Origin of the sequence: Kocuria massiliensis (assembly GCF_900169715.1) — a bacterium.
In the GTDB taxonomy this organism is placed as follows: domain Bacteria; phylum Actinomycetota; class Actinomycetes; order Actinomycetales; family Micrococcaceae; genus Rothia; species Rothia massiliensis.
In genome coordinates this window covers 346028-402072 of sequence record NZ_LT835161.1, presented here as the reverse complement: position 1 = coordinate 402072, position 56045 = coordinate 346028, and the positions used below count along the sequence as shown (strand labels likewise).

At 62.7% G+C, this 56045-nt stretch carries 55 protein-coding genes and 1 tRNA gene (1 of these 56 cut by a window edge); 18 read left to right on the top strand and 38 right to left on the bottom strand.

Annotated elements, in window-relative coordinates; all coding sequences use genetic code 11:
• Window positions 1-9: 9 nt before the first annotated feature.
• Together B9Y51_RS06055 and B9Y51_RS06050 are read right to left on the bottom strand one after the other, a co-directional pair.
• Window positions 10-663, bottom strand: a complete 654-nt coding sequence (locus tag B9Y51_RS06055; protein WP_085529695.1) for a class I SAM-dependent methyltransferase — start codon at window positions 661-663, stop codon at window positions 10-12.
• Window positions 664-672: 9 nt separating this feature from the next.
• Window positions 673-1380 carry a hypothetical protein gene (locus tag B9Y51_RS06050; protein ID WP_048683797.1) on the bottom strand — a complete coding sequence of 236 codons (708 nt, stop codon included), beginning with the start codon at window positions 1378-1380 and terminating at the stop codon, window positions 673-675.
• A 57-nt stretch (window positions 1381-1437) separates the two neighbouring features.
• Between B9Y51_RS06050 and B9Y51_RS06045 the strand changes: the two genes are divergently transcribed.
• Window positions 1438-2430, top strand: coding sequence for a hypothetical protein (locus B9Y51_RS06045; protein WP_143468013.1), 993 nt, complete (start codon window positions 1438-1440; stop codon window positions 2428-2430).
• On the opposite strand, the gene B9Y51_RS06040 is transcribed toward B9Y51_RS06045, so the two are convergent.
• The 16 genes from B9Y51_RS06040 to B9Y51_RS05965 all read right to left on the bottom strand — a co-directional run bounded on the left by B9Y51_RS06040 (window position 2431) and on the right by B9Y51_RS05965 (window position 17790).
• A complete protein-coding gene (locus tag B9Y51_RS06040; RefSeq protein ID WP_085529149.1) occupies window positions 2431-4365 on the bottom strand; it encodes an NHL domain-containing thioredoxin family protein in 1935 nt (644 codons plus the stop codon).
• A 164-nt stretch (window positions 4366-4529) separates the two neighbouring features.
• Complete coding sequence (locus B9Y51_RS06035) at window positions 4530-6800, bottom strand: bifunctional copper resistance protein CopD/cytochrome c oxidase assembly protein (RefSeq protein WP_245826083.1); 2271 nt, start codon at window positions 6798-6800, stop codon at window positions 4530-4532.
• 83 nt (window positions 6801-6883) lie between these two features.
• Window positions 6884-8206: a Dyp-type peroxidase gene (locus B9Y51_RS06030; protein ID WP_143468012.1), complete on the bottom strand. Its 1323-nt coding sequence runs from the start codon at window positions 8204-8206 to the stop codon at window positions 6884-6886.
• 11 nt (window positions 8207-8217) lie between these two features.
• A complete protein-coding gene (locus tag B9Y51_RS06025) occupies window positions 8218-8874 on the bottom strand; it encodes a copper chaperone PCu(A)C (protein WP_085529147.1) in 657 nt (218 codons plus the stop codon).
• 6 nt (window positions 8875-8880) lie between these two features.
• Window positions 8881-9525, bottom strand: coding sequence for a copper resistance CopC family protein (locus B9Y51_RS06020; RefSeq protein ID WP_048683809.1), 645 nt, complete (start codon window positions 9523-9525; stop codon window positions 8881-8883).
• 78 nt (window positions 9526-9603) lie between these two features.
• On the bottom strand, window positions 9604-10188 hold the full coding sequence (locus B9Y51_RS06015) for a hypothetical protein (RefSeq protein ID WP_048683813.1): 585 nt from the start codon (window positions 10186-10188) through the stop codon (window positions 9604-9606).
• 294 nt (window positions 10189-10482) lie between these two features.
• On the bottom strand, window positions 10483-10767 hold the full coding sequence (locus B9Y51_RS06010; RefSeq protein ID WP_030015324.1) for an HU family DNA-binding protein: 285 nt from the start codon (window positions 10765-10767) through the stop codon (window positions 10483-10485).
• A 68-nt stretch (window positions 10768-10835) separates the two neighbouring features.
• Entirely contained in the window at window positions 10836-11141 is a 306-nt protein-coding gene (rpsN, locus tag B9Y51_RS06005) for a 30S ribosomal protein S14 (protein WP_048683817.1), read from the bottom strand.
• Between the two features lie 5 nt (window positions 11142-11146).
• Window positions 11147-11317, bottom strand: coding sequence for a 50S ribosomal protein L33 (gene rpmG / locus B9Y51_RS06000; RefSeq protein ID WP_030015328.1), 171 nt, complete (start codon window positions 11315-11317; stop codon window positions 11147-11149).
• A 2-nt stretch (window positions 11318-11319) separates the two neighbouring features.
• Window positions 11320-11556: a 50S ribosomal protein L28 gene (gene rpmB, locus B9Y51_RS05995; protein ID WP_030015329.1), complete on the bottom strand. Its 237-nt coding sequence runs from the start codon at window positions 11554-11556 to the stop codon at window positions 11320-11322.
• 275 nt (window positions 11557-11831) lie between these two features.
• Window positions 11832-12689 (bottom strand): SGNH/GDSL hydrolase family protein, encoded by an 858-nt coding sequence (locus B9Y51_RS05990; protein WP_048683819.1) that lies wholly within the window; start codon window positions 12687-12689, stop codon window positions 11832-11834.
• A gap of 123 nt (window positions 12690-12812) precedes the next feature.
• On the bottom strand, window positions 12813-13784 hold the full coding sequence (locus tag B9Y51_RS05985; protein ID WP_085529146.1) for a siderophore-interacting protein: 972 nt from the start codon (window positions 13782-13784) through the stop codon (window positions 12813-12815).
• Window positions 13781-14599, bottom strand: a complete 819-nt coding sequence (locus B9Y51_RS05980) for an ABC transporter ATP-binding protein (protein ID WP_085529693.1) — start codon at window positions 14597-14599, stop codon at window positions 13781-13783. The genes B9Y51_RS05985 and B9Y51_RS05980 overlap by 4 nt, the downstream gene beginning before the upstream one ends.
• 5 nt (window positions 14600-14604) lie before the next feature.
• Window positions 14605-15684, bottom strand: coding sequence for a FecCD family ABC transporter permease (locus tag B9Y51_RS05975; RefSeq protein WP_085529145.1), 1080 nt, complete (start codon window positions 15682-15684; stop codon window positions 14605-14607).
• Window positions 15681-16721 (bottom strand): FecCD family ABC transporter permease, encoded by a 1041-nt coding sequence (locus B9Y51_RS05970; RefSeq protein WP_085529144.1) that lies wholly within the window; start codon window positions 16719-16721, stop codon window positions 15681-15683. The genes B9Y51_RS05975 and B9Y51_RS05970 overlap by 4 nt, the downstream gene beginning before the upstream one ends.
• Window positions 16722-16734: 13 nt before the next feature.
• Window positions 16735-17790, bottom strand: a complete 1056-nt coding sequence (locus B9Y51_RS05965; RefSeq protein WP_085529143.1) for an ABC transporter substrate-binding protein — start codon at window positions 17788-17790, stop codon at window positions 16735-16737.
• A gap of 161 nt (window positions 17791-17951) precedes the next feature.
• Between B9Y51_RS05965 and B9Y51_RS05960 the strand changes: the two genes are divergently transcribed.
• The 5 genes from B9Y51_RS05960 (at window position 17952) to B9Y51_RS05945 (ending at window position 22097) form a co-directional block, all read left to right on the top strand.
• Window positions 17952-18779 carry an HAD-IA family hydrolase gene (locus B9Y51_RS05960; RefSeq protein WP_085529142.1) on the top strand — a complete coding sequence of 276 codons (828 nt, stop codon included), beginning with the start codon at window positions 17952-17954 and terminating at the stop codon, window positions 18777-18779.
• 283 nt (window positions 18780-19062) lie between these two features.
• Window positions 19063-19758, top strand: coding sequence for a DUF2905 domain-containing protein (locus tag B9Y51_RS05955; RefSeq protein WP_085529141.1), 696 nt, complete (start codon window positions 19063-19065; stop codon window positions 19756-19758).
• Window positions 19759-19805: 47 nt separating this feature from the next.
• On the top strand, window positions 19806-21299 hold the full coding sequence (locus B9Y51_RS05950) for an FGGY-family carbohydrate kinase (protein ID WP_085529140.1): 1494 nt from the start codon (window positions 19806-19808) through the stop codon (window positions 21297-21299).
• A gap of 22 nt (window positions 21300-21321) precedes the next feature.
• Window positions 21322-21540, top strand: a complete 219-nt coding sequence (locus B9Y51_RS11415) for an SDR family NAD(P)-dependent oxidoreductase (protein WP_281252080.1) — start codon at window positions 21322-21324, stop codon at window positions 21538-21540.
• Window positions 21462-22097, top strand: coding sequence for a GolD/DthD family dehydrogenase (locus B9Y51_RS05945; protein WP_281252079.1), 636 nt, complete (start codon window positions 21462-21464; stop codon window positions 22095-22097). Before B9Y51_RS11415 ends, B9Y51_RS05945 begins: the two co-directional genes overlap by 79 nt.
• A 13-nt stretch (window positions 22098-22110) precedes the next feature.
• Here B9Y51_RS05945 and xylB read toward each other — a convergent pair whose 3' ends face one another.
• The 4 genes from xylB to B9Y51_RS05925 all read right to left on the bottom strand — a co-directional run bounded on the left by xylB (window position 22111) and on the right by B9Y51_RS05925 (window position 28054).
• On the bottom strand, window positions 22111-23514 hold the full coding sequence (xylB, locus tag B9Y51_RS05940; protein ID WP_085529139.1) for a xylulokinase: 1404 nt from the start codon (window positions 23512-23514) through the stop codon (window positions 22111-22113).
• A gap of 40 nt (window positions 23515-23554) precedes the next feature.
• Window positions 23555-25060 (bottom strand): mannitol dehydrogenase family protein, encoded by a 1506-nt coding sequence (locus B9Y51_RS05935; protein WP_085529138.1) that lies wholly within the window; start codon window positions 25058-25060, stop codon window positions 23555-23557.
• A gap of 84 nt (window positions 25061-25144) precedes the next feature.
• Complete coding sequence (locus B9Y51_RS05930) at window positions 25145-26836, bottom strand: dihydroxyacetone kinase family protein (protein ID WP_085529137.1); 1692 nt, start codon at window positions 26834-26836, stop codon at window positions 25145-25147.
• Between the two features lie 126 nt (window positions 26837-26962).
• Window positions 26963-28054, bottom strand: a complete 1092-nt coding sequence (locus B9Y51_RS05925) for a zinc-binding dehydrogenase (RefSeq protein WP_085529136.1) — start codon at window positions 28052-28054, stop codon at window positions 26963-26965.
• Window positions 28055-28179: 125 nt separating this feature from the next.
• Between B9Y51_RS05925 and B9Y51_RS05920 the strand changes: the two genes are divergently transcribed.
• On the top strand, window positions 28180-29145 hold the full coding sequence (locus B9Y51_RS05920; protein ID WP_085529135.1) for a sugar-binding transcriptional regulator: 966 nt from the start codon (window positions 28180-28182) through the stop codon (window positions 29143-29145).
• A gap of 88 nt (window positions 29146-29233) precedes the next feature.
• Here B9Y51_RS05920 and B9Y51_RS05915 read toward each other — a convergent pair whose 3' ends face one another.
• Window positions 29234-30670, bottom strand: a complete 1437-nt coding sequence (locus B9Y51_RS05915; RefSeq protein ID WP_085529134.1) for an RbtT/DalT/CsbX family MFS transporter — start codon at window positions 30668-30670, stop codon at window positions 29234-29236.
• A gap of 407 nt (window positions 30671-31077) precedes the next feature.
• Here B9Y51_RS05915 and B9Y51_RS05910 point away from each other — a divergent pair, with 407 nt between their 5' ends.
• The 3 genes from B9Y51_RS05910 (at window position 31078) to B9Y51_RS05900 (ending at window position 33921) form a co-directional block, all read left to right on the top strand.
• On the top strand, window positions 31078-31974 hold the full coding sequence (locus B9Y51_RS05910; RefSeq protein ID WP_048683854.1) for a MetQ/NlpA family ABC transporter substrate-binding protein: 897 nt from the start codon (window positions 31078-31080) through the stop codon (window positions 31972-31974).
• Window positions 31975-32152: 178 nt separating this feature from the next.
• A complete protein-coding gene (locus B9Y51_RS05905) occupies window positions 32153-33211 on the top strand; it encodes a methionine ABC transporter ATP-binding protein (RefSeq protein WP_082156920.1) in 1059 nt (352 codons plus the stop codon).
• Window positions 33211-33921, top strand: coding sequence for a methionine ABC transporter permease (locus tag B9Y51_RS05900; protein WP_048683858.1), 711 nt, complete (start codon window positions 33211-33213; stop codon window positions 33919-33921). Before B9Y51_RS05905 ends, B9Y51_RS05900 begins: the two co-directional genes overlap by 1 nt.
• 85 nt (window positions 33922-34006) lie before the next feature.
• Here the strand turns inward: B9Y51_RS05900 and B9Y51_RS05895 are convergent, their stop codons facing one another.
• Entirely contained in the window at window positions 34007-35716 is a 1710-nt protein-coding gene (locus tag B9Y51_RS05895) for a long-chain-fatty-acid--CoA ligase (RefSeq protein WP_085529133.1), read from the bottom strand.
• A 47-nt stretch (window positions 35717-35763) separates the two neighbouring features.
• Here B9Y51_RS05895 and B9Y51_RS11150 point away from each other — a divergent pair, with 47 nt between their 5' ends.
• The 3 genes from B9Y51_RS11150 to B9Y51_RS05885 are packed head-to-tail and all read left to right on the top strand — an operon-like array spanning window position 35764 to window position 37778.
• A complete protein-coding gene (locus tag B9Y51_RS11150; RefSeq protein ID WP_153245879.1) occupies window positions 35764-35907 on the top strand; it encodes a hypothetical protein in 144 nt (47 codons plus the stop codon).
• Between the two features lie 36 nt (window positions 35908-35943).
• The gene (locus B9Y51_RS05890) at window positions 35944-36648 is read left to right on the top strand and encodes a sugar O-acetyltransferase (protein WP_085529132.1); all 705 of its coding nucleotides are present in this window, start codon (window positions 35944-35946) and stop codon (window positions 36646-36648) included.
• Window positions 36645-37778, top strand: coding sequence for a YrzE family protein (locus B9Y51_RS05885; protein WP_085529131.1), 1134 nt, complete (start codon window positions 36645-36647; stop codon window positions 37776-37778). The genes B9Y51_RS05890 and B9Y51_RS05885 overlap by 4 nt, the downstream gene beginning before the upstream one ends.
• A gap of 74 nt (window positions 37779-37852) precedes the next feature.
• Here the strand turns inward: B9Y51_RS05885 and B9Y51_RS05880 are convergent, their stop codons facing one another.
• The 6 genes from B9Y51_RS05880 to B9Y51_RS05855 all read right to left on the bottom strand — a co-directional run bounded on the left by B9Y51_RS05880 (window position 37853) and on the right by B9Y51_RS05855 (window position 44990).
• Window positions 37853-39469, bottom strand: a complete 1617-nt coding sequence (locus B9Y51_RS05880) for a 2-oxo acid dehydrogenase subunit E2 (protein ID WP_085529130.1) — start codon at window positions 39467-39469, stop codon at window positions 37853-37855.
• 26 nt (window positions 39470-39495) lie between these two features.
• Window positions 39496-40470, bottom strand: coding sequence for an alpha-ketoacid dehydrogenase subunit beta (locus B9Y51_RS05875; protein WP_085529692.1), 975 nt, complete (start codon window positions 40468-40470; stop codon window positions 39496-39498).
• A 32-nt stretch (window positions 40471-40502) separates the two neighbouring features.
• Window positions 40503-41651, bottom strand: coding sequence for a thiamine pyrophosphate-dependent dehydrogenase E1 component subunit alpha (locus tag B9Y51_RS05870; protein ID WP_085529129.1), 1149 nt, complete (start codon window positions 41649-41651; stop codon window positions 40503-40505).
• A gap of 92 nt (window positions 41652-41743) precedes the next feature.
• A complete protein-coding gene (locus B9Y51_RS05865; RefSeq protein ID WP_085529128.1) occupies window positions 41744-42892 on the bottom strand; it encodes a histidinol-phosphate transaminase in 1149 nt (382 codons plus the stop codon).
• A 35-nt stretch (window positions 42893-42927) separates the two neighbouring features.
• Window positions 42928-44460, bottom strand: coding sequence for a hypothetical protein (locus B9Y51_RS05860; protein ID WP_085529127.1), 1533 nt, complete (start codon window positions 44458-44460; stop codon window positions 42928-42930).
• A gap of 5 nt (window positions 44461-44465) precedes the next feature.
• On the bottom strand, window positions 44466-44990 hold the full coding sequence (locus B9Y51_RS05855; RefSeq protein WP_085529126.1) for a hypothetical protein: 525 nt from the start codon (window positions 44988-44990) through the stop codon (window positions 44466-44468).
• A 211-nt stretch (window positions 44991-45201) separates the two neighbouring features.
• Between B9Y51_RS05855 and purB the strand changes: the two genes are divergently transcribed.
• Window positions 45202-46653 carry an adenylosuccinate lyase gene (gene purB, locus B9Y51_RS05850; protein WP_048683877.1) on the top strand — a complete coding sequence of 484 codons (1452 nt, stop codon included), beginning with the start codon at window positions 45202-45204 and terminating at the stop codon, window positions 46651-46653.
• A gap of 112 nt (window positions 46654-46765) precedes the next feature.
• Here the strand turns inward: purB and B9Y51_RS05845 are convergent, their stop codons facing one another.
• The 5 genes from B9Y51_RS05845 to B9Y51_RS05825 all read right to left on the bottom strand — a co-directional run bounded on the left by B9Y51_RS05845 (window position 46766) and on the right by B9Y51_RS05825 (window position 50576).
• Entirely contained in the window at window positions 46766-47626 is an 861-nt protein-coding gene (locus B9Y51_RS05845) for a di- and tripeptidase (protein ID WP_085529125.1), read from the bottom strand.
• Window positions 47627-47702: 76 nt separating this feature from the next.
• On the bottom strand, window positions 47703-48557 hold the full coding sequence (locus B9Y51_RS05840; RefSeq protein WP_085529124.1) for a spermidine synthase: 855 nt from the start codon (window positions 48555-48557) through the stop codon (window positions 47703-47705).
• Window positions 48554-49471 carry a cation diffusion facilitator family transporter gene (locus B9Y51_RS05835; RefSeq protein ID WP_048683883.1) on the bottom strand — a complete coding sequence of 306 codons (918 nt, stop codon included), beginning with the start codon at window positions 49469-49471 and terminating at the stop codon, window positions 48554-48556. Before B9Y51_RS05835 ends, B9Y51_RS05840 begins: the two co-directional genes overlap by 4 nt.
• Before the next feature lie 79 nt (window positions 49472-49550).
• Entirely contained in the window at window positions 49551-49880 is a 330-nt protein-coding gene (locus B9Y51_RS05830) for an acylphosphatase (protein WP_218189204.1), read from the bottom strand.
• Between the two features lie 18 nt (window positions 49881-49898).
• Window positions 49899-50576 carry an SDR family oxidoreductase gene (locus B9Y51_RS05825; protein WP_085529123.1) on the bottom strand — a complete coding sequence of 226 codons (678 nt, stop codon included), beginning with the start codon at window positions 50574-50576 and terminating at the stop codon, window positions 49899-49901.
• A 178-nt stretch (window positions 50577-50754) separates the two neighbouring features.
• Here B9Y51_RS05825 and B9Y51_RS05820 point away from each other — a divergent pair.
• Window positions 50755-50830 (top strand) — tRNA-Thr (locus tag B9Y51_RS05820).
• Between the two features lie 156 nt (window positions 50831-50986).
• On the top strand, window positions 50987-51838 hold the full coding sequence (locus B9Y51_RS05815; protein ID WP_048683889.1) for an HpcH/HpaI aldolase/citrate lyase family protein: 852 nt from the start codon (window positions 50987-50989) through the stop codon (window positions 51836-51838).
• A gap of 124 nt (window positions 51839-51962) precedes the next feature.
• Here B9Y51_RS05815 and B9Y51_RS05810 read toward each other — a convergent pair whose 3' ends face one another.
• Window positions 51963-52712, bottom strand: a complete 750-nt coding sequence (locus B9Y51_RS05810) for an ABC transporter ATP-binding protein (protein ID WP_085529122.1) — start codon at window positions 52710-52712, stop codon at window positions 51963-51965.
• Between the two features lie 2 nt (window positions 52713-52714).
• Entirely contained in the window at window positions 52715-53845 is a 1131-nt protein-coding gene (locus B9Y51_RS05805; RefSeq protein ID WP_085529121.1) for an ABC transporter permease, read from the bottom strand.
• Between the two features lie 136 nt (window positions 53846-53981).
• Between B9Y51_RS05805 and B9Y51_RS05800 the strand changes: the two genes are divergently transcribed.
• Both B9Y51_RS05800 and B9Y51_RS05795 read left to right on the top strand, forming a co-directional pair.
• On the top strand, window positions 53982-55307 hold the full coding sequence (locus B9Y51_RS05800) for a sensor histidine kinase (RefSeq protein WP_085529690.1): 1326 nt from the start codon (window positions 53982-53984) through the stop codon (window positions 55305-55307).
• Entirely contained in the window at window positions 55304-55939 is a 636-nt protein-coding gene (locus tag B9Y51_RS05795; RefSeq protein WP_048683895.1) for a response regulator, read from the top strand. The genes B9Y51_RS05800 and B9Y51_RS05795 overlap by 4 nt, the downstream gene beginning before the upstream one ends.
• Before the next feature lie 8 nt (window positions 55940-55947).
• Here the strand turns inward: B9Y51_RS05795 and B9Y51_RS05790 are convergent, their stop codons facing one another.
• Window positions 55948-56045 carry the 3' portion of a hypothetical protein gene (locus B9Y51_RS05790; protein ID WP_085529120.1) on the bottom strand. Its footprint extends 97 nt past the window's final position, so the window shows 98 of its 195 coding nt (coding positions 98-195); its start codon lies off the right edge, out of view — the gene reads right to left on this strand; its stop codon occupies window positions 55948-55950.

Sequence of the window (56045 nt, the reverse complement as noted above, 5' to 3'; positions counted from 1 at the left end):
ACCGGGGGTTCACCCGAGAAGACTGACCCTCTCCCCGAGTTCCCGCGCGGGATTTTCCGGCTTGTTGAGGATGGATACCAAAAACGTTGACCCGTCTTCGAACGGTTGAAGATCCCACGTTGCCAAAGTCAGGCTTCGACCGAGGCCAGCCGCCTCGGCGTCGGCGAAAAATTCCTCAAAGTCGTACCCACGGCCAGCGCCAAACCCAATCGCGGCACGCCCACCTGGAGCCAGAGCTTCCGCGAAACCGGCCAAAACCGCTCGTCGCGAGGACGGCGCCAAGAATGTCATCACGTTTCCGGCACAGACGACGGCATCGAACGACCCCCGGTATCCCTCGGGGAGCGCGGAATCGAGGTCCGACAGATCCCCGACATGCCAGTTGCCGGCGGGATGGTCCAACTGTGCCTGATGAACCAGGTCGGCGTCGATGTCCACGCCGACGACGTGGTGCCCCAACCGCGCCAGTTCTCCACCAACCCTGCCCGGGCCGGCGCCCGCGTCCAAGATGGAGGCGCCGCGAGGAACCATCGCATCAATCAACCGCGCCTCACCATTCAGGTCCGCCCCTTGCGCACGCATGGTTTCAAATCGTTCGATGTACCACTGCGAATGTCCAGGGTTTCGCTGTTTTTGTAATTCCCACAAAGAAGGCTCACGCATGGTCATATTCTATTCCCCGAGCTGCGCGATACCTTCCCGAGCACCGAAGACCTCGGGCCACACACCGAGCACCACGATGAGGGCAAGAAACGCTAGCCCGAGCAAGACGACCGCCGTCGAACGGAACGTCGGATGAAGTTCCGACCAGCTGACCAGACCCTTCTGGCGTTCGGCCAATTCCGTCACATTGATCGTGGAATATCGCGTAGTCTCCGGGGTGACCAACGTGGACAGTTCCCGCAAGGTCTTTGCGTCCCACACGCGTCCGTCGAATCGAAGCACCCGTTTGCCAGACTCGTCGGTGAACCACAACCCCGGCATTCCTCGGTAGCGCAATTTGGCCAGCGGTCCGTCTCCTGCCGTCAACGCCGCTTTGGGCTGAAGTCTCTCGACGAAAACCGTGTGATGGATCTTATCCCGACGTACCGCTTTCCACCCGATGAGACGGCCGCGAAGCACGTGAGTATCGGTGAGCACCGCAACCGCCGGCTTCAACAGGGAGTAGACCATCAGGGCTGCAATGACCTCCGCCGCAAGAACCACCACCACAAAGGCGGCGGCCGGACGTTTGAAATACAGAATGGCCAAGAGCGCCAGTGCTAACGCGATCGTCGGAAGGACCGCCATGATGCGGCGACCGTACGAATTGATGCGCGGGTAAAAGCCCCGCTGCTGATGGCCGAACTTGGCGGGAACGTCACGGAGGTTTTCTGCCATGGCCTCAACCCTATGCGATGACGATGGAACGGGCAGCGGACGGATATCCTGGATGACATGTCTCCTCAGTCTCCGGTAACCCGCGCACTCGCTACCTTTTGCGCCGGAGTTCTGGTGGCCGCCGCCCTGGGAGTCGCCATCATGGCCTTGATTTCCATCTACGCGTTCGGTCCGACGTCGCCGGTCCGTGACTACATCCAGGCCATCCGCAACGGTGACGGCGGTCGAGCGATGACTCTCTTGGATGCCAAGGTCCCCGAGTCCAACGCCGCAATGCTCGACGGGCACGCCCTCTCGGAGTCCACCAAGACGCTGGGACACCTCCGGTACAACGTCAAGCAGAGTTCCGAGGATCGGGCCGTCGTCACGGTGACCTACCGGCTCAACGACAAGGACTCGTCCACCGATTTCCCGGTTCACCGCACGGGAATTCACGCGGGAGTTCTCGAGGACTGGGCGATCGACTCGCAGACTCTTCCGACGATCAACGTCAAAACCCCCGGGGTCGAGACCGCAACTCTCAACCGTCAAAAGGTCGGGGTGCCCCAGGGGGAGGAACGATTCGCCGTCTTCTTCCCGGGGGTCTACACCGCCCAGTACAGCTCATCTCTCTTGGACGCCCGGGAATCCACGACCACGATCTGGAGCCCTCATCCCCAGAAGGCCGCCGACCAAAACCCGTCGCTTTCCTTGGATCTTGCCCCGAGTCCGGCTGCCCAAGAGTCCATCAGGCGTCAGGTGGACGATGCGCTCGAACATTGCGCTTCGCAAGACACGCTCTACCCTCAGGGATGCCCCTTCGAGTACGACTTTGACGGGCGCGTGCAGGGCGACGTTTCCTGGTCCATCGTGGAAAAGCCGGACTCCTCAGCCACGATCGACCCGCAAGGCCATTGGAAGCTCACCAATCCTCAGGGGAAAGCCCGCATCGAATTCCAGGCCCTCGACCTGTACACCGGCAAGGTCAGCACCGTCAGCAAAACGATTCCGTTCCAGATCAATGCCGACCTTGTCGTCAACGGCGATCGGATCGAGGTCCAGCGCAAGTGATCAGTTGACGCCCCGGAGGTCAAGCACCATCGAGCGTTCGTCCGTCTCCTCACCCGTGACTTTCACCGGAATCCCCCAGTCCTGCTGGTAGAGATGGCATGCGGCATGATCGGGAATTTCGCCGCCTGGCTCGCCATCGCAGGCCGCGGCCCTGGCGGTGACGTGGAGTACGGCGTCGGTCACCTCCGGGTTCAGCTTCAGGGTCCGGGTCAGCCCCTGCGCTGCACCTTCCCCGTCCAGGATGAAATCCGGCGGGGTCGACGAGACCTTGAGCTGAGTCGGGTCTCCCCATCGATCGTCGAGCTTCTGCCCGGTGGGGGCCGAGAATCGGGACACGATCTCCAAGGTGCCCCCGGCCAGCAGAGACGGCGGACGCTGGGTCTGGGAGGCTCCTTCGTCCACACGCTGCGCCTCACGCGGAATTGGCAGCCGCACCACCTGATGAGCATTGGTCTCGACGACCAGCAACAACGGCTCGGCCTCGGGCCCGCGGTCTTCAACCAGGACATCGGAGGGCTCGGCCAGGTCCCGCGCCAGGGTGGTGAGTTCTCCCGACGCCGGATCCCAACGGCGCACCGCACCGTTATACGTATCAGCAAGAGCTACGGACCCGTCGGGTAGTACCGCAACGCCGAGGCAGTGCTGCAATCGAGCGTCCTCCGAACCGCCGTCTCGGAAGCCGAAGTCGAAGAGCCCCTGGCCGACTGCCGTTTCTACGGAGACCGCATCCCCCTGTAAGGTCACGCGTCGCAGAGCGGAGGTTTCCGAATCGGCAACCCACAAGGTTCCGTCGGATGCTTGTGCGAGGCCCGACGACTGGGCGAACCAGGCTTCGTTGGCCACGCCGTCCTGGAGCCCCTCGGCCCCCGTTCCTGCGAAAACCTGGACCGCGCCAGAGGCGGGGTCGAAACTAAAGAGCTGGTGGGTGCCCGCCATCGCCACCACGAAGGCCTCGGCCGTTTCCGACCACACCAGGTCCCACGGCGACGAGAGGGAGACGGTACGGGGGTCGGCGTCGGGATCGATGACATTGGGGGCACCCGTCCTCGCGCCCTCGGCGTCGAGGAGCCGCTGCACGCCATTTCCGGCGAGCGTGCTGACCGCGCCATCCGCCAGGCGAATTCCACGCAGGCGGTGATTGACCGTGTCCGCGACGACGACGTCGTAATCGAGGCGTTGACGAAGGTGATCTGGGAGCACCGCTAAGCCTTGTGGTTCATTGAATCGAGCGGATTCGGCGGCGCCATCCACGTAGCCCTTAGACGTGCCGCCCCAGACCCGCAGGACTCGTTCGAGTCCGGAGTCCAATTCGACGATTCGGTGGCGGCCGGTATCCGTGACCAGGTATGTTGGGCCCTCCGCCCCATCCGCACGGAGAGTCTCCGGTACGGCGATGATCTTGCCGGGGAACGATAAGGTTCCCTCAGCCTTGGGACGAGGAACGTACGGACCGGAACCCCGATGCAAGGTTCCTTTGGCCTCGTGCTCTTCGGCCAATTCACGCACCAATGAGACGAGCCCCTGAACGTGCCCCTCACCCGACAGATGGGCGACGATGTAGCCCTCGGGATCGACGACGACGAGCGTCGGCCAAGCACGGGCGGTGTAGTCCTGCCACGTCTTCAGCTCGGGATCGTCCAGCACGGGATGAGCGATGTCGTATCGGTCGACGGCCGCGGCCAATGCGTCGGGGTCGGCCTCGTGCTCGAACTTCGGTGAATGCACACCGACCGTCACGAGAATGTCGGAGAATTCCTCCTCGAGGGGACGCAACTCGTCCAAAACGTGGAGGCAGTTGATGCAGCAGAACGACCAAAAATCCAGAATGACGATCTTTCCGCGCAGGTCAGACCAGGACAGGCTCTGACCACCGGTATTGAGCCAGGCCCGGCCTGTGAGCTCAGAGGCACGTACACGGGGAGCGCGGTCAACCATCGAATCCTCTTTCCTTAAAAATCCTCACGGGGAATACCATTCCACCGGTGTGCTTGCGTTAGAGTAACAAGCCTTCTCCCCCGGTTGTTCCGTGTTGCGCTCCGACGTCACCCGCTGGTGGATAACTGTCATATTTCGTCGTGTTCAACGCACCGTGGGGATGATCAATCCTTCGCCCGGGGCTCCGGTTCGCCGCCCTCGTTAAGGCGCGCAAACATATCGTTATACGCTTCCAACTCGGCGTCGCCGTCCCGATCCGCCTGGCGGTCGATCCGTTTGGCCAAACGGCCATCTGCGATGGACCACTGGATGCCGACCACGACGGCGATGAGCATCGTCGGAATCTCTCCCATGCCCCACATAATCGAACCGCCGAGCTTTTGATCCGCGATCGCGGACAGACCCCACGGACGGCCAACGTTGCCGAACCACGACGCTTGCAGAAGGGCATTGGAGCTCATCAAAGCGATACCCACAAAGGCGTGGTATCCGAGAGTCGCGATGAGGAGAATGAGCCGAATCGCGAATTGCGGCCGCCTCGGAATCGGGTCGATGCCAATCAAGACAAGCAAGAAGATGTACCCCGTCATGAGGAAGTGCACCATCATGAACTCGTGGCCCACATGGTATTTCAGGGCAATCCCAAAGATCGGGGTGAAGTAAAACAACACGATGGACCCGGCGAAGTTCACCGCGGCAAAAATCGGGTTGGTGACCACCTTGGCCCACGTCGAGTGGGTAAATCGAAGAATCCACTCACGTGCCCCTCGCGTGCCGTCCGCCCGAGGCTGGAGCGCCCGCAACAGTAGCGTCACGGGTGCCCCCAGGACCAGGAAGATCGGGATGATCATGGTCAACAGCATGTGTTCGACCATGTGGGCCGAGAACAGGACCCGGGAATAGACGGTGAGGGACCCCGACGTCGCGAACGTCAGGAGGGCCAGTCCGATCGCCCAGGAGCACAACCGCAAGGGGTTCCAGGAGACACCCCGCGAGCGCACCTTGGTGAAAGCCCACACGTAAGCGACGAGTGCGAAGATCGCAATGGCCACCCACATCCAGTCCCAGCGCCACGTGGTGAACCACGAAGCCGTCGTCGGTTCCGGAGGCATCTCGTACCACGTGATGATGCGGGCCGGCGAAGCATCCGGTTTCAATTGTTCCGGAACTGGCGGAGCCGAGCGGGACAACGTCACGGCGATGCCCGAGGCCGCCCCCATGATGATCAATTCGGCGAGAATGACCTGCCAGATTCCGCGGAAGGCCTTGATCGCGCCCGATTCGACGCGAGGTATGAGGTACAGGCGATGCGCGGCGCCGGCGATCCCGAGCAGGAGGGTCAGTGCCGCTTTGGCGACAATCATGGATCCGTAAGGGGTGCCCAAGTCGGCCCAGCCGTAGATCCTGATCTCCGAATTAATGATGCCGGAGAGGAACACCATGATGAATCCGGCCAACGCCAACTGCGAGTACCGGTGCAAGACGACCACCGCCATGGGCGCGCGACGTTCCGAGGTCGGTCGGCTCCCACGGGTTCGCTCAGGCATGGTTCCCGTGCCCGCGTCTTTCCCGGTGAGTTGACGAGACAAATAGGTGAGCACGATGAGTCCGCCGAACCAGATGCTGACGCCGAGCAAATGCAGTCCTAGCGAATTCACGGCGCCCATATGATCATCGCCGCCCGAGGAGTGACCGCTCAGGGCGAGGGCCGTCACGGCGACCATCGTGACGCCCAAGGTGATCAGCAATCCGAGCAGTTGGCGTACGGCAAAGATCAGGGTGGTCACGACGGCGGCAACCACGACGATGGTCGCTTGTTCCTGTCCCCCGGAAATCGACTGCATGTAGGTGATGAGCTGCGAGGTGAAGGCCTTGTCGGTGCCCACCTTGGTTCCGGAGACGTCCGCATAAGCGAGAATCAACACCGCGACGGCAGAGATGGTCCAGGTCAGCGCGGCGATGGCGCCAAAATTCAAGGTCGCGGTGAATGGAGGATATTCGGCTTTGCCCGTGTCCTCTGCCTCGAGGAGCTCCTGGGCTTCATCCGCAGAAGCGGAAGCCATATCTTCGACGCTGATGACGTCCGCGTCCACGGTCTGGGCGCGCCGCTGTCGGCGTTTGCGCTGGCCGGCGGCGTCGGCAGCGTACCGGGGAATCAAGAAGACGGCGAACACCAGCGCCCCGATGGTCGCAGACATCGACAGGTTGTGAATCGCGGTGGCCACCGGAAGCGCCCACCGCACGAATGCACCGGGATCATTGAGATCGGTGGCATTAGAGATCCCCGTCGCGACGAGGGAAATGATGAGAAAGACCAGCGTCGCCGCCGGGGCCACGAGCAGCCAGGGCCGGTAGAGTCCCCGAGCCAAACCCTGCGGGGCCTCGCGCATCAGCGTTCCGGCCTTGCTGGGGGTGTTCGCCTTGGTACGCGTCATCAGTTCCTCGGATCGGCGGTCAACGGTGGTGGTGTCCTCCCGCCCGGGCCACGGGTGCGGCCAGGGAGGGAGGACGGCCTGGATCATTCCTTGAACAGGAAATCTCCGACGAACCCATCGTCCTCGCATCCCGGAGGAATTGCGAAAACGGCGGACCCAATCGGAACGGTCCAGGTATTGAGCATGTCCAGTTCGGCCAGTCGCTGCTGGATAGGCACGAACTGTTTGATGGGATCGGCTTGATACGAGGCGAAGATGAGGCCCGTTTGGCTGACTCCACCGGTGCTCGATCCGGCCTTCGCTAGGCCAGATGCATGAGAAACCGGCAAATCATAATTGTACGGTCGTCTCAATATTTTCTCGTGCGGAGCCTGAGCGGTGGCCCGCCGAATGTGGGCGTAATCCGCGATCACCGGAAACCCGATGGGGGTTGTGGCTGAAAGATCGGCAGGATCGGTTTCTTTCTGACCCGTCAACGGTGCCCCATTCGACAGTTTCCTCCCGATGGCGTCCTCACGCCCCGGAACATCGACTTCGTCCCAGGTGTCAACATTCATGTGAATCCGGCGAAGGACGAGTGAGGTGCCGCCGTCGACCCACGGCTTGAGCCCGTCCATATTCCCGTACACGACGTCGTCCATGCTGGAGTCCTCGGTGGTCGGGTTGATGGTTCCATCCACCTGCCCGAACAGATTCCGCATCGTGGTTCCCTTTTTCAGAGATCCCGCCGAATTGCGAAAGCCATCCTGCACCCAATGGACGGTCCCGAAGCTGCGGGTTTCTTTCAACAACATGCGCTGAGCATGGGCCAACGTGACCTTGTCATCGCAACACAGTTGCAGGAGAAGATCGGCGGCTCCCCACTCGTCGGAGAGTTTGTCGATCTTTTCGAAGGCCGGCAACGGCTTGAGCCACGACGGCTTGGCACCCGGATTGACGACGTCGAAGATCCGTTCCCCGAAACCAAGCGTGATCGTCAGGTTGGCACTGATCGCGGCCAGCTCCGGTTCTTGGTCGTTGATCGGGGCACGTCCCGACATCAATTCCCGTGCGTCTTCGCTGAGGATTCGAAGCAGACGCTTGATATCCGATGCGCCCACGGAGGGTCGAAGGCGCAACCCGATGAAGTTCCCAAAAGCCGGGGCCGGCGTCGCAACACCGGCCTGTCGTTTTCCACCGAAGGTCACTCGGGACGAGGCCAGGGGCGCGTCGCCGGACGCGACGGCCTGAGGGTTACCCTCATGACCGTCGCTCCCGGCGTTGTTTCCGGAGGTGCCGCCGCGATGGGCGAGCTCAATGCCCACCCCGGCAACGGCACCCGCGGACGCGGTGGCGCCCCCGATCAGCAGATTTCTTCGACTAAACAGCGAACGCCGTCGAGCCGTCTCATTCTGATCGTTGGACATGTGACCTGCCCCTACGACGAGCAGCTCGGCAGTTCGCTCTCCCCCGAGCTCATGGAGGACATGTCGTCTCCGGATCCGTGGTCCATGTTGTGCGACGAACCGTGATCCATGCTGTGCTCGGACGAGTCGGATCCCTGAGAGGGGTCGTAGTTTTCCTTTGCCCCCGTGTAGTCACGAATCGGTGCGTCCATGACCACGGACTGACCGTCCTTCACGTTGAGCGTGACCTTAAGGCTGTCTCCGGCGAGCAGGGAACACTTGAGCTTCATCAACATGATGTGGTCACCGCCCGGCTTGAGCTCTTTCGTCTCCCCTGGCTTGAGCGTGAAACCGTCCTTCTTCTCCTGCATCGACGACCCACCCGTTTTCGGGTCGATCACGGTCTCGTGGAGCTGAACCTCGTCCGATGCGTTCGTGGTCGCCGAGGAGATGACGATGTCGTGGTCGGTCGTGTTGGTCAACTTGCCGAACACGGCCGTCATACCGGTCTTTGCAGCTTTGGCCCACGGCTGCTCGATCTTCAGCCCCGTGTCCGAGGAGGAGGCCGAAGCCGAGCTTGAGCTCGACGAGTTCTGAGAGGCTTCCTGCGCCCCACCACATGCCGTGAGGGTCAGGGTTGCGGCCGCCAAAACGACGACGGGCGCCAAGAGGTGTCGTGAATTCTTCATGATGGGTTACTTCCGTCCGTTCTGTTCGTCGTTTTTCCGTGCTCGGTTCCGCGCCAGAAGAAGCGCGACAATGGCCACAATGCCGAGGGCGATGATGGCGCCAATGACACCGCTCACCCACAGCGGGACTCCCGAGTTGGAAGCTTCGGAATCCGAGGAACCGGAAGAAGCGTTCGGGCTGGCCTCATTGGAGGCACCGGCGCTGGACGACGACGCATCGCCGGATCCGCCCTTGCCCACCGTGAAGTTGAAGGCCCCCTCGATGGGGTGGCCATCCTGCGAAACGACGCGCCACGCAACCTTGTAGGTTTCATCCGTGGCGTCGGACTTGATCTTCTGAGTGACCTCACGGCCATTGACCGTGGGGTCGCCCGTGCTCACGGTTTTTCCGTGCGAATCGGTCACGATGACCTTGTTACCGTTTTGGACTTGGGTAATTTCACCGGAATAGGTGAGCGTCACGTGATCCGGTGCGGTTTCGACCGTTGCATCCTGCTGCGGGTCGGTGCCGACCAATTGGTCGTGGGCTTGGGCGGCCGTTCCACCCATGAACAGGACGGCGCATGCCATAAACACGGTCGCTATGACGGCGGCAATACTGCGCGGCTTCTTATGGTGTGTTCTCAGTTTCGTCTGAGTCGATATAGCCATGACTGGCTCTCTCTTTCATCGCTGGATTCTCCGGTCCGCGGGCAGGTGTCCCAGAGCGGATTCCGGAGTATTGAATGTTTAAGCGAAAGCGGAGAGAGCGGGCGGTCCCCGTGGCGAGGTGGGGCCAGGGAAGAAACTCTGGATTCGCACGCGCAACGGCGCGCCACACAGCAGTGGCCGGGGCGCACGAGCGATCTCCACGCGGCGCGGCGGCAGAGGCGCGAGCCATTGCAGGCCAAGGTGCACGGCCCGCCGAAGAATGACGACAGCCTCATCCCCACGCCGAATCGCCACGTACGTCAGGACAGCCGCGAGCGAGTGCGTCAGAATCATGGCCGGCGACATCACGTCGCCGTGGGCCATGCCCGTGACCGACATCGAGCCGGATCCGTGGGACATGTGCTGGTGCATCATCATGGCCGACCCTCCCCCGGAGGGAGCCATCACCACGCCTTGGCCCGCCTGGGCGAAGAGGAAATGCAGGACGCCTTGGGTGACCAGGACTCCGAGCGCCGTCGACAGTGCCGAGCCCCGCAAAGCGGCGGCAAGAACCGACAACATGCCCGACAGAGCCCAACACACGAGAATCAAGACGATTCCCGGCGCGTGCCCCATCGCGAGGACGTGGGACGCCACACCGGTGAAGGTTGCAATCGTGGCCACCAGCCAGCCTCGTCTCAGAAGTGACAGCCGGGATCTCGGAGCACGTTGATGTGTCACGATGATCCACCCCCTGCGATTCTTCTGTGATGACGAGCGATTGTGAGGGGCCACGACGTCGCGGTCACTCCGGCGTCAGTCTACCAACGGATTCGGCACGCCGTCGGGCGTTGGCAGTGACCTATGCTTCGCGAGGGCACCCCGTGAATGGAGACGCATCGTTCGGCTCACGGCATGGCAAAGGCCCCGCATCCCATGAGGGATACGGGGCCTTTGAAGCTCAGCAGTCTCGGAGGACTACTTCTTGGCGACAGCTGCCTTCAGCTTGGAACCGGCGCTCAGCTTCACGCCGTGACCGGCGGGAATCTTGATGGCTTCGCCGGTCTGCGGGTTACGACCGGTGCGAGCGGCACGGTCGGTGCGCTCGACCGAGAGCCAACCGGGGATAGTGATCTTCTCGCCCTTGGAAACCGAGGATTCAAACACCTGGAAGACGGCATCCAAAACGCCATTCACGGCGGCCTGGCTCATGCCGGACTTCTCGGCAACCTCTGCAACGAGTTCGCTACGGTTCTTAGCCATATCTGTGTCCCTCCTGAGACTTGAATTTTCTTGGCTCAAGCCGACTATACCGGCCTACACCCGAAAAATTACCAGCTGGACTTGGTAATTCCCGGCAATTCGCCACGGTGCGCCATCTGGCGGAAGCGAACACGGGAAATACCGAACTTCTGGAACGTGCCGCGGGGACGACCATCGATCTGGTCGCGGTTACGGACACGGATGGGCGACGCGTTGCGGGGAAGCTTCTGGAGACCCAAACGGGCCTCTTCGCGCTCCTCCGGAGTAGCGTTCTCATCAACAAGGGTCTTCTTGAGGGCGGCACGCTTTTCCGCGTAGCGCTCAACGATGACCTTGCGCTGCTCGTTGCGAGCGATCTTGGACTTCTTGGCCATTGCTCTTAGCGCTCCTCTCGGAAATCGACGTGCTTGCGGACGACCGGGTCGTACTTCTTCATGACCAGGCGATCCGGGTTATTGCGACGGTTCTTGCGGGTCACGTAGGTGTAACCGGTGCCGGCAGTTGACTTCAGCTTGATGATCGGACGAACGTCCTTGGTATTCGATGCCATGCTTAAATCTTCTCCCCGCGTGCAAGGATGTCCGCTACGACCGCGTCGATGCCACGAGCGTCGATGACCTTGATGCCCTTAGCGGACACGTTCAAGGTGACGTTGCGGCGAAGGGACGGGACCCAGTAGCGCTTCTTTTGAATGTTCGGGTCGAACCGGCGCTTGGTGCGGCGGTGCGAGTGCGAAATGCTGTGTCCAAAGCCGGGAACAGCTCCGGTCACCTGGCAGACGGCTGCCATAGTTTCTCCTCCAATGTTGACAAAATGACGGTGCGCAGTTGTTGCCCGTACGAAGGCGGGCATTCCGAGCGCTCCGTCACCTACTTAGAGCACCGGGTTATTCGCCGGGCCTGAGTGTGGAGCAGACGCCTGCGTGAGATTTTCAGGTGTCGCCCCCGCCGCGGGATAACGGTGAAGCTTTCTTCGGTGCCGAGAGGTGGACTCACCACTACGACAGCGTTAAATACTATGGAATTACGGGCCCTTAAGCAACCTGTCAGCCGGTGAACATGGCCTTAATCACCGGAATCGACGGTCGTGGATTCGCGCGATTCGGTCACTTCGAGCGTTTGCAATTCCGGATATCGAGGCTGCATTCCATCGCCCGACGACGTCCCCCGCAGGCGTCGGCCCACCCACGGGAGGGCGAACTCGCGAACCCAATCCACGTTGGCCCGGGTGGTCTCGACCCGAGAGACGTGACGCAACTGCGGTAACGTCTCCAAGCCCAGATCCACGACGGGGGTCACGTCCAGCGTCTCGAGGACCTTCCCCGCGAGCTTGCGGTGCCCCAAAGAATTCATGTGCAAACGATCTACCGACCACAAACGCGGATCGGAGAATTCTTTGCTCATGCGCCAGTAGTCCACCAAGATCACCCCGTGACGATCAGCAATCTCCCGCAACAGCTCGTTGTAAATGGCAGCGCGCCCACGAGTGCTTCTAAAGACGCCGTAAAAGTTCTTCGCATCAAATCCCGTGAAGGAAAAGACGTGGGCGCCACTGGAACGCAATCGAGTAATCGCGTCCTCGTAATGGACCATCATCTCGTCGATGTCGAGGCTGGGGCGCAGGATGTCGTTACCCCCGGCATAAATGCTGACCAGGGTGGGTTCCAAGGCGAGCGCGGGCTCAATCTGCTCGTCCAGAATCGGTTCCATGGTGCGGCCACGAATCGCCAGATTGGCATACGTCGTGTTGGGGAATCGCAAGGTGAGCTGCTCCGCCACACGGTCCGCCCAGCCACGAACGCCATTGGGGCGCGTCGGGTCCGGGTCCCCTACCCCTTCCGTGAAGGAGTCCCCCAACGCGACGAACCTGATGGGGCCACGCTCCGGACTCTGACTCGTTTCAGGAACCGACTCTGCAGACATCACTCACCACATTCGCGCTCTTCAGGGGAACGGCACACCGCAGACGGCGGAGGCCTACCTTGAGGCTAATATCGCACGTCAGGACGGGGCAATAACGTTAAACTCTCGAGACGCGCGGATGTGTCAGGATTCCGCGTGGCCAGCTTTCCAATACCCCATGAAGGAAATGCTCGCCTTATCGACGCCCGCTTCGTTGACGCAGACGCGTCGTGAGGCTCGAACCACCGAGGCCTCCCCCGCGAGATAGACATACGTTTCGCCGGGCTGCTCGCTGGTGCCCCACACGAACTCGTCGGCAGGCAACCGTACGCCCAAGGGGCTGTCGGCGTCTTCTTCCTTGGGGTCCAAGCCAAAAGCCTCCCTCAACGCCTGGAGGGTGAGCTTACCGCGTTGGACGCCGTCGTCACGCTGGAGCCAGTGCACTTCAACCTCGGAATGCTTCGAGGCGGCCTCAATCAACGGCTTCGCGGATTCAATCAGGCTCTCGTTGCCGCTCGGAAGCTCCATCAGGAAAATCGAATGTGACCCCTCGGGTAGGAACCGCAGCACTGACAATGCCGCAGGGATCGCGGTTTCGTCGGCGCAGGCCACTACGTTGCTCGCCTTTGACGGGTTCCACATGGTCCACAGTTGCCCCTCCCGGGACGGACCAATAAACGTCAGAGGGTCGCCGACCTGGGCGTTGTCCGCCCACGACGCTCCCGGTCCCATCGTCTCGTCCTCACAGGAGCCCTCGGGTTCGTGCAGGACGAAGTCGATATCGATTTCGACCCCTTCACGGCCCTCCGGCGAGATCCACGGGCGGGCATCGCGCAGGGTATACGTCCGGATCCACCCTCCACGTTCGTGCGGTTCGGCGGCGAACCACTTTTGGCGCCAGGTCTCGTTGAGCTCGACCCGCACCGGCCCCTCCAGATCGGGATGGGGAATGAAGAGTTTAAGGTACGCGTCCAGGACCTGGGGTTCGCCATTGCCCGCGGGCGAAGCCAGCCGCGTCAATTGCTCCGAGGCTAGACGCACCCGGACGAAGTCGCGGCTCAGGCGCTCCTTCCCGGTCACACGCGCCTCAAAGAGTTCCATCGGGATCGCGCTCATACGAATTCCTTTCGTGGTACCGGCACCACCACGGGTGATCCGGCGTCGTCGGTGCTGACCAGCGCGTCCAAGCCGAAAACGTCCGCCAGATGGTCGCGGGTGATGACGTCCCGGGGATCCCCCGCCAAGGCGATGGCGCCGTCCTTCATGGCCACCAGATAGTCTGCACACCGAGCCGCGAGATTGAGCTCGTGCAACACCAGGACCATCGTCGTTCCACGCGTGCGGTTAAGTTCAACAACGAGATCCAGGAGCTCGACCTGATGCGCTAGGTCGAGGTAGGTGGTCGGCTCGTCGAGGAGCAAGACGTCGGTCTCTTGAGCAAGAGCCATGGCGATCCAGACGCGCTGACGCTGGCCCCCAGAAAGCTCTGCCACCTGGCAGGACGCCAGGTGATCGGTGTGCGTGGCTTCCAGCGCCCAGGCGACGGCGTCGTCGTCTTCGCGAGAAGCCTTGGAGAACATTCCTTGGTACGGGTAGCGACCACGTGACACCAGATCGACCACCGTGATGCCTTCCGGCGCCACCGGGTCCTGCGGCAGGAGGCCCACCCGTCGGGCAAATTCCCGTGAGCCATACCGGGCGAGGTCTTTGCCGTCCAGGTGTACGCGACCAGAAGCGGGCTTCAATAAACGTGAAAACCCTCGGAGCACCGTGGACTTACCGCAACCGTTGGGACCGATGATCGATGTCACGCGCCCCTGCGGCACCTCAAAGTCGAGGTTTTCCACGATATTGCGGCCGCCATAGTTCAGGGTGAGGGATTCCGCGCACAGCCGGAGACCTTCCCCGGCGGCGACAGTGGATTGAGCCATGGAAATCAAGACCTTTCCTTATTGGCCGAAGCGACGAGCCACAGCAGAATGGGTGCGCCGACGACGCCTGTCACGACGCCGACCGGTAAACGCCCGCCGGGGATCAATTCGGCGGCGGCAAAGTCGGCCAGTACGACGATGATCGCGCCGATCAGTGCGGAGGCCACGAGCGAATGCCGGCCGCCGATGAGCTTGCGGGCGATCGGCCCTGACACGAACGCAACGAACGTGATGGGCCCGGTCACGGCCACGGCAAAGGCAACCATGACCACGGCGAGCCCGATGTACACCCATCGCGTGGCGGCTACGGGAACACCGAGCCCCCTGGCCAATTCGTCACCGACCTCCATCGCATGGAGGTTCCGGGTCAAGATGGCGCTCAGGGGAAGGAGAATCAGGAGAACGACGGCGAGCATCGTGATCCTCGACCAGTTGGCGGAACCGAGCGATCCGGTCAGCCAGATCGCGGCGTCGGCAGCCTGATAAATATTGATTCTGGACAGGAGATAGTTCGCCAAGGCGATCGCGAGCACAGCGACCCCCAAACCGATCAACACAAAGCGGTTGCCGACGAGCCCGTCCCGGCCAACCGAGAGCCCGAAGATGACGACCGCGCATGCCACCGCCCCGAGCAATCCACCGACGGCCATTCCGGTGCTCGACGCGCCAAAGAAGGCGAGGGCCGCGACCGCCCCGAGGCTCGAGGACGCGTTGATGCCGATGATGTCCGGGCTGGCTAGAGGGTTACGCAAGAGCAATTGAAAGATCGCACCGGCGCAACCAAAGGCCAGGCCCGCGAGGGCGCCCAAAACCGCATGCGGCAGTTTTTCCTGGAGAACGATGAAGCGGGCGCCTCCGGCTCCGGGGATCGTGTGGCCCATCAGGATCGAGAAGAAATCTGGGATCGTCACGCTATAGCTACCCAAGAGCACGCGGATTCCGATGGCGAGCACCAACGCCACAGCCAAGACTGGAATCACGAGACGAGAGCGAAGTTTCCTCTGGTGTCGAAGCGCTCGGACGTCGACCGCTGGGTTCTTCGACCGAGCGGGAGTCGTGGTTCGTTCTGCAATCGCGGTGCTCATAGATTGACCGCCTTCCGGGAGCGAATCAGGTAGATGAAGGTCGGCACGCCCACGATGGCCATCGTGACTCCCACCTCGACTTCGGTCGGCGGCAGGAGAACACGGCCCACGACGTCGGCCACGAGGAGAATCGTCGGACCGGCCACGACGCTCAGTGGCAGGATCCACCGGTAATCCGGGCCAGTCAGAGACCGCACCGCGTGAGGAATCATGAGCCCGAGGAAGGCGATGGGGCCCGCGAGCGCCACGCTCGCGGCGCACAGGGCGGCGATCCCCACGAAGATCACGAAGCGCTTGAGGGCCACCTTTTCCCCGAGCGATTTAGCCATGTCGTCCCCGAGGGCGAAGTTATTCATGGATGAGGCAAGTCCGACGGTCAAAAGGAGTCCGACGACGATCACGGGCGACAGGCTCAGCAGATCCTCGAAGGAGGAGCGAGACAAGGAGCCGATCTGCCAGCGACGGAATTCGTCGAGGGTCTTCTGCCCCTGCAAGATCAAAGCGTTCGTAATCGACATGGCCCCGGCGCTGAATGCCGCACCGACCAAGGCGAGCTTGATGGGAGTTGCTCCTCCTCGGCCCATGCTGGCAATGGAATACACCGCGACGGCTGCCACAGCCGCGCCGATCAAAGCCCAAGCGGCATAGGCCGGGGCACCCGAGGCCCCAACCCACGCGATGCCGATCACCACGAAACACGAACACCCGGCGTTAATCCCGAGGATGGCGGGGTCGCCCAGAGGGTTACGGGTGACGCCCTGCATCGCCGCACCGGCCGCTGCAAGGCTTGCGCCGATGACCACACCGATGACCGTCCGCAGAATACGGCCCGACATAATCACAGATTCCGGAGACCCGGAACCGGGGTGGGCCAGCCCGCGAAGGGCAGCAGCAGGCGAGATCATGTTCGAGCCCAATAACAACGAGCCCAGAACGGTCAGGATGAGGAGTGCCAAGACGCCGACCAAGACAGTTCCCTGGCGGGATCCTGCCTTGACCGGCGCTTGATGTCGACGGGTATCGACGGCTGTGGACATGAAGAGCCTGTGCCTACTTCTTACCGTTGGTGACGGCGTCGGCGATCTTCTTCACGAACTCGGTGTTATCCAGGAGCCACTCGATGCCGATGGGCGAATTGCCCATGCCGAGGGCTTCCTTCTGGTCCGCGTCGAGGACGGCGGCGTCCTTGGCAATCGCGGGGATCTGCTTGAGGACGGCGTTGGACTTGATCTTGTTGATGCTCTCTTCGGAGTCGACCCAGGAGTAGAGCATGTCCGAGGTCAGCTCGGAGGCGCGCTCATTGGACCAGGTGCCGTAGAAGGTATCGGTCTTGAGGGACTTGACGGAGTCGGCGAGCTTCATACCCAACGACTCGAGGAAGTTCACGCGTCCATCGCCTTGGGCATACACGCTGATGGAGGGCTGCGCCTCAGCAACGGACAGGTTGGAGGCCACGAACGTCGCGTCCTTGAGCTGGCTGTACTTCGATGCCGCGTCCTTGAGCTTGCCCTCGACCTTCTGGACGAGGTCGTCGGCGGCCTTGCTGCGGCCGAGCGCCTTACCGATGGTGCGCGTCGAGTCCTGCCACGGCACGGTCCAGCCGTCTTGGTGGTCCTTGCCGTAAACGACGACCGGGGCGATGTCCTTGAGCTTATTGAAGGTCTCTTGATCCATGGTTCCAACCGCGGAGACGATCAGGTCCGGGGACAGTTTGGCGATTTCTTCAAAGTTAATGCCATCGGTCTCAGGGAAGCGCTTCGGCAATTCTCCACCGAGGTCCTTGACCTTCGCATCAAACCAGTCGGTCGAGTGGTTCTTGTTTTCGCCCCAGTTCACATAGCCCGAGCCGATAGGGACGACGCCCAGGGACAGAATGATTTCGGCGTTGATCCAACCGACGCCCACGACCTTCTTGGGCTCAGACTCGATCTTGGTCTCGCCGAACGGGGACTGAAGAGTCACGGGGAATGCACCAGACTCGGCGGAGGCACCATTGCCACCCGATGAAGAGTCGTCCTTCGAGCCGGTCGAGCAGCTGGCGAGCGCAAGCGCTGCGGCTGAGGCCGCGGCGGCCTTCAGGAAGGTGCCACGTGAAAGGGAAACCATGGTGTCGTTACTCCTCTTGGTCGGGGACAAGACCGCTGAATACGAGTCCAGAGCCCGCGCGAATGATGTTTGGCCTACTCATCCCGCACATGCAGAGTTTGTAAGGCAAGCCTCAACATACCACGCCCGTGAGGTAATTAGGACAAGAAAAAATGACCTAAATGATTCCGGATGCCGCTTCCCCTGCACGCCCCCGCCGCGTCGTGACATGTCATGAATGCGGCACTTCGCGCGACGTTCTGCGGCCTGCCATGATGGGATTCATGACGTTTCTTTCCTGGTCAGCACCGCTGAGCCCGTCCACCTTTTCCCCCGATTGGACCCCAACAGCGGTGGTCTTTGACTGTGATGGAGTTCTCATGGATACCGAGCGGTCATGGGGCGAAACAGTCGCCCGAGTGAGTCACGACTTGGGCATAGGCGACCCTCATCTCATGGCCGACAAGATGACCGCCATGCCGGCCACCGTCATCGCCGAGGGCCTGGCGCGAGAAGAACTACCGAGCGGCACGTCCGAGGAGGAACTCGCCGGACGAAGCCGTGAAATTTTGGATCGCCTGAGCGAGCTCGACCGCGAACGCATTGCTCGCGGCGTCGACCTCATCCCGGGCGCCATGGACCTCGTCCGCGCCTTCGCGGAGGTCGTCCCCGTGGCTGTGGCCTCAAATTCTTCGCGGGAGATCCTCGACATCAAGCTGGACGTGGCCGGCTACAAGCCGTATCTCACAACGTGGGTGTCGTCGGACGACGTCGCACATGGCAAGCCGGCACCGGATATGTACCTGGCCGCTATCAACACCCTCAAGGCAACCCCCGAGCGCGCCCTCACCTTCGAAGATTCGGGGCCGGGAGCCGCGGCGGCGGTAGCTGCGGGAACCCGCGTGATCACCCTGAGTGACCCCGCCGACGAAGCGCCAGCCGCTCACTTTGCGACGTCGAGCTTCACGGATCCCGATTTCCTCCGACACATGAACGCGTGGATCGGGTAAGACGAGTCGTCAGATTCCGCCCCGGGCAACACAATGCCCGGGGGATCTGCGGCTCGCACTTCCTCAGATCCCCCGGGCTTTGCATAGCAACAGTAACTAATTGATCTGAGTATTTCGTGCACCAGATCTGAAATTTGTCTGGGAAATGGGCCTGTGACGATCGGTATCGTCAGTGACTCGGGCCGACGGCGCGGCCTACCATAGAGGCACGGCACCACAGTTCGCCGCCCCCACGGTGCGCCGAAATTCCCCGCACCTCACAAACCTCGGAGGGAGGCCCGGTTTGAGCAACGTCAACCCGACGCGACCCCACGACCCTTTGGAGGACCACCCCGCGTACGGCATACGCGCCTCGGACCATGACGGCTCAGGCTCATTCCGCGATTCGTCCCCCGAGAAAGCCTCCGGCTTTTCCCGAAACCCGGGAGACCGCCCCTCCGCGTACCGGCGCATGGCCGCCGGCCTCTCCCTGGCCGCCGGGCTATTAGGGATCCTCCTCTTCTTTGGGCTCGCCGCCTCGGGACATTCGAGGTGGGCGCTCATTGGGATCGCGCCGGTCCTCGTGGGCGCGGCAGGACTCGTCTCCGTTTGGTGGCGCTTGTTGCCGGCCTTCCGTGAGCCCGGTGGGCGGCCCCACCGACGCCCCGGGGCCCGGTGGTTTTGGATCCCGATCGGAATGTTGCTGATCAGCGTCGTCTTTTTCGTCATCAGTTACCTGATCCCCGGGTGGCTTAGCGGCGAAGACAGCGTCCACATCCGCACCCATGTGCTGATTTGGTCCGAGCTCGGCTTTCTCCTCCTGCTCATGGCGAGCCTTTCCGCTGGACTCGTCGCCCTGAGGCTATGGACGACTCCCGATGAGGACGACGCCATTCTCCGCAAAACCGACTATGCGGAACGCCGCAGGAACCAGGACCGCGGTCAAGACCCCGACCATTACGATTCGGACTGGATTCGGGGACACGGACCTGTCGATTAGCGTGCCGACCTAGCCCGACGTGAAGGTCGTGCGTCACTATGGAATATATGACAGATCACGCTTTTTTCGGTCTCGACGTCGGAACCTCCAGCACCAAGGCGGTGCTCGTCAGGCCCGACGGATCCGTCGCGGCGACTCGGAGCCTCACTCACGAGGTCGAGCGCCTTCCCCACGGCGTCGTGCAGATGGATATGACCACGTGGTGGCGTGAATTCCGTGAACTCTACGCTGAGCTCGTGGGCGGCGCGGGAGTACGAATAACGGGCATCGGGGTTTCTGGGATGGGCCCCTGCGTCGGAGTGACCACTCTTTCCGATGAACCGCTGGCGCCGGCGGCCCTCTACGGCGTGGACTACAGGGCTCGTGCCGAAATCGACGAGCTCACCGAAGAGCTCGGGTCGTCGTCGATCCTGCGGACCTACGATTCTCCACTAACCTCGCAAGCGGCCGGACCCAAACTCCTGTGGTTCGCCAAGAGGCACCCGGAGGCCTTCGGCGAGGGGGTGCGATTTTACATGCCCTCCAGCTGGATTATTCGGCATCTCACGGGGGAATACGTCCTGGACCGGCACTCGGCCAGTCAATGCACCCCGTTCTACGACCCGGAGAACTGCCAGTGGGCCCACGAGACGACGCGTCGGTTCGCCGACGGGCTCGAGCTGCCGCGACTGGGCTGGAGCAACGAGATCTGCGGACAGACGCGGCCCACCGACGAGTTGCCCGAGCTTGAGGCCGGAATCCCCGTGATCTTCGGAAGTATCGACGCGTGGTCCGAGCAGGAATCCGTGGGGGCGACCTCCGCCAACGAACTGTTCCTGATGTACGGGACCACGCTCTTCCTGATCGCGAATTCGCCCGAGCGACTCCGCCACGCCTCAATGTGGGGCACCACCGGCACGCGCGAAGGAACTCGCAACTTGGCCGGCGGTTTGGCCACGTCCGGCGCGCTCACGCAATGGTTTAAGAACATGACCGGCGCGAACGATTTCGCGGAGCTTATCGCCGAGGCCGAGCAGATATCGCCCGGTTCCGAAGGGCTGCTGACCCTCCCCTATTTCGCGGGCGAGCGGACACCGATTCAAGACCCGGACGCCAGGGGCGTGATGGCCGGGCTGACCTTGGATCATACGCGCGGACACATCTACCGTTCCCTGCTCGAGGCAACGGCCTTCGCCGTTCGGCACAATATCGACGTCATGGAGCAGGCAGGGGCCCAGATCGACACCATCACCTGCGCGGGAGGCGGCGTGGGCTCGGATCTCTGGCCCCAGATCGTTTCCGATGTGACGGGTCGGCCACAGCGCATCCACCGCCACTCGGTCGGTGCCTCGTATGGAAATGCCTTCATGGTCGCTCAGGCCCTGGACGCGGCCTCCGAATTGGACACCTGGAATCCCGTCGCCAAAGTCATCGAACCCCGCGATATTCCGCTGTACGACGCGTTGTACGAGGACTACCGAAGCCTGTACGAGGCCACGGCAATCATCACCCACCACCTCGCTGGTATCGGTGCTTCATCCACGGCTACTCCCCACGAGTAGCCCGATCCTGAGGAGAAATATCATGGAACAGACTCACCAAGGGCGCATCGCCATCGTCACCGGTGCGGCAAGCGGCATTGGCGCCGCCATTGCCCACCACCTCGCCGAGCGCGGGGCACGCATCGCGGGTGTGGATATCGCGGCGGGGCACGCATCGCGGGTGTGGATATCGCGGCGGGGCTGGACGACGCCGTCGCGGCGTGGCCCGGCGAAGGCCATACAGCCCATCGCGCGGATCTGACCGACCCGAAGGCCGCCCGTTCCGTGGTGGACGACGTCGTCCGCTCGCTGGGAACGCCGGACATCCTGGTCAATTCCGCCGGCGTGGTCTTCCTCGGCCCCGCCAGTGACCTTTCCGCGGAAGACTGGCAGCGGACCATCGACATCAACCTCAGCGGTTCGTTCTACATGGCTCAGGCCGCGGGTTCCGTGATGGTCGAGGCCGGTTGGGGGCGCATCGTCAACTTGGCCTCCCAGGGTGCCGTTGTCGGTTTGGACCAGCACGTGGCCTACTCGGCGTCGAAAGCCGGAATCCTGGGAATGACCAAAGTGATGTCCCTGGAATGGGCCCCGCGCGGCGTGACGGTCAACGCCGTGTCGCCGACCATCGTCGAAACGCCGCTCGGCAAAAAGGCTTGGGCCGGCGAGAAGGGCGAACGCGCGAAAGAGCAGATTCCCGCCGGTCGCTTCGCCCTCCCGGAAGAGGTCGCCGCCATGGTGGGCTACCTTGTGTCCGACGACGCCGCGATGGTCACCGGCGCGAACATGGTCATCGACGGCGGATATACCACCGTATGACTCTGTCCCGGAGCTAGCCCTTCGGGGCAAGCTCCGGGTAGGTCGCGTTGCGGAAGTCGAGGTAGGCCTGGAAAACCTCCGTGGTTTCCTCCGGTTCGACCGTTTGAGTCGTTGCCGCGGCCGAATCCCAGGTGGGCGGTTCGCTTCCGCCGTCGAGCGCCCACGCCGCCTGCCGCGCGGCGCCCAAGGCCACAAATTCCTCCGCGGCTGGGACCTCGACGGGACGCCGCAAGATATCGGCGAGGATGCGGCGGAAAGCCTCCGACTTTGCCCCGCCACCGATGAGCAACACCCGCCTCGGCTGCCGTCCGACCTGGTCCGTCACGTACCCCATCGCTTCCACGACGGAACACGCCAGCCCCTCAACCATAGCCCGGGCCATCTGCGGTCGGCTCAGATCCCCGCGTAGCCTGCCAAATTGCGCCCGGGCCTCAGGCAGATTCGGGGTGCGTTCGCCATTGAGATACGGCAGGAAAATCGCCCCCTCAGGGTCCGGATCCGCCGAAAGCGCCAGACGGGAAAATTCATCGTGGTCCACCCCCAGAAGGCGACATCCCAGGTCAAAGACCGGAGCACCATTGAGCGTGCACGCCAGCGGCAGATAGCGACCCGTGGCATCGCAAAAGCCCGAAACCAGCCCGGAAGCGTCGTGAGTCGAGGTTTCGCTGACCATCATGGCCACCGCGCTGGTCCCCATGGACAACACGGCGTCTCCCGGCTCCAGATTTAGCCCCAAGGCCGCGCCCATGTTGTCGCCGGTTCCGGCGCCCAAGACGGCTCCCCCTCTGGTGCGCCCCACCGACTGCCCGGGTTCTGCGAGTTGGGGTAAAGACACAGGGTGGCCGATGGCCTGTTCGGCGATGTCGGGAAGCCATCGACGTTCGGCCGTCGAGTAGTACGCGGTCCCCGATGCATCACCGTGATCGGTCCACAGTTCGCCGTTCTCGTGGAGCACCGACGTCAAATAGTCATGCGGAAGTACGACGGCGGAGGCCTTCGCGGCGTTCTCCGGCTCGTGGTCGCGTACCCACTGGAGTTTGGTCGCCGTGTATGACGCGACCGGAACACTCCCCAGACGCCGGGCCGCAGCCTCGGGGCCGCCGAGACGTTCCGTCAGTCTGGTGGCGGCACCGGCCGAACGGGTGTCGTTCCAGAGCAACGCCGGCCGAACCACCTCACCCGCGGAATCCAGCAACACCATGCCGTGCTGTTGTGCGGCGATCGACACGGCGTCGGCTCGCGGCAGGAGATCCTCGGTGGCCTCATGTAAAGCCCGCGCCCACTCGCGAGGATCGACCTCGGTGCCTTCGGGATGGGAGGCACGCCAAGAATCGACCACCTCGCCGGTCTCCGCGTTGACCAACAGGGCCTTACAGGACTGGGTGGACGAGTCCACCCCCAGTACGAATGTGCTCACGGAACCTTCCTCGTCGAGCCGGCGGGATCACGTGTTCATGCTACTCGGCGAGCAGTTTCTCCAATGTCTTGAGGCTCCCGACGTCGTGGAGGGAACGCAGGGTTTCCCGGTACGGCGTCGTGAACTCTTCATGCTCCACCATGTCCCCGAAGAAGTCGCGGTTGCGCAGGAACGCGAGGTCGTCCTCGTGCTGGTCCTGGGCCGCGGCGCGCACAGACTCTTCCGCGTTGTCGACGATCGTGATGCCTTGACCCTTCTCGTCGATGCCTTCCGCGTACCGAGCCCAACTCGCGACGATCGCGGCGGAGTACCGAACGCTGCCCCCGTCGCGCAGGTTGTCCTGGATGACCGGAACGAGCCACTTGGGGATGCGGTCCGACGACTCGGCGCAGAGCCGGGGCACGGTGTCTTTGACGTAACGGTTGGTGAACCGGCGGATGAGGGTTTCTGCGTAGGCCTCGACATCGATGCCTTCCACCGGATCCAGGGTCGGCTCGGCCTCGTTTTTCATGTAGGCGCGCAGAAAATCCGCAATCAGAGGATTCGAGACGGCCTCATCGACCTTGTGATATCCCGCGAGGTGGGCGAAATAGCAGAGCCCCTGGTGGGACGAGTTGAGCATGCGGAGCTTCAACTTTTCGTAGGGCTCGACGTCGTCCACCATCTGAACCTCGACGTCCTCGTAGGGCGGGCGGCCATTGACGAAGTTGTCCTCCATGACCCACTGGATGAAGTCTTCAGTGACCACGGGCCAGCCATCCTCATAGCCCAGTTCCTCACGGATGTACCGGCGGTCATCATCGGTCGTCGCGGGGGTGATGCGGTCCACCATGGAATTCGGGAAGCTGACGTGCTGCTCGATCCACGAGGCCAAGTCGGAATCCACGGCGCGGGCATGAGCGGTGAAGACACGGCGCGCCATATCGCCGTTAGCCTGGATGTTGTCACAACTTCGGACTGTGAACGGCGCGATGCCACGTTCCCGTCGCACCTTGAGCGCCTGCGTCACCAGTCCGAAGACCGTGCGAGGGTGTTCCGGATCCGCGAGGTCCGCGGCGACCTGGGGGTTCTCGAGGTCGTACTCGTGTGTGACTTGGTTGAAGTTGTAGCCGCCTTCGGTCACGGTCAACGACACAATCTTGATGTTCTCCCCCGCCAGATACTCGACCGCACCGGCCGGGTCTTCTGGGGCCCACACGTAGTCGACGATCGAACCGATCACCCGAATGTCTTCGTGCCCGTCCGGGAAGCGGGCGACGAGCGTGTACAGGTAATCCTGTTCCGCCAGTGTGTCTCGCATGTGCTTGTCCTGGGGAAGAACCCCCATCCCGCAGATCGCGTAGTCCTTCGCTTCACCACGGGTGAGGAGCTCATCGAGGTATCGCGCCTGGTGAGCCCGGTGGAAACCGCCGACGCCGAAGTGCACAATGCCCGCCGTCAGCTCCCCACGGTCATAGCTCGGCACCCGAAATATGCTGCCCTCGGCGGTGCGTTCCGAGGCGATGCGTTCAACCTCGTCCAGAGTGGAGTTTTTCAATGTGACCATGGTGGCCGCCTTTCGTGCTCAGTCGACGCTCACGGCCCGCTGGCGAAGCAAAGCTCGGTGGCGCGGGCGCCGGAGGTCTCCTGCCTACAGGTTTTCTCCGAGGAGATCGAGAATCATCGCCATCGAGATGGCCCCGGGATCGGGGTGGCCCAGCGACTTTTCCGCCAGGGGCCGCGCGCGACCCTTTTGGGGGCGAAGTTCTGAAGTCTCCTCGGCACTCTTTTGCGCCGCCTGGGTTGCTTCGGCCCATGCCTCGGACAGCGAACCGTCCGCTGCTTCCAGGGCATCTGCGAAGGGAAGCAAGGCATCCAGCAGGGTCTTGTCCCCGAGCTTGGCACCACCCAGAGTCACCATGGAATCGGCGAAGGTACGCACCGCCTGCACCAGGTCTTTCGGGGCAAAGTCTTCGGCGGCGTCGTCAATCTTTTGGGCCGCGGCTTCCAGGGACGCTCCCCAAAGAACCCCCGAAGTCCCTCCGGCCTGCATGGCCCAGGCTCGGCCCCCGATGCGAAGCAACGCGGCGGGGCCGGCTTTCTCGGGTGCGCCGTCGATCGCGGTTTGGGCCGCTTCGCTGCCTCGCACCATGCCTCGGCCGTGATCGCCGTCGCCCGCGAAGGAATCGATCTCGCCCAGGTAGGTCTCCTGCTCACGCATGAGATCGGCGACCCGCGCCGAGGCCTGACGGACTCGTTTCGCGAGGTCCAGCGCCGCGGGGCTCGCCTCGACGAGAGACTCCTCGTCGATCGCCGCGGCAGACACCTCGTAGTTTTTGTCGATACTCTCCAGCGGGGCTTTCTGCTTGCGATAGGCGGCGGCATACGCGTCGGCCGTCCACAGGGGTTCGAGCTCGTCATCGAGCCACAGCACCGTCAAGGAGACGCCGCCCATATCCAAACTCGTGACCAGCTCGCCCACCTCGGGGTCGACAATCTCGTAACCCGCCTCCCGGAGCATGGGAGCCACCGTGCGGTACAGCAGGAACAGCTCTTCGTATTTGGTGGTGCCCAGACCGTTGACGATCACGCCGATCCGGCCGCCGGGATTCTCCGGTGCATCCTTTAAGACCGTCTTGACCAGGAGCTTTCCGAGTTCCTGAGCCGAGGGACGCGCCTCGTCACGAATCCCGGGCTCCCCGTGGATTCCGAGGCCGACGCCCATCTGCCCATGCTTGACCTCGAAGAGCGGGGTATCGGCGCCGGGCATCGTGCATCCGGCGAATGCCACGCCCAAGGTACGGGTCCGTTGATTCGTGAGATTGCCGAGTCGCTCCACCTCGTCGAGGTCCTTGCCGGCAGCGGCGGCTGCACCCATAGCCTTGAAAACCGTGAAGTCACCCGCGATGCCGCGGCGCTGATCGAATTCCGGGGCCGAGGCGATGTCGTCCGTGACCACAACGATGCGGGTATCGATTCCTTCGGCTTGAAGCATTTTTGCCGCGATGCCGAAGTTCATGTTGTCGCCCGCGTAATTACCGAAGGTCAGGACGACGCCCTTCCCCTGGTCCGCGGCCTTGGCCACGGAGTACACGTGAGCGGCCGACGGCGAGGTGAAAATGTTTCCTACCACTGCACCGGAGGCGAAGCCCGGACCGACCAACCCGGCAAATGCGGGGTAGTGCCCCGAGCCGCCACCGACGATGACCGCGACCTGCGGCGTCTTGGGCGGCAAGGAGATCACCCCACCCGGAACCTGCGCGAGACGGTCCGAATAGAGGTCGACGAATCCTTCCAACTGGTCGTCGCAAAAATCGGCGGGGTCGTTGTACAGCTTGGTCATGGGGCGGTCTCCTCGGGAGTCGTCCGGGTGTTGCGATGGCCCGGTGTGCCTGTGGGGCGGGCGACCCGTGCGTTGGGCGGGTCAAGGAACGTGGGCCGGGCGAGGGCCCGGCCCACGCAACGCAGATTAGGACTGCGGCATGATCGAGACCTTGATCGACGAGCCAGCCGAATCGGCGACGCTGTCGAGGGCCTCCTGGAACTTCTCCAGCGGGAATTGGTGCGTGCAGACCTCATCCAACGGGAGCTTGCCGGACTCGATCATGCTGATCGCCTTGGGCCAGGTGTAAGGCCCCAGGTGGGCGCCCAGCACGCTAAGCTCCTTGTCGTCGGAGATGATGGACCAATCCACGCTCACGTCCTGGCCGAACACGGAGTATTCAACGTACGTGCCGAGCTTGCGGAGGATGTTCAGGCCCTGTCCGACCGCGGAGGGGTGACCCGTGCACTCGATGTACACGTCTGCGCCGTATCCGTCGGTCATCTCCTTGACCAGCGTGATCGCATCTTCATTCCTGATGTTGATGGTCACGTCCGCGCCACACTTCTTGGCGAGGGCCAACTTGTCGTCGTCCATGTCGAGGGCGACAATCTTCAGCGGATTCTTCTCTCGCACGCCCATGATCGCGCCGAGGCCGATCGGGCCCGCTCCTGCGATCACGACGACGTCCTCAAACTTGATATTGCCCCGCTCCACCGCGTGCAAGGAACAGGCCAGCGGCTCGGCGAAAGCCGCGTGCTGCGGCTTGACGTCCCGGGAAATCTGGTGGACGCGCGCACGCTGGGGAACCAACATGTACTCGGCCATGCCGCCGTCGAAATGGCGGAAGCCAAACATGTCGTGCGGTCCGCACATCCAGTACTCGCCCCGACCACAGAAGCGGCACTCACCACACGGCACGATCTGCTCGACGACAATCCGGTCGCCTTCGTGCACGCCGTGATAATTGAAGGCCTTGTCGGTGCCGGAGACGACGGTTCCGGTGATTTCGTGTCCGGGAATCGTGTTTTCGAGGGCCCACTGCGGGCGGTTCTCGTCGCCCCAGAACTTGGCAGCCCCGTGGTAGCACTTCAGGTCCGAAGCGCAGACACCGACGGCCTCCACCTTGATGATGAGGTCGTCTGGGCCGAGTTCGGGAACCGGGCGGGTTTCTAGGGTGTAATCCTCCGGCTTATTACAGACGACGGCTCGCATCTGTGTAGGCAGGGCGGTGCTCATGGTCACTCCTTTGTGTCGTGCGCGTTTGTCACGTACACCACATTCTTCGAGCACCCAGCACATATGTCAAGCACATATGTTCATCGAGAAGAATCCGAGATACGATAAGCAGGCCCTATTCGCCTATGATCGAGCACACCATGGACCAACGCCATACCTCTTCCCCGGACCTCTACGACGTCGACCGCCTCTACGCCGTCGCACGGATGTACTACGAGGAGAGAAACGGCCAGTCCGCCATCGCGGAGGCGCTCAAAGTCTCCCGACCCACGGTCAGCCGCATGTTGTCGCACGCTCGATCCATCGGAATGGTCCAAATCCGCGTGATTCACCCCGATGCCGAAGGCCGCTCCGACTTGGCCGAGCAACTCCGCGCCGCCCTTCAGCTCGAAGAGGTGTACCTCGCCAAGGGCATGCAGCCGGCGACCATGGGCCAAGGCATGCTTCCTCCCGTCCAGCGCGCCCTGGACGACATGCATCTCGCCTCGGGGGATGCCCTCGTCGTTTCGTCCGGCATGGCCCTCTACGGCATTGCGCACATGAACCTCTCCCGCATGAACGGGGTAACCCTGGTCCCCTCGGTCGGCGGCGTCTCCGAACCTGAGGCCTGGCACCAGACCAATGAGATCGTGCGCATGCTGGCCCAGAACACCGACAGCCGATACTCTCCACTCTTTGCGAGCGCCGTGCCTTCGCAAAGCATCTACCGCGCGCTTCAAAAGGACGAGTCCTTCACCGAGGTTCAGCGCCTCTGGAGCACGGCCAAGGGGGCCTTGGTAGGCGTCGGGTCCCCCACGACCGGTCGGACCTCACTCGCCTCGTCGATTCCGAAGGACAGCCTCACGGATTCAATCGGCGATGTGTGCCTGCACTTCTTCAACCGCCGGGGCCAGGAGCTCAGTTTTCCAGGCTCCGATCGAACGGTGCGCATTCCCACGGAAGACCTCTCGGCCATCCCGTTCTCCACGGCGGTCGCCGTAGGCGAGGAAAAGAGCTGGTCCATCATTGGCGCGGCGTCCATGCGGTATTTCCGGCGCTTGGTCACGGATGAAGCCACCGCCACCCATATCTTGCAAGCTCTTCAGGCCTGATCGAACCCACGGTTCGTGAGCAATGACGACGGTCCCCGCGCCTCAGAAGGAGATGCGGGGACCGTCGCTCGTTAACTTCAGCTACCCGTTAGTGGCGCTCGCCTTGGGTTTCGCCGTCGGGCTGATGAATGGTCACCCGATTTTCATTGGCCGCCTGAACTGCCAAGGCCTGCGTATCCGCTTCCTTGATCTTGCGGCGGTGTTCGGGGTCGTCCTGTTCGGTGCGCAGATTACCGACCATCACGAAGGCACAAGCGTACAGAGCCACGAACGTCCAAATCACCGCGGAGTTCTGAGCAAAGGTGCTCAGCCCCATGGCCCCGGTGATATTCAGAACCACCGTGACCACGGCGGTTCCGAGGAAGGTCGCTCCACCGGCCGCCGTCGTATACATGGCCATGGCCGCTCCTCGGTGAAGCGGGGCGTTGGCCGGCATAATCGCGCCCATCGGCACGAAGCCCGCCAGGAAGATGCCGTAGCACACGCCGGCGCACACCGAGAGGATGTACCCCCAACCGGATCCGGCGGGAACCATGTGGGGGACGTACCACCACGCGAGCAGTGACACCGCGGAGCAGAAGACGCCAAACCACCGCACCGTGGTAACCCAGCCGAGTCGGTCACCCAGGTTTCCGAAGAAGGCGTTGAAGAGGATATTGCCGGCATAGACGGCCACCGTCATGGCCAACCAGCGCGACTGACCCCACCCGAGGCTCGTGCTGATCACGGCGGGCATCACGATGAACATCCCGAACTCAGGTGCGGTGTTGATCAAGCGAACCAAGAATCCCTGGAGCACCTTGGTATTGGTGAACGTCAGACGCAGGCCGGAGAAGATGACCTGCGAGGCGCTTTCATCGGCAGGGGCAATGCGGCGCTTACCCTTCTCGTCGTGACATCCGAACCACACGAACAGGAAGCCCGCGACGTTCAAGACGCACGAGAAGATGATTGCTCCGGTCTCACCGCCGACTCCGCCGCCAAAGGTCGGGATGGCACCGATCGCCACGAGAGAGCCGAGGGTCGGCAGGCCACCCGTGAACATCACATAGAACCAACCAATGGCGGTACCGGCCTTCGACTTCAGCGCCGTGATGTTGACCCATACGAGGAAGGAGAACGTGAACAGTGGCATGCCGAATCCACGGAAGAAATAGGTCACTGCCACGAGCCAGAACACGCCGCTGGCCATGGCCAGGATGAAGCCGACCTGGAAGACGGCCCACACGAGGAAGCCGATCAGCATGACCTTCTTGGGGCCGATGAGGTCGGACAGCGCACCCGAAAGATAACTGCCGACGGCCACGGCCAAGGAGTACGACGCGATGATGGCCGCGACCGCGCTCTCCTTGCTGTGGAGCACCTCAACCAAGTGGGGAGTCAAGATATTCGACTCGACTCCCAAGCCGGTCATGAAGAGCAGTACCCCCAAGAACCCCCATTTAAGGACCTGAGGAATTCCGATGCGATCGAGGAAATGCCCCTCGATCTGTGGAGGAGCCGAAGTGCCGGCGGTGGAAGACATAAGGTGCTCCTTTACGTGGGGCGCGACGTTGGTCCCCATTGACGAACACTGTGTGGCACTCACGGGTCGACCCTCCGAGCTTCAACGTGAGGCGCCCCACAGACTTGCGGATAGCATAGGCGGGAAATGTTGTTTCGCACAAGCGTTCTGAACAAAAGTTCACGCCTCACTCTCACATGGACCGTGTTCCCACGGCATCGAGCAAGAAACCGAGACCCACCACCGGCCGTCCGCAGCGTCGCTCAGCCTGAAATATGTCGAATTATGAAGCCGAATGAAGACCGTGACTACACATATCCGAGACTTCTATCCGCCGGATCTCCTCATGATGTAATTGGCTGGCGATGAGCCTCGGTGGAGGCCCATCTTTTTATCGTTCACCGCACCGAGTAGAGAGATTCATAGCCGTGAAGAAAAAACTTGGCGCCCTTTTGGCAATCCTGCCGATCGCCGTGGCCTTGTCCGCGTGTGGCAACGGTGGGACCCCCAGCGGCCCCGAAACCAAAGATGGCAAGACCATCGTCAAAATCGCCATCACCAAAGAACAAGACGTCAACAAGGTTCTGAAGGAAGAAGCGGCGAAACAGGACATCGATGTTGAGTACAAAGAGCTCAACAACTACACCGAGGCCAATCCGCAGCTGACCCAGGGTGCGGTGGACCTGAACTGGTTCCAGCACATTTCCTACTTGGCTAATTACAACGTGGATAACGACGACGACCTCCAAATCGTCGGCCCCACCGCGATCTTCCCGATGGGTCTGTACTCCAAGAACCACAAGTCCGTGGATGAGATCCCCCAGGGCGGCAAGATCGCCATTCCGAACGATGCCGTCAACGAGGCACGCGCAATCAACCTGTTGAAGGCCGCTCATCTCCTCAAGCTCAAGGATGACAGCGTCATCCAGCCCAGCGAAAAGGACATCGACAAGGACAACTCCAAGGTTGAGGTCACCGCGGTTGAGGCCAACCAGACCGTCACCTCGATGGCTTCCGTCGACGGTTCCGTGGTCAATAACGACTTCCTGGACGACGCCGGTTTGGATCCGAAGAACGCCCTCTACCAGGATGACCCCAGCCAGGAGTCGGCCCTTCCGTACGTGAACGTCTTTGTGGCCCAAAAGGGCCAGGAAGATAACGAGACGTACAAGAAGCTCATCGATATCTACCGCAGCAAGCCCGTTCAGGAAGCCCAGCAGAGGTCGTCCAAGAACACCGCCGTCGTGGTGGATACCGACGTCCAGAAGCTTCGCGACACGCAGAAGAAGCTCGAGGACGAAGACAAGAAAAACGAAGACAAGTAGTCGCGCAGCGTTCGCGAGGATTCCTGATCCCGCGGTCGCACGACGCCGGCCGGCCACCGCCTGCCGGCTCCTGATCCCGCGGTCGCACGACGCCGGCCGGCCACCGCCTGCCGGCGTCGTGCGCGCTCAGGGGCTTGACCGGCCCCGCTACGATTCGCCTACCAGCAAGGGAAAACACATGACCGAGCACACGAGCTCTGTGTCCGAGGAACGCTCCTCGGACATGGTGGTCCTCGATCGCGTCTCCAAGGTCTTCACCGTCGGCAAGACCACCGTGAAGGCCGTCGACGACGTCTCGCTGACCATCCGCCGCGGACACATCTTCGCGATCATCGGCTATTCCGGTGCAGGCAAGTCCACGTTGGTTCGCCTGATCAACGGCCTCGAATCCACGACGTCGGGAACCCTCACCGTTGGGGAAACGACGATCTCGGGAGCCAACGACGCCCAACTGCGCCAGGCTCGGACCAATATCGGGATGATCTTCCAGCAGTTCAACTTGATGAACTCCAAGACCGTCGCCGCCAACGTCGAATTTCCGCTGAAGGTCGCCGGTTGGTCGGCGGCCCGGCGTCGCGAGCGTGTGGCCGAATTGTTGGAGTTTGTGGGCCTTCGCGACAAGGCGAAGAATTATCCGGATCAGCTCTCGGGCGGGCAGAAGCAGCGCGTCGGCATTGCCCGCTCTTTGGCCACCGAACCGAGCCTGCTCTTGGCCGATGAGTCGACCTCGGCCCTCGACCCGGAGACCACCGAGGAAGTCCTGGGCCTCCTCAAGAAGGTCAACCGGGACCTCGGGATTACCGTCGTCGTGATTACGCACGAAATGGACGTTGTGGCGTCCATTGCGGATCGGGTCGCCGTCATGGAAAACGGCAAGGTTGTGGAAGAGGGCAACGTTTACGACGTCTTCTCGAATCCGCAGACCGCACCGGCGCAGCGTTTCGTCTCGACCACGGTCAAGCCCACCCCCACGGGTGCCAGGGCCAGCGAGCTCAAGGAACGTCACGAGGGGCGCCTCATCAGCGTCGAGGTGACCGACCAGACCAAGCTGGGCGATGTGCTGTCCCGCTTGGGAGAACGCGACGTTCGGTTCAACATCGTCGACGGCGGATTGGAGACCCTCCAAGGCCGCACCTACGGCAAACTCACGCTCGAGTTGTTGGGTGACACCGCGAATATCGAGACCGTCATCGAACAGCTCACATCCGTCACTCTCGTTCAGGAGGTGCGCGCCTGATGACTCTCTCGGCTCAAACCCTGTTGTCTTCCTCGATCGAGGCGAAGCCCAAGACCGACTGGTCGGAGGTCCGCCCCGACCTCTTACAGGCCACGTGGGAGACCATTCAGATGGTCGCGATCACCATGGTGATCGCGGGTGTTCTCGGTTTCATCGTGGGGCTACTCCTGTACACGACCCGTCGCGGAAATATTCTGCAAAATCGGCCGCTGAACTGGATCCTGAACCTCGTGGTGAACTTCGTTCGCCCCATTCCGTTCATCATCCTGTTGGTGGCCCTGGGGCCGGTCATGCTCGCGACCATCGGTACCACGATCGAGATGAAGGCGGCCGTCTTCGGCATGGTCGTGGCCGCCGTCTTCGCGGTGGCCCGCATCGTGGAGCAGAACCTCGTGTCGATCGATCCCGGAGTGATCGAGGCGGCCCGCGCTATGGGCGCGACCCGTACGCGCATCATGTTTTCGGTGATTCTCCCCGAGGCCCTCGGCCCGCTCGTGCTCGGGTACACATTCCTGCTGATCGGCGTCGTGGACATGTCCGCCATGGCGGGTTACATCGGCGCCGGCGGCTTGGGTGACTACGCCCTGTCGAAGGGTTACCAGCGCTTCAACTGGGACATCACCATGGCCGCCGTACTCGTGATCATCGTGATGGTTCAGTTCGTCCAGCTCTTTGGCAACTGGCTGGCACGGAAGATCATGCGCCGCTAGCGTTCGTCGCTACGGAACCGAAAGGCCCGCCATCTCTCCTGGGAGAGACGGCGGGCCTTTGCGTCGGTGGCTCGGCTGAGGCCGGTCAGTCGATCCGTTCTTCCACGAGCTTCTTGACCTCACGGCGCAGGGTCTTGCCGAGCATCGAACGGGGAAAATCCTCGAGCTCGACGATCCGACGCGGGACTTTGTAACGCGTGACCTTGCTGTAACAGTGCTGGCGCAGAGCCTCAACGTCCAACGCGTGCCCCGGCTCCATGATGACGGCCGCGACGACTTCCTCTCCGCCACTTGGAGACGGAAGGCCCACCACTGCGGCGTCCTTGACGAGGTCGCTGGTTTTGAGCGCCGTCTCGACCTCCGAAGGCGACACGTTGAACCCTCCGGTGATGATGACTTCTTTGAGTCGGTCGACGACAAACAGAAAGCCGTCGTCGTCCATCGTGACGATGTCGCCAGTCCGTAACCAGCCGTCCTCGGTCACCGACTCATGAGTGGCCTCTTCGTTCTTCCAGTACCCGCGGAACACCTGCGGGCCTGAGACCCACAGTTCTCCTGGTTCTCCGTCCTCGACGTCTTTCAGGGTTTCCGGGTCCACGATGCGAATGTCCGTGGAGGGGAACGGGACGCCAATGGAGCCTGCGCGGCGTGAGCCGTTGAGAGGGTTGCAGCACACGAGAGGAGCGCATTCGGTGAGGCCGTAGCCTTCGACGAGGTATCCGCCGGTTTTCGCTTCCCATTCGCTGACCAGCTGTGGCGGCAGATTCATGGCTCCCGAGACCGAGTATCGAATCCCGGAAAGATCCGTGCCACGCTCACGCGCCATGTCCATCATGCGCTGGTACACGGGAGGCACCGCGGGCAAGATGGTCGGCTTGGTCTTTTTCATGGCGGAAAAGACGAGGTCCAGGTCGACCGTCGGGAAAAGCACGAGTTTGGCGCGAACAGCCATGGCGATGCCCAGTCCGAGGGTCATGCCATAGGCGTGGAAAAGGGGTAGCAACGAGTAAATGACCTCGTCGCTACCGAGTCCGATCCATTCCTCGCCCATCTTGGCGTTGGATTCGAGGTTTCGGTGGGTCAGCATGACCCCTTTCGGCGTGCCCGAGGTACCTGAGGTATACAGCAAGAGGGCCGTGTCATGAGCCGTTGGACGGTGATGGCCGACGTCGATCGCCGGGTACTTGAGCATCTTGCGCCACGGGGTGGTCTTCGGCGCGGGGCCTTCGAGCTTTTGCCGCGAGGCCTTGGATCGAGATATCGGGAGTTTGAGGCCTAACCGCAGATGCGTCGGCATCGCCTCGATGAGGTTCACCGCAACCACCCGACGCGGTCGAATGTCGGAAGGCTGGTCGGTGATCTTGTCCGCGATCTTGTCCCACACGAAGGCCACCTTGGCACCGTGGTTCTCAAACTGGTGCCGGAGCTCGCCTTCGGTGTAGAGCGGATTGTGTTCGACGACGACGCCGCCCACCCGAAGAATCGCGTAGAACGCAACGATGTGTTGCGGGCAGTTCGGCAGAATGATAGCCACGCGGTCGCCAGGCTGAACCCCCATGAGTCGCAGGCCTTCGGCCACGCGGGAGATCTGGTCGCCCAGTTGGGTGTAGCTGGTCTTCGCACCGAAGAATTCCAATGCCGTTTTGGATCCTGCCTCGCGGACGGACCGCTCCATGACGTGGACGAGGGATGTTTCGGGAAGATCCAGGATTTCCGAGGTGTTGGGATTGTACGTCTTGAGCCAGGGGCGCCGTTGGGTGGTGGGTGCTGAGCCATCGTGAGGAGCTTCATCCATGTAGGCGATTCTGCCATGCTGGCGCGACACCTGGAATACTGACCACCATGACTCAACGCCGCAAATCTTCTTGGACCGACGAAGAGGTTCACGCCGTCATGCGCCAGATCCAGCGACGCCTGCTGATCGCTACGGGAATCGCGATCCTGGTCGGACTGGTGGTGATCGGGCTAGTTGCCGTTCTGCACTAGTTCCCTCGCCCCCTCCCTACCGAAAGGTTCGACCCCATGAGCGCACCGCACCCCACCCCTGATTCCATGACCATGCGCGAACGCATGCACGCCGGCCTCCCCTATCGCGGAGACGGCACTCCGTCCGAGTCTGCCTATCGGACGTCGTCCGAGGCCGCCCGTATAACGGACAACTACCAGCGCCACGACGTCGAAGGTCGTACGGAGGAGGCCCAAGAGCTCCTCCTCGAACTGCTCGGAAGTATGGGCGACGACGTCTGCATCCGGGCTCCCTTCCGCGTGGACTACGGGTACAACATCCACATCGGCGATCGACTCTTCGCCAATTTCGGCTTAACGATCCTCGACGTGTGCGAGGTCCGGATTGGCGACGACGTCCAGATTGGCCCCAACGTGCAGTTGTTGGGCGCGACCCACCCCTTAAACCCCTTGGACCGGAAACGGATGTGGGAAGGTGGGTTGCCCATCACCATCGAAGACAACGTCTGGCTCGGTGGCGGAGCCATCATCATGCCAGGCGTCCGAGTGGGTCACGATTCCGTGATTGGGGCTGGAGCCGTCGTCACAAAGGATGTTCCGGCGCTCTCGGTAGCCGTGGGCTCCCCCGCCCGAGTCATTCGCACCATTAATCCGGAGGAACGTTCCGGACAGTTCGCCCTGGATAACTTTCCCCCTGCTTATCGGGAACAGGTGACCCGAGAAGCCCAGGGCCAGAACCCCGATCAGGAGAAGACCGCATGAGCTCATCACGAAATAGCCCCTTGCACGATCCGCGGGACGATGATTTCGATCCGAACCGCACCATCCCTCTGGACGACGACCGGACGGAGGTATTCTCCCGGGATTCCACCGGATGGATCGATCACGATCGCACGGAAGTTCTGGACGACGACCGAACCGAGGTTCTCGATCACGATCGGACCGAGGTGCTCTCCGACGACGATCAGGCCACTCAGGTCTTGGATAACGGTTCGTGGACGTCTGGGTCTGACAGCGCGAATGAAACTCTCCCGTTGCCGGCTTATGGTGAGGGTCCGAATTCCCCAGGGGCGGAGAAGGTGTCTGGTCTCGAATATGACGAGAATTCCGGATCGAACGCAGCATCCCGCTACGACGCAGACCAGCGCACGCAGGTCTTGAGTCAGGCCGACGCACCATATCGCGACTACTCAGGGGCCAACGCTCCCGGTGCGGCGCCAGGGGCTCAGGGTTCGTACCCCACCGGCCCGACGCCGTCGGGATACCCCGGAAACGCAGGATCCGCTGCGGGGGGTTACGCACCGGCGCCGACTCAGGGGCCGTCCGGCGCCGAGCTACGGGCGCTGATCCTCCGTCGGCAAAAAGCGGAATACGGGCGCATCCAGCTATTACCGGGGTTGATCGGCTGGCTCGTGGCCACCGGCACGGCAGGGTTCCTCCTGTGGCTCGTCGCCGCCCTCATTCCTGCGGTGGGGGCGACGGAGATGCCGACCACCGTGGGCGCCTCGCTCCACGAGATCGCCCAAGGTTCGGCCGGAGGCGGCGTGTGGGTCCTCGTCTTTGCTGCGGTGTATTTCCTCTCCTACCTCATCGGAGGTTTCGCGGCGGGGCGAGCCGGACGCTTTGCGGGTGCCAAGCAGGGCATCGCCGTCTGGCTGTGGCAGCTCATGGGCGTCGCGGTCACCACGGTGCTCTCGCTCTTTCTGCCTGATCGCGTGGGGACGAGTGTTCCGTTGGGATCCATCCAGTCCCTGGGCGGCGACGACTTCCTGTGGGGTCTTGCCGCCGCCGTCTGTGCCCTGGTGATCGGGCTGGTTGCGGCCATTCTCGGTGGCTTGTGGGGCACGCGCTTCCACCGCTCGGTTGACCGCTGGGGCTTCGAAGGCCGCTGACCTCGTTGAAGACCAAGAACCCGCTCGGGCTGAAGTCCGAGCGGGTTCTTGTTGTCTGAGCCTTTGTCGCGCGTCTACATGTCGAGCAGAAGCGCCGGCTCCTCGAGGACCGCCGCGACGTCGGCCATGAAACGAGCCGAAAGGTCGCCGTCAACGATGCGGTGATCGAAGGATCCACCCAAGGTGGTCACCCAGCGGGGAATGACCTCGCCGTCGACGACCCACGGCTTCTGCTTGATCGTTCCAAAGGCCACGATGGCCGCCTCGCCCGGGTTGATGATCGGAGTGCCGGTATCGATCCCCAGGGCGCCGATATTGGTAATCGTCATGGTCCCCGAGGCCATGTCGCCGGGCTGCGTTTTGCCTTCGCGAGCCTTCTTGGTCAGGGCGTTGAGGGCCACGGCGAGCTCCCGCAAGGAGAGATCCTGGGCATCCTTGATGTTTGGAACCATCAGGCCGCGTGGCGTTGCCGCGGCGATTCCGAGGTTCAGATACCTCTTGATGAGGATCTCGGAATCGGTCCACTGCGAGTTGACCTGCGGGTTACGAGCGGTCGCCCAAATGACTGCCTTCGCCAAGATCAGCAGCGGTGTCACTTTGACGCCTTCGAAGGTCGGCGAGGCCTTCAGCCTCTTGACGAACTCCATGGTCCGCGAAGCATCCACGTCCACGAAGATCGAAACGTGCGGTGCCTCGAAAGCCGACTTGACCATGGCCTTCGCCGTGGCTTTGCGGACGCCCTTGACGGGTACGCGCTCCACACGGTCCTCGCTGGCTCCCCGCTCCGCCCAGAAATTGGCGGGCCGGCGGCTTTCGACGTCCTGCGAGTTGGCCGCAAAGTTCACGAGGTCCCGCTGGGTGACCTGACCTTGTGAACCGGTCGCGGGAACGTCGGCAAGGTCGATGCCGAGGTCCTTGGCCGCCTTGCGTACCGGCGGCTTGGCGAGTGCGGGCCGACGCGGAGGTTCGCTACCCACCGTCCGATGCCCGGAGACCTCGCCGGCCGGTTCCTCAGGGGCACGGCCCGGCAGCCACTTCAGGGCCTCTCGACCTTCCTCGGCGAGCCTCTTCGCGCGTTCCGCGATTCCGATGCCGCCGGAGCGCTGCGTCCGGTTGAGCAATTGCGTCAGGAGCGTCTCGGGCTGCTCCGCCGCGGGGCCAGCGGCCACGGAATCCTGCGAGGTCGCACCCGCGTTCGAGGTCGCGCCAATCGGTCGCTTGCGGGTACGGCGTCGGACCGGGTCCGCCTTGGGCCCTGATCCGACGAGTGCCTCGGTTTCCTCGGATCCGCGCGTCGAAGGGTTCGGTTCCGCCGACGGCGTCGATCGATCTGCGGCGGATGGCTCGGGCACGACGTCGTCGCGCGGCGTTTCGACCGATGCGGCTTCCTCCGGCGGGGCCTTCTCGGCCTGGCTGGCCTCGGAGGTGTCAGATTCGGCAGCGCCGGCCTCGCCCTCGGCCCGCACCGAAATCAATGGCGCACCAACCTCAACGGTTTCGCCTTCTGCGGCGATGATCGACTCGACCGTTCCCGCGTAGGGGGACGGCAATTCGACGACGGACTTGGCCGTTTCGATTTCCAGGACGACCTGGTTGACCTCCACCGTGCTGCCGGGCTGTACCTTCCACGACAGGATCTCGGCCTCAGTCAGGCCTTCCCCAACGTCTGGGAGATGAAAAATCGACGACAATGCGAGCTCCTGAGTGTTAGGGCTGGTCAGTAATTCAGCGACTGGTCTATGGCGTCTAGCAACCGATCGATATTCGGAAGATAATCTTCCTCCACCGCGGCCACGGGATACGGCATGTGGAATGCGCCGACCCTCAAGACGGGCGCTTCCAGGCCGTAGAAACAGCGTTCCCCGATGGCGGCGGCCAATTCGCCGCCCATGCCACCAAAGGTGGGCGCCTCATGGGTCACGATCAGACGGCCCGTTTTCTTAACCGAGGCCTCAACGGTATCCACGTCCAACGGCGAGATGGAGCGCAAGTCGATGACCTCAATGGACAGTCCGTCGTCTCGGGCGGCGTCGGCGGCCGCGAGGGCGACCGGCACGAGCGGGCCATAGGCCGCAAGGGTCAGGTCCCGGCCTTCGCGCACGATCTGGGCCCGTTGTGATTCCGCGGTGGTCGCGGAGCGATCTACCTCGCCTTTGAGCCAGTACCGACGCTTGGGTTCAAGGAAAATGACGGGGTCATCTGAAGCGATCGCTTCCCGCATCATCGAATATGCGTCTTGGGGATTCGAGGGGGACATGACCCGCAGGCCGGCTGTATGAGCGAAAAGGGCTTCCGGGGATTCCGAGTGATGCTCAATCGAACCAATGTTTCCGCCATAGGGGATGCGGATGACGACCGGCAATTTCACCGACCCCATGGACCGGGCATGAATCTTGGCCAATTGCGAGGTGATCTGGTTGAACGAGGGAAACACAAAGCCGTCGAACTGAATTTCGCACACCGGCCGGTAGCCTCGCATGGCCAGCCCGATCGCGGTACCCACGATTCCGGCTTCACCCAACGGCGAGTCCATCACGCGTTCGGCGCCAAACTGTTGCTTGAGCCCTTGCGTCACACGGAAAACCCCACCGAGCGTGCCGATGTCTTCCCCCATCAACAGAACGGAGGTGTCTTCGGTCAGCGCATCCTCCATGGCGGCGTTGAGGGCCTTGGCCATCGGCATGGTTTCCACGGTTGCCCCCTGCTTCTCGTTGTCGCTCACGTTCAGCGCCCACCTTCCGCGGTTCCGGCCTCTTCAAATCCCGATTCGTAATCACGGAACCACGCCCGCTCCTGCGCCACGAGAGAGTTTTCCTCGGCATAGACGTGCTCAAAGACGGAGTCGAATTCCGGGGGCTCCATGGCCAATACGGCGTCCCTGATGGTGGCGCCGTACTGCTTGGCTTCGGCATTCACGGTGTCAAAGAAATCCTCGGATGTTCCTTGGTCACGAAGGTACTTTTCGAGCCGAACCAACGGGTCTTTGGCGGTCCACTCCGCTTCTTCGTCGGCCGTTCGATACTTTGTGGGGTCGTCCGCCGTGGTGTGCGCACCAATGCGATACGTTTCGGCCTCGATCAGCACCGGCCCCTCGCCCCGATGAATTTTATCCATCGCGTAAGCCGTGGCCGCTTGGACTCCCAACAGGTCGTTGCCATCCACGCGAATGCCTTCAAAACCGTACCCCGCCGCACGTTCCGCGAGGGGCACCCGGGATTGCGTCGAGAACGGCACCGAAATGGCCCACTGATTGTTTTGAATGAAGAACAGCACCGGTGCGTCGTAGGAGGCAGCAAAGACCATGGACTCGTGGGCTTCACCCTCGGTCGAGGCGCCGTCGCCGAAGTAGACCACGGTGGCTTCATCGGAAGGCCCGCCACGCAATGCCGCGTCGAGCTTCTGCCCCATCGCGTATCCCACGGCGTGAGGGATCTGGGAAGCCAGCACAAAGGAATACAGGTGGAATCTATACGCCTGGGGGTCCCACCCTCCCGGGGCGAAACCGCGGAACACCTTGAGAAGATCGCCCAAGTCCACTCCACGCGCATAGGCCAGGGCATGCTCTCGGTAGGACGGGAAAATGTAGTCACGCTCAGGAATGGCGTTCGCCGAGCCGATCTGGGCTGCTTCTTGGCCCTTCGAAGGCACCCACAAGGCCAATTTGCCTTGACGCTGAAGGGACGTCGCTTCGTCGTCGAACCGACGCACCATCAGCATTTGCCGGTAGGAGCGTTGCAGGTCCTCGAGTGTGACGTCCTTGATATACGGATCGAACGTGGGGTTCGTCCCGCGATGACCGTTCTCGTCGAGAATGGTCACCCTGCTCAAACGACCTTCGGTAGCCCCAGGGTGGTGGGTTTCCGCGGTTTCCATGAGTCCTCCATGCGGCTTAGTTGTCCGACGCCCGGTGTGACCGGGACACCCGGGTGCGGGCGATCCTTCGGACACAAAATACACTCATTAGCCTACCGCTCCACCCGTCCCCGGAATTGCTCCGCGATCTGCAAGAATCGCGTGTTGGCTTCGTCTTCACCAATGCTCACACGCACGCCTTCGTTACCGAAAGCACGCACGGACAGAGCGTGGGCATCCGCCACTTCCGCGAATTCCTGGGTCCGTTCACCGAGCGGGAGCCAGACGAAGTTCGCCCGGGTTACCGGAATCCGCCAGCCCTGCTCCGCCAAGCCCTCGACGACGCGTGTTCGCTCTGAGACGAGACGTCGAACCTGTTCGAGGACTTCCTCATGGTGCTCGATCGAGGTGATAGCGGCCTCCTCGGCCACGGCGGTCACGGCAAAGGTCGTCGCGGCGACTCGAAGATACTGGGTTACCTCGGGATGAGACACGGAATACCCCACGCGCAACCCGGCGAGTCCGGCGGCCTTCGAGAAAGTCCGCAACAGCACCATATTTTCGTAGTCGGGGTAGAGGCCCATGCCTTCGGCGAGGCCGCCCTCGGCGATCTCCGCCTCGTTCAATTCGGAAGCCTGGCAGAACTCCAGGTAGGCCTCGTCGAGGATGACAACGATGCGCGAGGGAACCTGCGCCATGAAGTCCCGGACCTTCTGCTGGGTCAAGGCCGGGCCCGTGGGATTATTCGGCGTGCAGAGAATGATGACTCGAGTACGATCCGTGATCGCGGCCAGCATCGCATCGAGGTCATGCTCACCGTTCGGAAGGTTTGGAACCCGAACTTCTTTCGCGCCGGCTAGACCCGTCACGATGGGGTAGGCCTCAAAGGAACGCCACGGATAAATGACTTCGTCCTGGCTACCATCCGTGTTCCCGCCAGCAAATGCCGCAAGGATCTGCCCGAGTGCACCCAAACTCCCGGCGCCCGTGACGATGTCTGCGGGGTCCACCCCGAGATGTTCGCCAAGGGCTCCTCGCAGGCGCGTGCACAACGGATCGGGATACCGGTTCGCCGTCTCAAAGGTACGGATCACGTCCCGGACTGCCGGTACCGGACCATAGGGGTTTTCGTTCGACGACAGCTTGTACTGTGTCAAACCTTCGACCGCACGAGGGGGTTTACCGGCGGCGTACTTGGGGAGTTTGCTGAAGACTTCGCGGGGTTGGATGCGGTCCGAGGATAGGTTTTCGTGCTGACTCATGAATTCCACTGTAACGGGCGTTTGCGCTAGAAGTGTCATCGCTCACGTTTCTTCGGTTCACCTGTGAATGCATCATAGGTTTCCGATCCCGATTCGAAGGTTGTGGTTCGCAGGGACGATCCCTTCGGCATCATGTCGGCGAGCAATTGTGCGTGGACTCTCCCCTCATGAGTGGTCGCCAACGCGTCATCGGCGGACCGCCCCGCTCTGACGTACTCGCGGGAGCCGTGGGTGAATTGCATCAATCCGCCGGAACCCACATTGGTGTGGACGACGACGGCGTGATCGTTTCCTGGGTCCCCGCCACCTCCGGTGGCCACCGGGATGGGGTCGTTCACATCACGAACGTGAAGTAACCGAATATCCGGCGAGATCCCGGTGTACGGTGCGGTCGGCGCTCCCGTCGTGACGACGCCTCGCACCGTAAACTTGCTCGTGAATTCCCGATTGGAGGCAAGCGCCATGGCCGCCATTCCCCCTTGCGAAAAGCCGGACAGAAGCACGGGATCGTTCCGGCCCACGCCTGCGTGAACGAGGGAACGTTCCACGAGTTGGAGGAGAGCCGGCGACTGAGCCAACGGCGTTCCTGGGGTGGTCGTCGCGACGTCGGCGATGCTGAAGGCCCCATCGGGATCGGTGCGACTTGTGAGGTGGTCAAAATCCGTTCCCGGAATCGAGATGAGAAATGAGCGAGTTCCGTCGGGCCGCGTCACCTCCGTGACGTCCACATGAGCCAACGACACCTCGTCTTGCGGGCCCGCCGCGGCGTCGAACTCGTCGTCATGACGGCCGGCTTGCTCTAGGGCCTGTGCAACGAACTCGAGAGAACCGCCGTGGCGAGCTTGAGAAATCGCCTTCTCCCCGACCTTCCGAAACCCGCTGAGGCGAACGAGCCCCAAACCCGCGGAGCGTCGTCGTGCTTTGACAGCAGCGACCTCCGAACGCAAGTTCTCCAGCGGAAGCCCGCTTCCGGCCAATGAGGAGCGAACAGCCGCGGCAGTCCCTCGACTCGCCGAGTCCACCGCCAGGAGGGTTCCCTCCGCGACGACGAATCCCGCGGCTCCGGTCAACAGCCCCAGCGGATTGCCTCCGACGGCGAAGGCGGACCCATATAAGGTGCGGTACGGCACGGAATGCACCGCATCAAAGCCCTGGACCAAGATCTCGGCGAGCTCCTCCGCGTGTTCGTAGGAGGCCCGCGCAATGCGAAGTTTTGCCGAATACTCGCCGGCACCTAAAGCCACCCCGTGGGATCCGCGCCGTGCTTCTCCAAGGGCTTCCGCCGCGGCCCCAACGTGCTCGGACACGAAGGTCCAGACGGCGGCCGCTTCGGCAACCATCAGGACCAATCGGCCCTCGAGCGCCAGCATCCGGCTCGCGGCGCCGGCGAGCGAAGCACTCAAACGCCCCAGTTCCTCCGTATCCACGCGAATGCGGGCAGATGAGGAGCGCAGATGTGCACCGCCTTGAGGCACCAGGCCCAACGCGGTCTGAAAACTTCCCGTCTCCTTCGCCGGTTGCGTAGCGAATTCGCCCCACTCGCGCACCTGCTCGGCCATCGATGCCATGGCCCTCACCGCCCCTGCGAACCCGAGAGCGCACGCTGCAAACCCACGAGCATTTCAGGTTGTGAAACCTGCTCATAGACCTCCCGCAGATGACCCAGTTCCTCGAGCGCCGTCCGCGCCCGCGGGTCCTCGAGCATGTCGTGGAGGTGCGTGAAGATTGAACCCACCGTCACGCCGAGGTGCCCCGCGTGCCGCACGGCCGAGTCGACCATGCGGCGCTCGACCCCTTCCATGGCTAAGGCGATGCCGTCCACCCGTTGTCGTATCTCCTCGGCCGCCCGGAGGAAGAGGTCGACGGCACGGCGCAGGTGATCAGCGGCATCGTCGGCCTGCCCCAGGTGCCGTTGGATTCCCTCACGAAAGGTTCCGGCGGCCGGGGAATCCCAGGTGGTCCCGGCGGATTCCGCGATCTGGGCTCTGGCGTCCAGCAAGTCCTCGGCCAGGCCCGCCGCCTCCTGGGCGAAGCCGTCGAGTCGTTCCGCTGCCAACCGCCCCATGGATCGGACGGCTTCCGGCATCTGAAGCCCCATGCACCGGCGATCTCCATGATGTTTTCCTCCCTCGAAGTTCACGACGGTGGCCCTCCCGCCCCGTCCCCCTCAGGATCCCGACTCCGCCCCACATCCATCGCGTCCACGGTGGTTACCTCATCCCTTCCGTGGAGAAGTACCCGCAGCAACCGTCAAGACGCATGCCTGTGGACGACGCCGAAGCGAAGCCGGAGCGTGCCACAATAAGGCCATGGCCAATTCCTCAGAGAAAACCTCCCTGTCCACAACGACCCTGCCGAATGGTCGCCGGAGTCTCACCGACGTCTCGCCCGCGATCGCTTTGGGGCCCCTTGACGGTCGCTATCAGCCGCAAACGGCGCCCCTCGTGGATTACCTCTCGGAGTCCGCGCTCAACCGCGACCGCGTTCACGTCGAAGTCGAGTGGTTCATCTACTTGAGTAAAAATTCCGTTCTCCCGGGCCTGGAGCCCCTCACGGCGGAGCAGGAATCTGGGTTGCGGAGCTTGGTTACCGAGTTCGACGGCGAGTCCATCCGCGAATTGGCCGACATCGAGGCGGTCACGGTTCACGACGTTAAGGCAGTCGAGTACTTCATCGGTCGACGGTTGGAAAGCCTGGGACTGGGCCACTTGACCTCGCTCGTCCATTTCGGATGCACTTCCGAGGACATCAACAACCTCTCCTACGCCGTCGGCATTCGCGACGCTGTTCGAGACGCGTGGCTGCCCGCAGCCCGGGAGCTCACCGACATGGTGGCCTCCCTCGCGGAATCCACCCGGGATATCCCCATGATGTCGCGCACCCACGGTCAGCCCGCGACGCCCACCACGCTGGGCAAGGAAATGGCCGTGCTGGCCTACCGACTTCAACGCCAGCTTCGCCACATCGAGAACCAGGAATTCCTCGGCAAGATCAATGGGGCCACGGGAACCTACGCGGCCCACATGGCGTCGGCACCCGAGGTTGATTGGGAGGCCGTCTCCCGCGGATTCGTTGAGTATCTGGGCCTCACGTGGAACCCCTTGACCACGCAGATCGAGTCCCACGACTGGCAGGCCGAGCTGTACTCGACCATGGCGCACTTCAACCGGATTCTGCACAACCTGTGCACCGACGTGTGGTCATATATTTCCATCGGTTACTTCCGCCAGATCCCTGTAGAGGGCGCGACCGGCTCGTCTACAATGCCTCACAAGATCAACCCGATTCGTTTCGAGAATGCCGAAGCCAACCTCGAAATCTCCTGCTCGCTCCTGAACACGCTCTCCGAAACCCTCGTGACCTCGCGGTGGCAGCGCGACCTGACGGATTCGTCCTCGCAGCGGAACATCGGCGTCGCTTTTGGGCACTCAATGTTGGCGATCTCGAACGTCGTGAAGGGCCTGGCCAAGCTCGACGTCGCGGAGGAAGTTCTGGCCGCCGACTTGGACCGCAACTGGGAGGTGCTCGCCGAAGCCATTCAAATGGTGATGCGTGCGGAATCCATTGCTGGCGTCGAGGGCATGGACAATCCCTACGAGCGCCTCAAGGAATTGACCCGCGGGCACCGCGTGGATCAGCAGCGGCTCATTGAGTTCGTTTCCGGGCTAGGCCTCTCCCCCGAGGCCGAAGAGCGGCTGACGAGTCTCACGCCGGCGAGCTACAACGGCATCGCCTCCCAGCTAGTCGACCACTTGCGGTAAATCACCACCGAGAATAATGACGCAGGGCATCGGCCACACCCGTGGTCGATGCCCTGCGTCGATATGTTTGCCCGCCAGAACGAGGCGGGCGCCCCTTGAGACGAGGAAGCCCTTAAGATTCCTTCTCGGAGGATTCCTCGGCTTGATCTCGCTCTGCCTCAGCGGCTTTCCCCGCGGGGAGATCCCCGGCTAGGGCTTGAGCTTTCTTCTCTTCCTTCGGATCCTCAAATTTGGGAGCACGGCCGTCTAATTGGACGCTGTCCGGGAAGGTCTTCGGGGCCTCACCAAAGGCCTCCTTGGTGGATTTGATGACCTGACGGCCCAAAGCCAAGTTTGCTCCGCCGCCCACGACGGCGCCGATGCCGAAGGGCAGGGCACGTCCGAGCATGGCGCCGGACTGACGGGTCAGGAACCTCTTGATGAACATGTTGCGGATGGTTCGGGAGACGCTGAAGGTCTTGCCGTCCTCCTTGCCAAGCATCAGCCCCCACTTATTGCTGACGCCGGCGGCTCGACCCGACTGGCCCATGATCTGCTTCATGAGCACGGCGCCGTCTTCGCCGAGCATGAGGGCCATGACCATCGTGCGGGCCTTTTCGGGTTCGTCCACGTGCACACCGTAGAGCTCAGCCATCGACTGCGCGTAGATGGCGGTGCGCTCCAAATAGCCGCCGACGGCGACGAACGACAAGCCCACGGAGGTGACCGTTCCGATGCCCGGGATGAAAGCGGATGCACCGATGGCGCCACCACCCAGGGTGACGTCTCGAAGATACAGACGCTCCAATCGATGAGCGATCTGCTCCGGAGTCTCGTCCGGATGCTTCTTGCGGATTTTTTTGAGGGCAGTGACCACCAAGGGACGCTGGGCGCGGAGCACGGAGTCCAGCGCTTTATTCAAGGCAGGCTTGGGCTGCCCGTTATCGTCGAAGGCGTTCTTCATTGCGGAATCAAAGGGGAGCTTCGGTGCCATGCCTTCATCTAACCACGGGTGACCTGGATTCTTGAGGCACTTAGCCGAGAGCGCACCGCAGCCGCGGAAGGGAAAATCAGCGACGCATCTCTCGAAGCCGTCCGACAAATTCTTGGGTCTGCGCGGGGTCGAGGACGGTTCCCGGATGGGGGCCTGCGGCTCGCCAACTCTCGGCCCGCTTGGAGGCGTCCAGCATTCCGGGCCCCGCCGCGAGGATCAGATTTCCTTCCCGCCGACCGCTCGTCATCGAGCTATCCGTCAAGACCCACGCGCCGGACTCCGCACCCAACCTCGGATCCCGCCACGTGGCCTCCGCGAGGGCTTCGGCCTGACGCGCAAAAAATGCGAGCCCGGGGTCGTCCCCAACATTCACGAGCACCACGCCGCGTTCGGAAAGCAACGGGAGAATTTCGGCGTAGAACTCCTGGCAGGCCAGGTGCTCGGGCGAATCTCGGCCGGAAAAGATGTCCAGGACGACGACGTCGAACCCTTCACCCTCCGCGAGCCCGGCGATTCGAGCGAGGTCGGGCAGGGCAGCTCGGGCGTCGTCGGTGACTCGGGCCAGCCGGGTTCCTTCCGGCAACGGCAACTCACGGGTGACCAGGCTCAGGAGCTCGCGTTCGATCTCCACGGCGACCTGCCGGGAACCCGGGCGAGTGGCTTGAATGTATCGAGGGAGGGTCAGGCCGCCCGCACCCAGGTGGGCAGCGGTGATCTGTTCCCCTTCAGGAGCAACGGTGTCCACCACGTTGGCGATGCGGCGCAGATACTCGTAGACGATGCGCTCGGGATGGTTCAGGTCCACGTGCGACTGCTCGGCCCCGCCGATCTCGAGAACATACCCGCGTTCGCTGAAGCCGTCCGGGAGAATCATCGCCCCGAGCCCAGACCACGAGAGTTGGACGCTTCGCGCTCTATCCTGGCCCGTCATACGGTGAATTCTTCTTCCTCGTGGCGATAGTGGCTCTGCGGTTCAAGCTGAATCGTCGAGTGGGCGATGGAGACGTCAAAGTGCTCGGAAATGCAATTCTGAATCTCGCACAGAAGCTGCGCGCTGTGCCCGTCGTCGAAGCAACCGTCCTGAACCACCACGTGCGCCGTCAGAACGGGCAGATCCGTGGAGATCCGGCTCGCATGAAGGTCATGCACCGTCACGACGTGGGGATGACGCTCGATATGCCGTTTAACCTCGGCAATGTCCAGTCCCGGCGGCACCGATTCGAGGAGCATGCTCACGGACTCTCGGAGAATCACGAGGGCTCGAGGAATGATCATTAGGCCAATCACGATGGCGACGACGGCGTCGGCCTGCATCCACCCGGTTAGAGCGATGATGGTCGCGGCCACCAGGACGGCGACTGATCCCAGGGCGTCGTTGATGACCTCCAAGAAGGCGGCCTTCATATTGAGGGATTTCTCCCCACCAAACAGCACCACGATGGCCGCGATATTCCCCAGGAGACCCAGCGCACCGAAGACGATCAGTTCCAGATCGGCGACGGGTTGCGGTGTCACGAACCTTTGGATGGCTTCGACGATGACCACGATGCCGACGACGATCAACACGGTCGCCTGCACCGCGGCCGCCAATACTTCCACGCGTTTCCAACCCCACGTGCGGTGGTCGGTGGCGGGCCGCTCCATGAGGACCGCGGCCCACAGGGCCATGCCGAGCCCCGCGGCGTCCGTCAACACGTGGACCGTGTCGAAAAGCAGAGCCAACGAGCCCGTCACGGCGGCACCGATCAGTTGCACCACGAAGAGCGACAGCGAGATGCCGAAGGCAATCGACAGCCGCTTTCTGCCCGCGCCGGGGCCGTGATGGTGGTCGTGCGCATGTCCCATGGAACACCGTCCTAACACATAAGTTATTACTTATATATTAGCGTGCCCGGTGGTTCTCCGGAACCCCTAGTCAAGCCGGTTATTTCACACCGAATTGCTGGAATTCGCCCGTAGGTTCCGGGTCTTCGCGCTCGATCGAGCTGACCTCGCCCGCCGTATCACCGGAGTTCAAGGCCTCCCAGAGCGCGTCGATGCCGGATCGGGCACCTTCGGCCACGATCCACACGCGGCCGTCTGACAGGTTTTCTGCGAACCCCACGAGCGCGTTCTTTCGTGCCACGCCTCGGGTCCACCACCGAAAACCTACGCCCTGGACGCGGCCCGAGACCCACGCTTCGAGCCGAGCCTCGGGCATCGCCCCGGTCGCGCCGCCGTCCCGATCATTCGAGCGGCCGCGCAGAGAATCCATCCATCCCATAACCGCCCCTTAGGCCAGCTGGTCGGTCACGGAGTCGTCACGCAAAGCTTCCGAGATGGGAGTGTCACCATCCGTGAAGGGGAACGCCTTGCGGATCGTGCCGTCGTCTTCAACGACCGCGGCCAGCACGCGGGCGACGTTGGCTCGCGAGGCCTTGACGCCCTGGGGATCCGTGGTGATCGAGATGGCACCCGTGGGCTCATCCAAGGACAACGCCGTGGGGCCCACCAAGGTCCAGTCGAGGGAGGATTCGCGCAAGTGCTGGTCCGCCTCGGCCTTGGACTGGGCGTACGAGTAGAAGTCGTCGTCTTCGGGCACGCCGTGATCGAAGGAGGCTCCGAGGTAGGAAACCATGATGTAGCGCTGGACGCCGGCCTTCTCGGCACCGTCCATGGAACGGATCGCCGCGTCGCGGTCGACCTTCCAGGTGCGCTCGGGATCACCGCCGCCGACGCCCGCCGACCAAATCACGGCGTCGAAGTTGTGATCGCGGAACAGCTCACCCATCTGCTCGGTCGAAAGGTCCATGACGTCCTTGACGAGGGCCTGTGCACCCGTGCCTTCGACGTCGCTGGTCTGGTCCGGATTGCGAATGATCGAGGTGACCTGATGGCCCGCTTTCACGAGCAAAGGTGCCGTCAGCATCGCGATCTTGCCGTGTCCACCGATAATGCCAATGTGTGCCATGTTCGTCTCCTTCGTCATGAGATCTGCGGTCTGTGGCTATAACCATGGCACCGCTCGTTTTATGCCGAAACCCCTACACGCAATTCAGGTCACACAAGTTGGTGAGGGCGGCACTCCGTCTGCTACAGTTACATTCGCGCAAAGACGCGGTCACGACAGTGTGCCGCACCAAGCGCAGGCCTCCTTAGCTCAGTCGGTAGAGCGTTTCCTTCGTAACGAAAAGGTCGCCGGTTCGATTCCGGCAGGGGGCTCCAACTACGCACGAGACCCCGGAACACTCACGTTCCGGGGTCTCGTGCGTTGTGGGGAACGGAACTTTTCCCGGCACGCCGCAGATTTGCCACAATAGGGAGAAGAAACCTAGTACCGCTGGGACAGAACACCAGGACTACACAGAGCTGAGGTTGACCGTGACCACCACCTACCACCGCAACGAACGAGCAGCGAACCTTCCTGCACGTCTTTCCCGCTCATGGCTCCTCACCTCGGCATCCAACGAGGACTCCTTCGAGCCGAATTACGAGTCCGAAGCCGACTCGATCATCCTGGACATGGAGGACGCCGTCCCCGCCGAACGCAAGGAAGAGGCTCGGGAACGCGTCGTCTCCGCCCTGAATGACGGCATGCGCGCGTGGGTCCGGATCAACGACATCACCACGGACTACTGGGAAGGCGACCTCGCGGCCCTCTCCAAGGCGAAGGGCCTCCGCGGCATTGTGTTAGCCAAGACGGAACATCCCCACCACGTCACTCGCACCGCGATGATGTCTCGGGCCGGCACGCCCGTCATTGCGCTCATTGAGTCCGCCATTGGAATCGTCAATGCCGTGGACATCGCCCGAGCGCCCGGAACTTTCCGTTTGGCCTTCGGCATGGGTGACTACCGCAAGGACACCGGCATCAGCGACGATCCGATGGCCCTGGCGTACGCCCGGTCGGCGCTCGTGGTTGCCTCCCGCGTCGGCGAGCTCCCCGGACCGATCGACGGCCCCGCCAATGGCGTGGACGAGAAGGGACTGATGGACGCTTGCCGCACCACGGCGTCGATGGGCATGACCGGCAAGCTCACCCTCAATCCCGATCAGACCGAAACCATCAACCGCGGCCTTGCCCCCAGCGAAGAGGAAATCTCGTGGGCCCGCGAGATGTTGGAACGCGAAGAAGGTGGAGCGGTACCCAAGGATGGCTCCTACCTCCCCCGCTTGGCGCGTGCACGCAAGGTCTCCGAACTCGCACAGACCTACGGAATGTGGGGACGCTAACCACGGAGCCACGGCGCGGCGTCGCGCGACGCCGTAGCCCAACGTGCGAGGGGCGGGTCGGAATGTCCGACCCGCCCCTCATGCGTTTAAGGGTTCATCCGCACGGAACCCGTCCGGGCACCGCTTAGGAGAGTTTGCCGTCCCTCATGGTGACGACTTCATCCATGTGGTCCAGCAATTCCGTCTCGTGAGTGACCATCACGGTCGCGACGTTGAATTCTCGCGTCACCTCACGGAGCAGCTCGACGACCTCCAGCGAGCGCTCGTGGTCGAGGGCCGAGGTGGGCTCATCCGCGAGCAGCAGCACCGGATCCCCCATCAGCGCCCGAGCGATATTCACGCGTTGCCGCTGCCCACCGGAGAGCTGATGCGGACGACGGTCGCCTTGTCCCTCCAGGCCCACGCGGGCCAACAATTCGTCGGCGGCTTCGTGGCGCTTCTTGAGCTCACGACCCCGGATCCCGCGAATGTGGTCCGCCACCAGAAGCTGCTCCCGAGCGGTCAGGGAAGGAATCAAGTTCGGCTGCTGGAAGACGACGCCGATCTCCTCGCGCCGTAATCCGGCCCGATCCTTCTCCGAGGCGCCGACCGCTTCGTGACCGTTGATGCGCACGGACCCGCTCGTCGGCGAGACCAAGGCACCGGCCACCGCCAGCAAGGAGGACTTACCGGACCCGGACTCGCCCACCAGCGCGGTCATCGTCCCGCGCTCGGCACGAAAACTCACGTGGTCGAGGGCCGTGACGGTCCGCGGAGTTCCATCTGCGGTCGTTCCATCCGGGTATTCCAGGGTCACGTCGGACATTTCGAGGGCGGAGCCGTCGCCACGGACTGCGGCGCGGCCTGCTACGTGTTCTGCGGTGTGCGTCGACATGTTTAGTTGCCTCCTAAGGCGATCAGCGGATCAATTTTGGCGACCTTGCGCACAGCAAGGAGCGAACCGAGCATTCCGAGGACCCAGATCCCCGCTGCGGGTAGAACAGTGTTGGCGGCATTGAGCTGGAACGGCACTCCGTTCTGGGCGAGCCAGCCCAATCCGGCTCCCAGTCCGAGGCCCACCAGGGCACCGACCGCGAGGACGATAGCGGCCTGTCCCACGGCGTCCCGGATGAGGTACTTGCCACCGGCTCCTAGGGCCCGCAGGATCGCGATGTCCCGGGTTCGTTGGATGGTCCACACGGTCAAGAAGGAGACCGTCACCAGGGCGGAGATTCCGTAAAGGAAAGCCTGCATGGTCAGGAGCGAGCTGTGCTCCGATGAATAGGCGGGCAAACCTGAGAAGGAATCCTTGACCTTCGAGACGACCGTCTTGGACTCGTCTGCGGCGTTCTTCCAGCCGTCCTGATCCAGGTTGCCGTTGACCGCGAGAGCGGTTCCCACCACGGCGTCGTCGCCCGAGGACTGCACGTGGGCCACCTGCTGCCAGCCGGCGGTATTCATCCACGCCACGGGGCTGTGGCTGTAGTACTCGTCGGGCACCACACCTGACACCGTGAATTCCTGCCCAGAAATGCTGACCTTCTTGCCGACGGAAGCACCTTGGTCGTCGGCGATGGACTGAGAAACGACGACGTCGTGATCGCCCACATCGGTGGTCCCGTCCACGGCCGCGCCCACCGCGTTCTTGACGATGTCCCCATTCGGAACACCCAAGACCGCGGCGCCGGCGCTACCGTCGGCCGCCAGCTGCGTCTGGGTAAAGCCGACCGGTGTCGCTTGGGAAACGCCGTCGGTGGAGGACCAGTCGTGAACCTGCTTTTCGGTGATTTGCGAGGCGGAGTAGTCGACCTTGGGATCCTCGGCGGCTCCGCTCGAGTTCCCGGCCACCGGCGCACCGAACGCGAAGCGATCCGGTCCCAATGCTGTGAGGGCCGAAGTATTTTGTGAGGCGAGGCCGCCGGTCAGACCCGTGAGCATGACCAAAAGCAACGTGATCAGGCCGACGACCGAGCCGATCAGCGCAAACCTCCCCTTGGCGTAGAAGACGTCTCTGATTCCGACGAACATCGTGTTTCCTTCCGAGTGGATTTCGTTGGTACCCACTCTTCCGGCCCGGCCTCGCGCGCACATCGAGAGGAAGGGTGAACCTGCGATCAACCGTTCGGTTGATGCCCCCAGCACGACGCACGGCTACAGTACTGACGTGAGCACTTCGTCATCCGAGAGGCCCCGCACTGGGCAGAACCGCGTCCTGCAGTTCCTCCGTGTCGCCTTGCACGTCATGTTCGCTTTCTTGCTGATCTTCGGCCTGGCACGGTACATCTGGGGGTCCTCGGACACGCCCGACGCCGCCCCGGTCACCTGCGCCGTCGCCGCCTCGATGCTGCTGGGCGCCGTCTACCTGGTGGGGACCGTTTGGGAAAACCGGTACGCCCGGGCGTTGAGGGCGGGCCGACGCCAACCGCAAGACACCCCGCGCCGCTTCGCCCCCTGGTGGCTCGCGTGCGTGGCCCTTCTATGGCTCGCCCTATTGCTGATTTCGGGAAACTTCGTGTGGGTCGCTTTCCCGCTCATGTTCCTGTTCTTGCACTTACTCAAGCCGTGGCAGGGCGTCGCCGCCGTCGTCGTGTTGTGGTTGCTCGCATCCCTTGTGCCGATCGCTCAGCTCATCCGGGCCGGCGCGGCCGACCGCATCAATGTCGGCAGTCTTCTGGGACCGTTCCTCGGCGCGGTCCTGGCGATCATCATCTTCACGGCGTACCGGGCCCTTCACGACGAAGCGTTGCACCATCGGCACGTTGCTGAGGCCCTTCGTCTGGCTCAGGCCGAATTGGCCGACAAGGAGCACCAGGCCGGCCGTCTCGAAGAGCGGGAGCGGCTCGCGCGGGAAATTCACGACACGGTAGCCCAAGGGCTTTCCTCCATCGTGCTGATGTCCCGAGCCACGTCCACATCGCTTGCCGCGCAGCGCACCGAAGAAGCCGCGGCCCGTCTGGACGCCATCGGCCAGACGGCCTCCGAAAGTCTCGACGAGGCACGCCGGTTCGTTCGCGACCTCTCCTCCCCAGAACTCAATGAATCGGTGGTCGCGGCGCTGGGCACCATTTGTCAACGCACCGAGGAACGCGCCGCTGCCTCTGGAAAGGCGCTGCGGTGTGATCTGAGAATCGAGGGCGGCGATACCGATTCCCTGCCAGAACCCGTCAGTTCGGCGTTAGTCCGGGCGGCCCAAGGCAGCTTGGCCAATGTGCTCGAACACGCCCACGCAAGCATCGCCGTCGTGACCCTCGCGGTGTGGGACGCCGAGGTGACCCTGGACGTTTTCGACGACGGCCGCGGATTCAACCCCGAACGCGTGGCTCCGAACGAGTCGTCCCGTGGATACGGAATCCACGGCTTACGACGCCGCCTGGAAACGTTGGGCGGAAGCCTCAGCATCGATTCATCACCCGGCGACGGCACCGTCCTCGGAGTCCGCATCCCCCTGACCTCGGCACATGCGCCGACCCCAACGACAGGAGAAGCATGAGCTCAACCGTCAAGGTCCTTCTCGTGGACGATCATCCCGTGGTTCGTGCGGGGCTTCGCGCCCTGTTGAACGGCTTCGAGGAAGTCGCCGTCGTCGCCGAGGCTGGCGACGGCGAGACAGCGTTGCGAGAAGAAGAGCGGCTCCGCGGCACGGAGGACGCCGTGGACCTGGTCGTCATGGACATTCAGATGCCGACCATGGATGGCATCACCGCGACGTCGAAGTTCAAGGAGCGCTCCGGGCCTCCCGTGCTGATCCTCACGACCTACGACACCCAGGCGGATATCGTGGCCGCGGTGCGCGCCGGGGCCCTGGGCTACCTGCTCAAAGACGCCCCGGAAGAAACCCTGAGGGAAGCCGTGGTGAACACCGCCGCGGGCAAGACGACGCTCGCTCCCGAGGTCAGCGCCGCCCTCATGGCCACGATGCACGATCCGGCCCGTTCACTCTCCGAGCGTGAGACCGAGATCCTTCGGCTGCTGGCCACCGGGAAAAGCAACCGGGAGCTTGCCAAGCAGCTCTTCATCTCGGAGGCCACCGTCAAGACGCACTTGGTGCACATCTATGGAAAGCTCGGCGTCGAAAACCGCACCTCGGCCATCGCCAAAGCGCGAGAAAGCAAGTTGATTTAGGGGCTGAATTATTCTTGGGTGCCGTCCGCCGAACGCTGTTCGTGGAGGGCTTTGCGACGTTCGTATTCCCGTTTCAACCGTTGCCGCGGATCGGACTGCGCGCTCC

What these genes read in the sequence shown, in the direction of transcription:
- B9Y51_RS05810 (WP_085529122.1), bottom strand. Translation starts at nt 52,712, where the DNA reads ATGTCGACGCACACCGCAGAACACGTAGCAGGCCGCGCCGCAGTCCGT.
- B9Y51_RS05905 (WP_082156920.1), top strand. Translation starts at nt 32,153, where the DNA reads ATGACCGAGCACACGAGCTCTGTGTCCGAGGAACGCTCCTCGGACATG.
- B9Y51_RS05920 (WP_085529135.1), top strand. Translation starts at nt 28,180, where the DNA reads ATGATCGAGCACACCATGGACCAACGCCATACCTCTTCCCCGGACCTC.
- B9Y51_RS06025 (WP_085529147.1), bottom strand. Translation starts at nt 8,874, where the DNA reads ATGAAGAATTCACGACACCTCTTGGCGCCCGTCGTCGTTTTGGCGGCC.
- B9Y51_RS05915 (WP_085529134.1), bottom strand. Translation starts at nt 30,670, where the DNA reads ATGTCTTCCACCGCCGGCACTTCGGCTCCTCCACAGATCGAGGGGCAT.
- B9Y51_RS05985 (WP_085529146.1), bottom strand. Translation starts at nt 13,784, where the DNA reads ATGAGCGCGATCCCGATGGAACTCTTTGAGGCGCGTGTGACCGGGAAG.
- B9Y51_RS05885 (WP_085529131.1), top strand. Translation starts at nt 36,645, where the DNA reads ATGAGCTCATCACGAAATAGCCCCTTGCACGATCCGCGGGACGATGAT.
- B9Y51_RS11415 (WP_281252080.1), top strand. Translation starts at nt 21,322, where the DNA reads ATGGAACAGACTCACCAAGGGCGCATCGCCATCGTCACCGGTGCGGCA.
- B9Y51_RS05965 (WP_085529143.1), bottom strand. Translation starts at nt 17,790, where the DNA reads ATGGTTTCCCTTTCACGTGGCACCTTCCTGAAGGCCGCCGCGGCCTCA.
- B9Y51_RS06010 (WP_030015324.1), bottom strand. Translation starts at nt 10,767, where the DNA reads ATGGCTAAGAACCGTAGCGAACTCGTTGCAGAGGTTGCCGAGAAGTCC.
- B9Y51_RS05975 (WP_085529145.1), bottom strand. Translation starts at nt 15,684, where the DNA reads ATGAGCACCGCGATTGCAGAACGAACCACGACTCCCGCTCGGTCGAAG.
- B9Y51_RS11150 (WP_153245879.1), top strand. Translation starts at nt 35,764, where the DNA reads ATGACTCAACGCCGCAAATCTTCTTGGACCGACGAAGAGGTTCACGCC.
- B9Y51_RS06055 (WP_085529695.1), bottom strand. Translation starts at nt 663, where the DNA reads ATGCGTGAGCCTTCTTTGTGGGAATTACAAAAACAGCGAAACCCTGGA.
- B9Y51_RS05990 (WP_048683819.1), bottom strand. Translation starts at nt 12,689, where the DNA reads ATGTCTGCAGAGTCGGTTCCTGAAACGAGTCAGAGTCCGGAGCGTGGC.
- rpmB (WP_030015329.1), bottom strand. Translation starts at nt 11,556, where the DNA reads ATGGCAGCCGTCTGCCAGGTGACCGGAGCTGTTCCCGGCTTTGGACAC.
- B9Y51_RS05860 (WP_085529127.1), bottom strand. Translation starts at nt 44,460, where the DNA reads ATGGCATCGATGGCCGAGCAGGTGCGCGAGTGGGGCGAATTCGCTACG.
- B9Y51_RS05980 (WP_085529693.1), bottom strand. Translation starts at nt 14,599, where the DNA reads ATGGCTCAATCCACTGTCGCCGCCGGGGAAGGTCTCCGGCTGTGCGCG.
- B9Y51_RS05805 (WP_085529121.1), bottom strand. Translation starts at nt 53,845, where the DNA reads ATGTTCGTCGGAATCAGAGACGTCTTCTACGCCAAGGGGAGGTTTGCG.
- B9Y51_RS05865 (WP_085529128.1), bottom strand. Translation starts at nt 42,892, where the DNA reads ATGAGTCAGCACGAAAACCTATCCTCGGACCGCATCCAACCCCGCGAA.
- B9Y51_RS05890 (WP_085529132.1), top strand. Translation starts at nt 35,944, where the DNA reads ATGAGCGCACCGCACCCCACCCCTGATTCCATGACCATGCGCGAACGC.
- B9Y51_RS05895 (WP_085529133.1), bottom strand. Translation starts at nt 35,716, where the DNA reads ATGGATGAAGCTCCTCACGATGGCTCAGCACCCACCACCCAACGGCGC.
- purB (WP_048683877.1), top strand. Translation starts at nt 45,202, where the DNA reads ATGGCCAATTCCTCAGAGAAAACCTCCCTGTCCACAACGACCCTGCCG.
- B9Y51_RS05835 (WP_048683883.1), bottom strand. Translation starts at nt 49,471, where the DNA reads ATGGGACATGCGCACGACCACCATCACGGCCCCGGCGCGGGCAGAAAG.
- B9Y51_RS05930 (WP_085529137.1), bottom strand. Translation starts at nt 26,836, where the DNA reads ATGACCAAGCTGTACAACGACCCCGCCGATTTTTGCGACGACCAGTTG.
- B9Y51_RS06040 (WP_085529149.1), bottom strand. Translation starts at nt 4,365, where the DNA reads ATGGTTGACCGCGCTCCCCGTGTACGTGCCTCTGAGCTCACAGGCCGG.
- B9Y51_RS05950 (WP_085529140.1), top strand. Translation starts at nt 19,806, where the DNA reads ATGACAGATCACGCTTTTTTCGGTCTCGACGTCGGAACCTCCAGCACC.
- rpmG (WP_030015328.1), bottom strand. Translation starts at nt 11,317, where the DNA reads ATGGCATCGAATACCAAGGACGTTCGTCCGATCATCAAGCTGAAGTCA.
- B9Y51_RS06020 (WP_048683809.1), bottom strand. Translation starts at nt 9,525, where the DNA reads ATGGCTATATCGACTCAGACGAAACTGAGAACACACCATAAGAAGCCG.
- B9Y51_RS05870 (WP_085529129.1), bottom strand. Translation starts at nt 41,651, where the DNA reads ATGGAAACCGCGGAAACCCACCACCCTGGGGCTACCGAAGGTCGTTTG.
- B9Y51_RS05795 (WP_048683895.1), top strand. Translation starts at nt 55,304, where the DNA reads ATGAGCTCAACCGTCAAGGTCCTTCTCGTGGACGATCATCCCGTGGTT.
- B9Y51_RS05900 (WP_048683858.1), top strand. Translation starts at nt 33,211, where the DNA reads ATGACTCTCTCGGCTCAAACCCTGTTGTCTTCCTCGATCGAGGCGAAG.
- B9Y51_RS06035 (WP_245826083.1), bottom strand. Translation starts at nt 6,800, where the DNA reads ATGACGCGTACCAAGGCGAACACCCCCAGCAAGGCCGGAACGCTGATG.
- B9Y51_RS06030 (WP_143468012.1), bottom strand. Translation starts at nt 8,206, where the DNA reads ATGTCCAACGATCAGAATGAGACGGCTCGACGGCGTTCGCTGTTTAGT.
- B9Y51_RS06050 (WP_048683797.1), bottom strand. Translation starts at nt 1,380, where the DNA reads ATGGCAGAAAACCTCCGTGACGTTCCCGCCAAGTTCGGCCATCAGCAG.
- B9Y51_RS05925 (WP_085529136.1), bottom strand. Translation starts at nt 28,054, where the DNA reads ATGAGCACCGCCCTGCCTACACAGATGCGAGCCGTCGTCTGTAATAAG.
- B9Y51_RS05960 (WP_085529142.1), top strand. Translation starts at nt 17,952, where the DNA reads ATGATTCCGGATGCCGCTTCCCCTGCACGCCCCCGCCGCGTCGTGACA.
- B9Y51_RS05825 (WP_085529123.1), bottom strand. Translation starts at nt 50,576, where the DNA reads ATGGCACACATTGGCATTATCGGTGGACACGGCAAGATCGCGATGCTG.
- B9Y51_RS06045 (WP_143468013.1), top strand. Translation starts at nt 1,438, where the DNA reads ATGTCTCCTCAGTCTCCGGTAACCCGCGCACTCGCTACCTTTTGCGCC.
- B9Y51_RS05845 (WP_085529125.1), bottom strand. Translation starts at nt 47,626, where the DNA reads ATGGCACCGAAGCTCCCCTTTGATTCCGCAATGAAGAACGCCTTCGAC.
- B9Y51_RS05935 (WP_085529138.1), bottom strand. Translation starts at nt 25,060, where the DNA reads ATGGTCACATTGAAAAACTCCACTCTGGACGAGGTTGAACGCATCGCC.
- rpsN (WP_048683817.1), bottom strand. Translation starts at nt 11,141, where the DNA reads ATGGCCAAGAAGTCCAAGATCGCTCGCAACGAGCAGCGCAAGGTCATC.
- B9Y51_RS05830 (WP_218189204.1), bottom strand. Translation starts at nt 49,880, where the DNA reads ATGGATTCTCTGCGCGGCCGCTCGAATGATCGGGACGGCGGCGCGACC.
- B9Y51_RS05840 (WP_085529124.1), bottom strand. Translation starts at nt 48,557, where the DNA reads ATGACGGGCCAGGATAGAGCGCGAAGCGTCCAACTCTCGTGGTCTGGG.
- B9Y51_RS05855 (WP_085529126.1), bottom strand. Translation starts at nt 44,990, where the DNA reads ATGGGGCTTCAGATGCCGGAAGCCGTCCGATCCATGGGGCGGTTGGCA.
- B9Y51_RS05970 (WP_085529144.1), bottom strand. Translation starts at nt 16,721, where the DNA reads ATGTCCACAGCCGTCGATACCCGTCGACATCAAGCGCCGGTCAAGGCA.